Here is a 55,242-nt window from a genome sequence, read left to right on the forward strand (position 1 = left end):
CTACCCCGGTCGAAGTCGAGCCGAAGCTCTATGACCGCACGCTGACCATGAACGGCGTTTCCAAGGCCTATGCCATGACCGGCTGGCGTATCGGCTATGCGGCCGGCCCGCTGGCACTGATCAAGGCGATGGACATGATCCAGGGCCAGCAGACCTCGGGCGCCTGCTCGATTGCCCAGTGGGCCGCCGTCGAGGCGCTCAACGGCACGCAGGCGTTCATCCCGGAAAACAAGAAGATCTTCGAAGGCCGCCGCGATCTGGTCGTTTCGATGCTGAACCAGGCCAAGGGTATCGAATGCCCGTCCCCGGAGGGTGCGTTCTACGTCTATCCGTCTTGCAAGGGCCTGATCGGCAAGACCGCGCCCTCGGGCAAGGTCATCGAGACCGACGAGGACTTCGTCTCCGAGCTTCTGGAATCCGAGGGCGTCGCCGTCGTCCACGGCTCGGCCTTCGGCCTCGGCCCTAACTTCCGCATCTCCTATGCAACCTCGGAAGAACAGCTCGAGGAAGCCTGCAAGCGCATCCAGCGTTTCTGCGGCGCCTGCAAGTAAGGCATTTTGCCAATCGACAGAAGCCCGCCGGAAACGGCGGGTTTTTTGTTGGGGCTGTGTGCATTTTGCTTATTCTGACGCTGCCATAAAACTCCCCTCATTACCGCCCTTGTGGCGGTAATCCAGCAGCACCGCGTCTGCGGTGCTGAAAGACTCCTTTCACGCGACCGACGTCGCGTGGCTGGATTACCGGGACAAGCCCGGTAATGAGGGGAGTTTGGAGCTTCTCGTTTGAAATACAGCAGACGCCGGGGAGACGGCGAACTCTGCATAAGCGCGTCACAATCCGCGCAGATAGTGTGAAATATCCGCCCATTCCGGATTCATTTGCTCAATCAGGTTGAGCTTCCATTTTCGCGGATATTTCTTGATGCTTTTTTCCCGTTGGATCGCATCGACCAACAGATCATGCTCCTCGAACCACACCAGCGTTTTCACGCCGTAGCGTGAGGTGAAGCCTGGCGTCAGTTCGTTCTGATGCTCGTATAGCCGGCCGGCGAGGTCACGGGTGACGCCGGTATAAATCGTTCCGTTGCGTTGCGACGCGAGAATATAGACGTAACCCTTCATGCGTGCATGATGGCTGACTGGAGCAATTTTTCAAGATACCCAACGTCCCTCGTTGCCCGCCCTTGTGGCGGGTATCCAGTGCCCTGCGTCCGCAGCGCGGGAGACGCCTCTCCCGTGATCGACATCGCGTGGCTGGATTGCCGGAAAGACCACGGCAACAAGGGCCTGACTATCCGCCCCAATCACCTTGCCCCAAGTAGCGACTTCTAGCCCACCCGCCGGAAATCGGGGCTCCGGACAGGCCAGACGGCTTCCGCGCAGACGCAAATCCCGTTACATAGCGGCGTTTCGAGGAGCCCTATCATGACCATCGCGCCGCACCACAGGGTCTATACCTGTTTCTTCCTGTTTGCCGTGTCGCTTGGCGCGTTGCTGGCGCGCATGCCCGATCTGCAGGAGGCGCTCGGTGTCAACAAATCCGAGCTGGGTCTGACGCTGATCGGCATGTCGATTGGTGCGCTGATTGCACTGACATTCTCTTCGCCGCTGATTGCGCATCTAGGCGCGCGAATGACGGCCTTCATCACCGTTCTTGGCACGGCTATGTCATTTGCGCTGGTTCCCTGGGTCGGAGAGGCGCCGCTGGTGTTCTGCGTGCTGTTTGCGGCGGGGCTTCTGGCCGGCGCGCTCGAAATCAATCTCAATGTCGAGATCGACCGTCTCGAGGCGCAGCTCGGACGCGGCATCATGAACCGGGCGCATGGTTTCTGGAGCTTCGGGTTCTTCGTTACCGCGCTGATCGCCTCCGGCGTGCGCCAGGCGGAAATATCGATGCAGGTTCATCTCGCCGTGACGCTTGTCTTTGTCCTCGTCGTCGGCACGATCGCCATTTCCGGCATCCGCAACGCGCCGGCCCGGGCGATCTTGCATGAGGCAAAGGCGCCGCTGTTCGCGGTGCCGACTCTCGGCCTCCTACCGCTCTGCATCATCGGGGTCGCCGCTTTTCTGGTCGAGGGCGCCGGTATCGACTGGTCGGCGATCTACATGCGCGATGTCTTTGCCGTCGAACCGTTCATCGGCGGTCTCGGACTGACGCTGTTCACGTTCTTCATGGCCATGGCGCGGCTGTTTATCGATCCCGTCGTCGACCGGTTTGGCGCCCGCACGGTGGCGTCAGCCCTGCTGGTTCTGTCGGCCATCGGCGTCATCGCTGTCTGGCTGGCACCACACCCCTATGTCGCGCTCTTCGGCTTTTCGCTGATGGGGGCCGGATGCAGCGCGGTCTATCCGCTGGCGGTTTCGGCGGCGGCCCAGCGCACCGACAGGGCAGCGCAGGTGAATGTCGCGGCACTCGGGCAGGTGACGTTCATTGTCTTCTTCCTCGCGCCGCCGCTGCTCGGCTTCATCGCCGAACATGCCGGCATCCGCGCGTCCTATCTCGTCTGCCTGCCGCTGATCATCTATGCCCTGTTTTCGGTCAAGGCGCTGGCACCGCGGCGCGGATTGCACGGCATGGCGCAGGTTCCGGCCAGCGGCACACATGCCGATCATCTGCCGATGTAGGCCAGCAATCCCGCCACCAGGGCATCGAAGGTGGTGCGGCAGCGCGGCGTGGTCTTCAGGTTCTCGTGCATGACGACGAAGGTTTCGAGCGGCAGCTCGAATTCCTGTTCGAACAGCCTGACGATATCGGGATCGCGCTTGGCAAGCTGCACCTGACAGACGCCGATGCCGAAGCCGGCGCGGATGGCCGCCAGCTGCGCGAGATTGCTGTCCGCGCGGAAGGATGGGCGCATCAGGTCCATCAGTGGCACACGCTTGCGGATCGCCCGTACAAACGCGCTTTCGCGGTCAAAGCCGATGGTGCGGTGATGACGCAGGTCCTCCAGCCTTTCCGGAAAACCATGCGTGTCGAGATAACGCCGGTGCGCGTGCAGCCCCAGCGGAATGCTGCCGATCCGGCGGGTGATGAGCGCGTCCTGTTGCGGCTCTACCATGCGCACGGCGATATCGGCCTCCTGGCGCAACAGGTCCTCGACGGCATCGGACAGGGAAAGCTCGATGACGAGGTCCGGGTGCCGGTCGTTGAGTGCGACAAGCATCGGCGGCAGCACTTCGATGCCGATCACCTCGCTGGCGCTGATGCGCACCGTGCCGCGCACGCCGCCGCCCTGTCCGGTCGCTGCCCTGAGCAGCGCTGCCGCGTTCGAGGCCAGCTGTTCGGCATGCGGTCGGAGGTCGGTCGCCGCTTCTGTCGGGATCAACCCCTGCGGCGAGCGGATGAACAACTGGAAACCGATGATACTCTCCAGCGCGTCGATATGCCGGCCGATGGTCGGCTGTGTCAGCCCGAGTTCGCGAGCGGCGGCCGACAGCGACCCTTCCTGCAGCACGGTCAAGAAGGTGCGGTAGAAATCCCAGCTTGGTTCGAGTTCGCTCATCTATTTTTGTATATCAGTTAAAATATTTTCGGCAATTCCGTTTATCTGCAATTGCGCTGAGGATGATCTCCATCGAACAGGGAGATCAGACATGACCGGTGAAGCAAAACAGACCGCTCTTATCCTCGGCGCCACAGGCGGCATCGGCGGGGCGGTTGCCCGTACACTGCAGGCACGCGGCTGGGCGATCCGCGCCCTTCATCGCAATGCCGTCGAGACCGGTACGAAGACCCCCGGCTACGAATGGATACAGGGCGACGCCATGAAGGCGGAGGATGTGCTTGCCGCTGCGCAGGGCGCAAGCCTGATCGTTCATGCCGTCAACCCGGCGGGATACCGCAACTGGGGCACACTGGTGCTGCCGATGGTCGACAACACGATTGCCGCCGCCAAGGCTATCGGCGCCACGGTGCTTTTGCCGGGCACGATCTACAATTTCGGCCCCGACGCTTTCCCGCTGCTGCATGAGACATCGCCGCAGAACCCAGTCACGGCAAAGGGCAAGGTCCGCGCCGAGATGGAGCGCCGCCTTGAAACCGCGTCACGGCAGGGCGTCCGCGTCATCATCCTCAGGGCAGGGGATTTCTTTGGTCCGGGGGCTGCCAACAGCTGGTTCTCGCAGGGACTTGTGACACCCGGAAAGCCGGTCGCCACCGTCACCTATCCCGGCAAGAAAGGCATCGGCCATCAATGGGCCTATCTGCCCGATGTCGCCGAAGCGATGGCGCGGCTGATCGATCGCCGCGAAACATTGGCGCCGTTTGCCGTCTATCATATGCAGGGCTTCTGGGATGATGACGGCACGCGTTTGGTTGCCGCAATCCGTCGCGCAAGCGGCAATCCGAACATGAAGGTCAAGGCCTTCCCATGGTGGATGATGCCGTTCGCAGCACCCTTCGTGCCGTTGCTGAAGGAGCTGCGGGAGATGCGCTACATCTGGCAGGAGCCTTTGCTCATGCCCAATGACCGGCTGGTCGCCGCCATCGGTGCCGAACCCTGGACGCCGATCGACGAGGCCGTCCGGACGTCGCTTGTCGCTCTCGGCTGCCTGCCGCCGGAAACGGCATGGGCCGCGGCAGGCCCTGCCGGCGCCTCGCACGTCCGGCTCGCTGGGGTGGCACGGTTCAGTTCTTGAAGACGATGCAGGCACCGCCGGTTTTACGGATCTGCGTGCACACGGCATCGGCCTCCGCCCGCGTCTGGCGGCCGATGCGGGCGGTGTAGCGCAGCCGGGTTCCAAACGCCCTGTTGCGCTCGCGCTGGATCAGCGGTTTTTCGACGTTGAGCGGCGAGGGCAGGCGGCTGATCGTGGCGATAAACAGGCGTTCAGCCACCGATTTCTGGAAATGTGCCGACAGTTGCGCGCCCCAGGGCGCCCAGGTGCCTTCCTCCTCGAACTCCACTTCCTTGAGGCGCCGCTTGTCGGCAAGCGCTGTGCAGGCATCGTAGAACGACTTGTCCTTGTCGAGCCTGAGGTCGAGCGCCTGAGGCGGATTGTCCTTCCATTCCTCGATCGGATGAGCGGTGATGGCAAGCACATAGGCGCGGGTTTCATATGGCAGATTGCCGGTTGCCAGAAAACTGCCCAGCCCGCCTTCGCCGGCGTTGTAGGCAGCGGCGGCAAATCCGAGATTGCCGAACCGGTCACGCAGCGCATCGAGATACTCGGCTGATTTCCCCAAGGCTTCCAGCGCGTCGAAACTGTTGGAGAGCCCGCGCAATTTGGCGGTCGAGGGAATGAACTGCGCAATGCCCTCTGCCCCCTTTGGGCTGACTGCATCCGGCCGGAACAGGCTTTCCTTCCAGATCAGCCGGGCAAAGAAATCGGGTGGTAAAGCGTTGGTCTCGGCGAAATGGCCAAGCGCCGTGCAGATGTCGCGGCTGTAGCTGCGCGCGCGCACGCAGAGCGTCGCGCCTGCCGACGTGGCGGAATAGACGCATGGCGGCGCGCGCCATTCCGGCTGCGCGACGGCTATCGGCGGGGTTGAGTTCGTGACGATACAGAAGGTTGCGGCAAACAGCGCTGCAAACCACGCCCGTTCGTGCCGCTGTCTTTTGTGCTTCAACCGCACAGCAACCATCCGCCAAACATCTCGATGGCCCTTGATAGCATCGATCAGGCGCTTTTTGGAGACGCTTATGTTTTTTCGGGCAGGATCAGCTGCATGAAGGTGAGATCCAGCCAGCGGCCGAACTTGGTGCCGACTTCCTTCATCTGGCCTGTGATCTTAAAGCCGAGCTTTTCATGCAGGCGGATCGAGGCTTCGTTGTTGGCCTCGATACCGGCCACCATCACATGCTTGCCGCAGGCGGCCGCGCGCTCGATCAGGGCGATCATCAGCAGCTTGCCGATGCCGCCGCCGCGCTGGTTCTTCTCGACATAGACCGAATGCTCGACCGTATGACGATAGCCGTCGAAGGCACGCCAGTCGCCGAACGAGGCATAGCCGGCAATGGTACCGTCATCGGTGACGGCCACCAGAACCGGATAGCCGAGACGCTTGCGCTCAGTGAACCAGTTGGCGCGGTTTTCCAGGTCTACCTCAGTATCGTTCCAGATCGCCGTCGTATTGAGCACGGCATCATTGTAGATGTCGCGAATGGCGGGCAGGTCGATGTCTTCGGCGTCGCGCAGGTGCATGAAGTCTCTCCAGCGGTTTGGCGAAGGTCTAATTCGCGACGGCAGTGTTGTACAGCCGGTAAATCATGCCCCAATGGAAACCGGTCAGTTGCCGTTGACCAGTCCTGCAACGGCGATTTCGGCAACGCCCGGCGCTGGCCCCGGATCGCCGCCATCCTCGATGAACCAGGCGGGGGAACGCCCGGTATGGGCGATGATGCAGCGCCGCAGCCCTTTCGGGTCGAACGCCAGCCAGCCCCGGTCTTCGCAATCGAGAATATTGCTGTGATGGATATCGCCGTGCAGCGCGCCGACCCCTTGGGGCTTGGGGAGCAGGTCAGCTGCTATGGCGGCAGCCATCCCGCCTTTCAGCAAAGAATGCCGCCCGAAGAGCGGATATTGTTACCTCCCCCTTGAGGGGGAGGCCGCAGCGTAGCTGCAGGTGGGGGTGACCTTAGACGGTACACCAGAGATCACCCCGCCCCGGCACCGCGTGCCGGCCCTCCCCCTCGAGGGGAGGGCGGATGTTTAGGCGACCTGCTGCTCAAGCAGCGGATAGTCGGTATATCCCTTGGCGCCGCCACCATAGAATGTGGCCTGGTCCGGCGTGTTGAGCGGCGCGTTGTCCTTCAGGCGCTGCACGAGGTCCGGATTGGCGATGAACGGCTTGCCAAAGGCGACGAGGTCGGTCTTGCCCTCTTCGACCGATTGGATCGCAAGCTCGCGGTCGTAGCCGTTGTTGGTCATCCATGCGGCTTTGCCGCCGGCCTTTTCATAGGCATGGTGCAAAGCTTTGTAGTCGAACGGCTTATCGCCCTGCTGGAAATCGCGCGGGCCGCCGGTCGCACCCTCGATAACGTGGACGTAGGACAGCTTGTACTTGGCCAGCCCTTCGACGACGTAGGTGAACAGCGCCTGTGCATCCGGATCGGAGCTGTCGTTGGCCGGGGTTACCGGAGAAATGCGAATGCCGGTGCGGCCTTCGCCGATTTCCTTGGTGATCGCATCGACGACCTCAAACAGGAAGCGGGCGCGGTTTTCGATCGGGCCGCCATACTGGTCGGTGCGCACATTCGAACCGGAGCGCAGGAACTGGTCGATCAGGTAGCCGTTGGCGGCATGGATTTCAACGCCGTCAAAACCCGCATCGATGGCTGCACGGGCGGCCTTGCGGTAGTCTTCGAGAATGCCCGGAATTTCTACGAGTTCGAGGGCGCGCGGCTCGGAAGTTTCGGCGAACGTGCCGGTGCCGTCTTCGTTGATCAGATAGGTTTTCGACTTGGCCTGGATTGCCGAGGCGGAAACCGGCTTGCCGCCGTTCGGCTGCAGCGAAGTGTGCGAAATGCGGCCGACATGCCACATCTGAACGACGATCTTGCCGCCGGCCTTGTGCACGGCGCCGGTTACTTGCTTCCAGCCGTCGAGGGCCTCCTTGGTATAGAGGCCGGGAACGTCGGCATAGCCCTGGCCCTGATGGGTGATCGCGGTCGCCTCGGTGATCAGCAGGCCAGCTGAGGCGCGCTGTTCGTAATAGGTGACGTTCAGCGTGTTCGGAACGGCGCCCGGCGAGCGGTTGCGCGTCAGGGGCGCCATCACGATGCGGTTGGCAAGCTGAATGTCGCCGATCTTGATCGGGTCGAAGAGGGAAGTCATGGGAAGTCCTTTTCGTTCGTTGCGGGGTGTTTATCTTGGGAGGATAAAGCGTTGGGCAAGGCTGCCGGTCAGAGCGTGGTGCCGATGTCTTTCAGGAACGCCGCGATCGTTTCTTCGTTCCGCTTGTAGAAAATCCATTGGCCGACGCGTTTGGTGGTGACGAGATCAGCACGCTGCAGGATCGACAGATGGCCGGAGACGGTGGACTGCGACAGGCCGCAGCGCTCGAACTGGCTGGCGCAAATGCCCATGTCGAGCGGATGATGCTGGTCGGAGAAGTGCGCCTCCGGCTCTTTCATCCAGCCGAGCATCTCGATGCGCTTGGGATGCGCCAGGGCTTTCAGGATTTCGTCTTTGTCCATTTGTCGAACTCTGCATCGGAAAATCCCGATATGCCGATAGATATATCGGGATATCCCGATATTCAAGTCACGTCTTCGTGAAAATGGCGGGGAGGGGAAATCTGGGCAAAAAAAGAGGGCCACTGGAGGACAGGGCCCTTTTAGATGTGAAGGTTATAGAAACCTCCAGAGGGGAACAGCTGCTGCGGTGGCACTGGGAGGAAAAAGACCACCATGTGCATCAGCTGAACTGGATATGGGAAAGCCTCGCGGAGAATTCAATGCCGCGTACCAAGAAACTATGCAACCATAGGGATGTTCTTGAAATCAGGGCAAAAAAAGAGGGCCACAAGAAAAACTTGGGCCCTTTATAGTTATGAAGGTAATTAAACCTCCAGAGGGGAACAGCTGCTGCGGTGGCACTGGGAGGAAAAAAAGCCACCAAGATGCATCAGCTGCAGTCGGTATGATGGTTTTTTGGGCTGCTAGCAATCATTTAATATGCATGTCAGCCATGTGCGAGACGCACTCCTGCGCAATTTTCAGGCGATTTCAGTTCTGCGCAACCCTTGTAAATCCAAGGGTTTTGGAAAATATGAGTTAAAACAATAGTTTGTCTAGCAAAAATATATAGAACGTTTTTTGTGCAGTTGCGAAGGCCGCATCAGAAGGCCCAGTTGCGGGCCTTGGCAACGATGAAATCGCGGAAGACCTTCAGCTTGGCAGCGTTCTTCATCTCGTCGGGATAGCAGAAATACGTATCGAACGACGGAATCTCGGCACCGATCGGAAGTTGAATGAGGCCGGGATCGCGACCGACGATGTAGTCCGGCATCATGGCAATGCCGATGCCGAGCAGGCAGGCGCGCTTGATCGAGGTCTGGCTGTTGATTTGCAGATGCGAGGGGCGGGGATTGTCGGAATCTCTGCCCGCGATCTCCAGCCAGTTGACGTCGAGCAGATAGTTGGGGGCCGGCTCGCCAAAGGTGATGATGCGGTGGCTGTCGAGATCGTCGATCGACTGCGGTTCGCCATATTTGTTGATATAGGACGGTGCGGCGTAGACGTGCATGTGCACGGTAAAGAGCTTGCGCTGGATGAGGTCGGACTGCTGCGGCTGGCGCAGCCGGATGGCGCAATCGGCATGGCGCATGTTGACGTCCAGTTCCTCGTTGTCGAGGATCAGCTGGACCTGCATGTCGGGATAAAGCGCCAGGAATTCCTGCACCTTGTCGGTCAGCCAGCCCTGGCCGAGACCGACCGTCGTGGTGATGCGCAGCTTGCCGGACGGCTTGTCGGTGTTCTCGGTCAGCTGAACCTTGACGCTTTCCAGCTTCATCAGCACTTCATGGGCGGTGCGATAAAGAATTTCGCCCTGTTCGGTGAGGATCAGGCCGCGGGCATGGCGATGAAACAGCTTGATGCCGACATCCTGCTCGAGCGAGCTCACCTGGCGGCTGATGGCCGATTGGGACAGGTGCAGCTTGTCGGCCGCATGGGTGAACGATCCCGCTTCCGCCGCCGCATGGAAAATACGCAATTTGTCCCAGTCTAGCGGCATGCCATCCCCCCAATAGACGCTCACAGCGGAAAACGGCCTCGTGTTTTCCGCCATAAGGCTGATTGTCTGTTCCCATTCAGGAGCAGCCTTTGACCACTCCCATTCTTCGCGGCTTCTATTCGGCCGCAATTGCGACAGGCATATGGCCCGCCAGGTATTTTTCGGCTTCGAGCGCTGCCATGCAGCCCATTCCGGCGGCGGTAATCGCCTGACGGAAGATATCGTCGGTGACGTCGCCGGCCGCATAGACGCCTGCCACATCAGTGGCAGTTGAATCGGGGGCTGTCCAGAGGTAGCCGTTCGGCTTCAGCCGCAACTTGTCCTTGAAAAGCTCGACCGCCGGCGCATGGCCGATCGCCACGAACACGCCGTCGATCGGCATTTCGCTGGTTGCACCCGTCTTGGTGTTGCGCAGCTTGACGCCGCTGACCGAGGCTGGCATTGGCGGCTTGGCTGGTGCGCCGGTATATTCGGTTACTTCATGATCCCAGATGATCTTGACGTTTTCCTTGGCAAACAGCCGCTCCTGCAGGATCTTTTCGGCACGGAAATGATCGCGGCGATGCACGACCGTCACGGTCTTTGCAAGGTTCGACAGGTACAGCGCTTCCTCGACGGCAGAGTTGCCGCCGCCGACCACGATCACCTCCTTGTTGCGGTAGAAGAACCCGTCGCAGGTCGCGCAGGCCGAAACGCCAAAACCCTGATAGGTCGCCTCGCTCTCGATGCCAAGCCACTTCGCCTTGGCGCCGGTGGCGATGATCAGCACATCGGCCGTCCAGTCGGTGCCGCTGTCGGTCTTGAGCTTGAACGGACGCACCGACATGTCGACATCCGTCACCAGGTCGTTGACGATCTCGGCGCCGACATGTTGCGCCTGCTTGAGCATCTGCTCCATCATCCACGGTCCCTGGACCGGATCGGCATAGCCCGGATAGTTTTCGACATCCGTGGTGATCATCAGCTGGCCGCCCTGTTCCATGCCGGCAATCAGCACCGGATTGAGCATGGCGCGTGCCGAATAGATCGCGGCGGTATAGCCAGCCGGGCCGGAGCCGATGATGAGAACTTTGGTGTGTCGGGCAGTCATGGTCCGGGTCCTTCGATCGCTACGACGGTATAACGCCGTCCAGCTTCGTCCTAGAATGAGAAAATCCTGCCTAGTTTAGGGATTCCAGCCCCCCTGTTTCAAGGGCAGCACTGCTGATACACACAGATGTGTTGCTCCATTGCCCCGGTTTGGCGAGGTTTTTGTGCATGACACGCAAACGCACTCTCGTTTTTCCATCCAAATACGTGTTACCGACGAGCCTTGTGACAATGGCCGACCGGGATCGAACTGGCAGTGAAAAAGCGGCAATCCTCATATCCGTTCGCAAACCCGGACGCTTTCGATTATAGCCGCACGCTGTTTCACCGGCTCCGGACCTGGATCGACAGCCGCCGCGTTTCCGCCCGGCGCAAGAGCAGGATGGAAACAGTGCCGCTCTCGCCTTTGTCGCCGGCCACCTTCCGGCCGTTGGCGAGTGGCGACGTGCCATTGCTTTTCCTCGCACATGACGATCTCAAGTTCATGCGCTCGCTGCTGGCCCATTATCGTGCACTCGGCGTTACCCGGTTCATCTGCGTCGATGACCAATCCGGCGACGGTACGCGCGAATTTCTGTGTGCTGAGCCCGATGTCGATGTCTGGACCTCGCCGGTGCGCTACGGCGATGCCCGCCGCGGAAAACTCTGGCGCGAGGCGCTGTTTGCCCGCTACGGCAAGAACCGCTGGTATTTGAACATCGATGCCGACGAATACCTCGTCTACGACCGGTGTTTCGAAAAACCGCTGCCGGAACTGATTGCGCAGCTTGAAAGTCTTGGGGTTCGCCGGTTCGCGGCGCCGATGATCGACATGTATCCCGGCGGCAGTGTCAGTGCTTTTGCTTTTGACGGCTCGACGGACGCAATGCCCTGGGATGTTGCCGACTGCATCGATGGCAACGGCTATGTCCTGGAGAAGACCAAGCGGTTCCTAAGCCTCGCCGGTGGCCCGCGCCGGCGCAAGTTCGCCGCGCTAGCCGAGATGATGAAATACCCGCTGATGTACTGGGACGACGATTGCAGCTTTGGCATCAGCATCCATCAGCCGCTGCCGTTTAATCGCAATTTCTCGGCCATTTCGGGCGTGCTTTTGCATTTCAAGTTCTTTGCCGACTATCACGAAAAGACGCGGGCTGCGGTGGAAGACAAACAGTATTTCGGCGGCGCCCGCGAATATCAGCGCATTCTCGACACGGTTGAGGCGAGCGGCGAACTTGATTTCGTCTACGAAGGAACGTTGAAATATTCCTCGCCGGAACAACTGGTCGAGCGCGGCTTCATGCGGTCGATCTGGCCTGCCGGCCGGCGTGTGGAGAGCTAGAGGCGCATGCGCATCGGATCGCTATCCCAATATTTTTGTCTGCTGCGCGGATTTCTGTTGCCGGGGCATTTGCGTGTCGGACGCAGAGCCCAGATCCGTTGGGGAGCGACCATCGATGCCTATCGCGGCCGTGTCGTCATCGGCGACCGGTTCAAGATCCACAAGGGTGGGTTTATCGACGCCCAGAAGGGAAGCATCGAGATCGGCTCGAACGTGTCGATCAATCCCTATAGCATCCTTTATGGCCTTGGCGGGATCAAGATCGGCAACGACGTGCGGATTGCCGCCCATGTCGTGATCGTCTCCTTCGATCACCGTTATGACGATGTCTCCAAATCCATTACCATGCAGGGTGTCATCGCCAAGCCGATCACCATCGAGGACGATGTCTGGATCGGCGCGGGTGCGAAGATATTGGGGGGCTCGCATATATCCAAAGGGTGTGTCATCGGTGCGAATGCGGTCGTCAAAGGCAAGACGGAGCCCTACGGAATTTACGTCGGCAGCCCGGCGAAGCTCTTGAAGTATCGCGGGCAGTAACAAGTAAGGGTCTGCTCAAGGTGGGCCAAAAAGAAAAACGGGAAGCTCAACCATGGTGATACGCGTCGAACTTGATGCTATCGATATGAAAATTCTACGCGAACTGCAGAATGACGGACGGATGACGAATGTCGAGCTCGCCGAACGCGTCGGCATTTCGGCGCCGCCGTGCCTGCGGCGTGTGCGCAAGCTGGAAGAAGCAGGTATCATCCGGGGCTATCGCGCTCTTTTGAATGCTCCGGCGCTTGGTTACGATCTGGTCGCATTTTGCATGGTTGGACTGAAGCATCAGTCCGATGCCAACCTGAAGGCCTTCGCCAAGCAAACGGCCAATTGGCCGCTGGTACGCGAAGCCTGGATGGTTTCGGGCGAGTCCGATTTTCTGTTGCAATGCGTCGCCGAAAACCTTGCAGGCTTTCAGGATTTCGTTATTGAGGAGCTTACGGCCACGGAGAACGTGGACACGGTACGCACCATGCTGACCATTCGCCAAGTCAAGGATGTCAGCCTTATCGAGATCTAGGTCTCCTGACTGGTCTGCCGCACGGGATTTCCGCTCACCACGATAGGATCAGGTGTTTTGAAAAGATTGCTGCGTTCGTTGCGCAAAAGCTTCAGGTACATGTTCAAGGTCCGTACCGTTCGGCTGGGCGGGGTGACGATCGATACGACCGTCGGTCATATTCCGGAGAACGTCCGTGAGCTTATTTTCCGCGAGATCTACGAGGATACCGAGCGTGATCTGATCGGGAAAATTCTGAAGCCCGGCATGCGCACGCTCGAAATCGGCACCGGTATCGGCTTCGTCAGCCTGGTTGCCGCTCGTATCTGTGGGGAGAGCAACGTTTTCTGCTACGAGGCCAATCCGGAGCTGGAGCCGACGATCAGACGGAATTTCGCGCTCAACGGCTTGACGCCCAACCTGACCATGCGGGCGGTCACCGTTGATGGCGCGCCGATCACGTTTTTCAAAAGCGACAATATCATCTCGTCCAGCCTCTATGACCGCAAGCGCGACGACAAGCAGATCGTGGTGGAAAGCGAAGCGCTTTCGGATGTTCTGGCAAAGCATGATCCGTCCGCGCTGATCATGGACGTGGAGGGGGCCGAAGTTCAGTTGCTCGGCGATGTCGACCTGAAGAATATCGCCCATATCATTGTCGAACTGCATCCGCATATCGTTGGCGAAACGGCCATTTCAACGCTTGTTTCGAGCTTGAAGGCGCGCGGCTACGTCATGCGCAGCAGCAACCGGAAAACCTCCCATTTTGCCCGTGCGGCCTGAAGGGCACCCTTCCATGCCATCCAAACTCCCGCTCTCCGCCTTCATCATCTGCCTGAATGAAGAAGCCTATCTCGGCAATTGCATCGAGAGTCTGGAAAGCTGCGCGGAGATCGTCATCGTCGATTCCGGATCGACCGACGGCACGGCGGCGCTGGTGCAGTCGTATATCGGCAAAGGCTGGCCGATCCGTTTCCTGTTTGAGCCGTGGCGCGGTTATGCCGGCCAGAAGCAGTTCGCGCTTGACCAGTGCGGAGAGCCCTGGTGTCTGAATATCGATGCTGACGAGCGGCTGGACGACCCCTTGCGGGCTTTGCTCCCGTCGCTTCTGGAGGCCGCGGCCGATACCGTTGGCTGGCGCATTGCCCGTAGACCCTACCTGGTCGGCTACGGCTATACGCCCGACACGGTGCGCGAGCGCAAGAACCTGCGGCTGATCCGCAAGGGCAGGGGCGCCTACGATCTTTCCCAGAAGGTCCATGAAGGCATCGTGCCGGACGGCAAGGTTGAGGCGGCGGCAACGGGCAGCCTCCTGCATTACCGGCCGCTTGTTCTTGACGAGCAGATCCTCAAGGAAAACAAGTACTCGACCCTGAAGGCCGATCAGCAGTTTGAGGCCGGCAAGCCGCCGCGCCCCTACAAGATGATCTTCAGCCCGCCGCTCTATTTTCTACGGCTCTATTTCCGCAACGGTCTGTGGCGTTGCGGCTTTCCCGGCTTCATCGAGGCCGCGACGGGTGCGGTCTACGCCTTCCTGACCGCAGCCAAGATCTACCAGCGGCACGCGCTCAAGCGGAAGCCGAATTTCGACGACATGGAGCGCGCGCGGCGCGGCAAATGAGGACCTCATGAAGGTTATGCACTATCACTTCGGCAAGGACGGCGGCGCCGAGCGCTTCTTTGTCAACCTGGTCAATGCCCTTCACGATCGTGGCGTCGAGCAGCGCATGCTGATCCGTCCGGATCGCAGCTGGCGCAAGGACCTGGAGGCCTGCGGGACTGTCTATGAGGGCGTTTTCCGGCGCGTTTCCCTGTCGCGCTTTCTTCTGCAGGCCAGAATGAAGAGCGTGCTGCGCGAGTTTCAGCCCGATGTCATCATGGCCTGGCAGTTGCGGGCGAGCCGCTTCATGCCGCGATGGGACGATGCGTTTCGCCTGTCGCGCCTTGGCGATTATCCCGAGCATCTCGACTATTACAAAAATGTGCAGACCCTTGTTTGCATAACGCCCGATATGGCCGACAAGGTGCGGAAGATGGGCTGGTCGCGGGATATCGAGGTGATCGCCAATTTCACCCGGGCAAAGCCCGCCGATGCCGTTCAGCGCAGCGAGTTGCAAACCCCCGATGATGCCTTCGTGGTTGCCGCAATGGGCCGTTTCGTCCCACGAAAGGGTTTTGACTATCTGATCCGTGCGGTTGCCGATGCGCCCAATGCCTATCTCTGGTTGCTCGGCGACGGCCCGGAACGCGAAAACCTCATCAGGCTGGCTGCCGATCTCGGAATATCTGATCGCGTGCGGTTACCGGGATGGAAAACCGACGCCTACGGCTATCTTGCTGCAGCCGATGCTTTTGCCGTCACCTCCCTGCACGAGCCGCTCGGCAATGTTTGCTTTGAGGGGTGGGGAGCCGGCAAGCCGACCATCGCAGCACGTGCTGAAGGTCCCTCGTGGGTGATGACGGATGAGGTCGATGCGCTGATGGTCGATTGCGCCGACGCGGCAGGGCTGACAAGTGCGATAGAAAGACTGCGCGCAGACCCGGCTCTTCGCCAGCGCCTCAGCGATGGCGGACAGGCGACGTTGCGCAACCGCTTTTCCGAGGAGGCGATCAGCGCTGCTTACATCGACCTCTTTCAGCGCGGGACGGCATCCCGATGAAAGTTTCGCATTTTCATTTTGGCAAGGACGGCGGGGCGGAGCGTTTTTTCGTCCATCTCGTCAATGCGCTTTCGCGTCGCGGCATCGAACAAACGGCGGTCATTCGCCCCAATCGTGTCTGGCGGCGCGATATCAACAATGCTGTTGGCGTGACGGAGAGCAATTTCCGCAACCTATCGCTTGATCGGGTCTTGCTCCCGATGAAGGTCCTGCGGATGGCGAGGAGCAGCAAGCCGGATGCGTTGATGGCATGGGCGCCGCGGGCGAGCGAACTGATGCCGGACTACAAGGACTGCATCAAGATCTCGCGGCTGGGCGACTACCCGACCAATCTCGGCTATTTCAAGAATACCGACGTACTGGTCTGCAACACGCCGGGGATCGGCGAACATGTGCGCAATCTCGGCTGGAAGCGCGGCGTAGAGATTATCTCGAACTTCACCAATGCCGAGCGCGTCGCGCCCGTTGACCGCAAGAGCGTCAACACGCCGGAGGATGTGCCGGTGGTTATGTCGATGGGACGTTTCGTGCCGCGCAAGGGGTTTGCGCTTTTGACCGAGGCCGTGGCCAGGCTGCCGGGCGTCTATCTCTGGCTTGCCGGTGACGGCGAGGAGATGGAGAACGTCCGCAAACTTGCCGCTGATCTGGGCGTCATCGACCGCGTCCGTTTCCTCGGCTGGCAGAAGGACACGCGACCTTATGTGGCAGCGGCCGATGTCTTCGTCATGCCGTCGAGCCATGAACCGCTCGGCAATGTCATTCTCGAAGCCTGGGCACAGGGCAAGCCGGTCGTTTCCAGCCGTTCCGAAGGTCCGACCTGGTTCATGCGCGATGGCGAGAATGGCCTGCTCGTCGATATCGGCGATACCGATGGTTTCAGCCGGGCGATCGAGCGGCTGATCAACGACCGGCACCTCGCCGATCGAGTCGCCTTGGGCGGAAGCGAAACCTTGATGGGCCAGTTCTCCGAGGAAGCCGTGGCCAACGCCTATATCGAACTGTTCAAGCGCAAGCCTAATACCAAGTCTTGGTGATAGAGACCTGGTATTAGCTCGCAGACGACAGAAGCTTGTCGTAGATTTCGCCGATGCGCGACGCTTCGCCCTTGATGCTGAAGCTGCCGATGGCACGGGAAAGGCCGCGCTCGCCGGCGAGCCCTGCGCGCTCGGAGCCGTCCATGAACATAGCCGCAGCGTCCGTCATTTCCGCTAGCGACCCCGCGGGGATCAGGATGCCGGTTTCGTCCTCACCCGTGACGAGCAGTTCGGAAAACGCCCCGACATCGGTCGCCACCACCGGCACCTGCGTTGCCATCGCCTCCAGCGGCGTCAGGCCAAAGCCTTCCCAGCGCTGCGGTGCGATGAACAGGTCGAGCGCCCGGTACCAGTCCGGGATGTTGGTATGTTCGCCGACGAACAGGATGCGCTCAGCAAGGCCTGCCGATTTTACCCGGTCCTTCAGTTCCGTCTCGAACGCCTGATGCGCGGCCGTCGCGCGGCCGGCGACGATGGCAATCCAGTCCGGCCGTACAGGCAGAAGGCTGATCATGCTGTCGACGAACAGGTCGGTGCCTTTCTGGTGGCGCACGCGGCCGAAGCAACCGGCGATCTTCTTGTCCGCAGGCAGGCCAAGTGCTGCCTTTGCAGCGGTCTTGTCCGCCGCCGGAAAGAAGCGCTGCGTGTCGATGCCATGCATGATCGTCGTGCTCGGTACCTCCAGGTAGGCGGCGGTGCGATTGCTGGTGGCGATCACCGAATCCATCCGGCGAATGAGAAATTTACTCCAGCCCGAGTGCTTGCGCTGCGAGGCGGAGGTGAAGACGATCTTCAGCTTCATCCGCAGGATATCGCGCAGGAAAATGGCCGGCAGCATCTCGATATTGCGGCGGGCATGCCAGACGCGAAAGCGCCGGTTTTTCGGGCGGCGCCAGAGGCCTGGAAGGGCCAGGTAGCCGATATGCGGCAGGCTGTCGGGCAGACCGGGACCGAGCGTTGCCACCTTCTGGCCGAGTGCCCGCTGCACCGGGATCAGCTGGATGATGGTCGAGGTGACGCCGGAAAGGCGCTGCTTGAAGTTCGGCGCAATGATCTCGACGTCGCTGATATTTTCCACGCCTGCTGCCCTTGTTCGTCTTCTACAGCGCCGCGGGTCATCCATGACGCGCAAAGGCCGCTGTAACACTTTAAAATATGCTGCAACAGAAAAAGCCCGGAGGCAGCTTGACGCGCCGTCCGGGCTTTTACCGCACAATTCCTTAAATCGGTTCCGATTTAAGGACAAAATTATGCAGAAGATCAAGCGTTACAGCGACCTTTGCACGTCTGAACAGACGCGCGGCGCAGTAGTGGACATGCCGGGGATCAGCCCCAGTTGATCGCGAGGATTTCGTAGGCCTTCGAGCCGCCGGGAGCAACGACCTCGATCGAATCGCCGACTTCCTTGCCGATCAGCGCGCGGGCGATTGGCGAGGAGATCGAGATGCGGCCCTGCTTCACGTCGGCTTCCTGGTCGCCGACGATCTGGTAGGTCTTGTTTTCTTCGGTGTCCTCGTCGATCAGCTTGACGGTGGCGCCGAACTTGACCGTCGAGCCGGACATCTTCGACAGGTCGATGACTTCGGCGCGGGCGACGTAATCCTCGACTTCGCCGATGCGGCCTTCATTGTGGCTCTGGGCTTCCTTGGCCGCATGATATTCGGCGTTTTCGGAAAGGTCGCCATGGGCGCGCGCTTCGGAAATCGCTTCGATGATCCGCGGGCGCTCTTCCTGCTGACGCCAGCGCAGTTCTTCCTGCAACTTGGCGAATCCGCTTTGAGTCATCGGTACTTTTTCGACCATTTCACTGTCCTTCATAGTCCATGCTTGCCCGCTTCAGGCAGGGCTTAGCACAAAAGAAAACGGTCACCGGAGCGTTAACTCCGGAACCGTCGGAAACATTTGAACAATGCTTATAGCAGAAAGCGCAGTGCAAAAGCCAGATTATTCGGAGGAGGGCGTCGGCCGCCATAGGGCGATTCTACGCCGAAATGCGCTTGAGGGGAACAATCCACGAGGCTGTTCGTTGGTTCTTCGAGACGAGGACCAGACGATGCTCAAACCATCACCCGAACAGCTTGAAGGCCGGCTTAACGCCCACCGGAAGCTCCTTGTGGCGCTGACTGCGTTTATCGGCGAAAGCGTCGAAGGCCGGGCTTTCTTGGAGCGGATGCTGCGCGATTCTGAAATCGTTGCGGATCATGAGGAAGATCCCGGCGTAGAGCCGGACCGCAGTTTTGCAACCCAGCAGATTACCGACGAGGAAATTCAGTCAATCGTCATGGCGGCATTGTCGCGGGTCCGAGCCCTCAAAAACCATGAACAGCGGCGTGATGACATCACGCCGGAAAGCGAGGACCAGTGATGCCTCGCCGCAATGCTCCAGCTACACAACGGGCGAAGTGCTGCCGATGATCGGCGGTTGTTGATCGATCCGTGTGTGAGCCCCAAAAAATCATCGGTGGCGAAGAAATAGGGCTTTACCTCAACAGCGCTTGAGGTTGTAACAGTCGTGCTTTCCAACTGCAGTGCCGCGCGTCAATCATGACGCGCGGCACTCTAGTACTTTAAATTGCTGCATAATTTTTCCTTAAATCGATTCTGATTTAAGGAGTTATGCGGCGGAGGCGAAGCATGACGGCTGACAATATCCCCTATACCGAAGAGCCGGTGGACGGCACACCTGCGGAACTGGCCGGAGGATGGGGCGAGCTGATGCGGCCGCGTTATCTCGTGTCGACGATAACGCTCTGCCTCGGCGTCGCCCTGTTCGCCTTCAACGAGTTCTTTATCTCCACGGCCCTGCCGACGGCCGTGGAAGAACTCCGCGGTGCGGCCCTTCTGTCCTGGGCGTTTACCCTCTATCTGGTCTTTGCGATCATCGGCGGGCTTGCTGCTGCCAATCTCAAGCAGCGGTTCGGTGCCAGGAACACGCTTCTTGCCGCTGCCGCCGTCTTCATCGTAGGCACCGGGCTTGCGACTTTCGCCACCGGTATGGCCGAGGTTCTGGCCGGGCGGCTGCTGCAGGGGGCGGGCGAGGGTGTTGTCGCGGCTCTTTGCTATGCGCTGATCCCTGAGCTTTTCCCCTCGCGCCTTGTCCCGAAAGTATTCGGCGCAGAGGCGATCGTCTGGGCGATGGCGGCTTTCTCAGGGCCGCTGGTGGCCGGCGGGCTGACCGAGCATTTCTCCTGGCGCGCCGCCTTCTTCGTCAGCATTCCCGCTGCCGCGATCTTCGTCGTCCTTGTTCTTGCCATCGTCCCGCGCGGCGTTTCCGGCTCCCGTCAGGCTTCGTCCATTCCGTTCGCACGCCTGAGTGCCGCGGGTGCGGGTATTCTGATGATTTCGCTGTCCGGGATTGCCGGAGGCACGTTGCCGATGACCGTGCTTTTGATTGGCGCGGCCGTGGTTCTTGCGGCCGTCGTTCGCCTCGACCGGCGCTCACTCAACCCGGTCTTGCCGCAGGCTGCCTTCACCGCCCGCAAGGCGCTCGGAACGGGATTATGGGTCATCCTGCTGATGCCTTTTGCGCAGGCGGCGGGCGCCGTGTTTCTCGTCTACAGCCTGCAGCATCTCTGGCAACTCGGCCCGACCGTAGCGGGTGCGCTCAGTGCCGTCATGGCGATCTCCTGGAGCGTCACGGCGATCAGCGTTGCCAGCATCCGGTCGCTGGCCTTGCGCAACCGGATCATGCCTATAGGCCCGGTCCTGCTCCTTGTCGGGATCGCCTTGGTAATGATCGCCATCGGCAGCGGCTCCCTCTGGCTCGTCATGCCGGGCCAGGCGATGATTGGCGCGGGGTTCGGCGTGTCCTGGGGCACGCTCAGCCAGCTGATGATGGACGTGTCTACCGACGACGAGCGTGACCGGACCTCGGCGATGCTGCCAACCCTGCAATCGGCAGGCTATGCCATCGGTGCCGCAGTCTTCGGCCTCGTTGCCAACGTCATGGGGTTCGGCGGGCCAGCGTCAACTGACACGATGCGTCACGCCATGCTTGTGGTCTTTGCCAGCGGATGCGCAATTGCCGCCGTGTCGGTTTTCTTCGCGAGGAGGACGGCGGTACTCGCCTGCAGCCAGCAGACGATCTGAATTTTCACCACGAAAGCGGCGCCCGCGTTGGGCGCCGTCAGCTTGCCGGCCCCGTTAAGCCGCCTCATCTAGCGTCTTTGGCGAAAGGTGCTGACGGGCATCAAGCACTTCCATGCCAACAATATGCCCGTGCGCGTCGTAATCCAGAACAATGCCGGCGGAAATCTCTTCGCTTTCCAGAATGGCCTCGCTGGAAAAACGGATATAGGCCGCGTTTGCTGCCGCATCATATTCGATCACGGGTTTCATGCTGGCTTGATGGCTCCACGGTCAAGAAATGCCGATATTATACGGATTTCAAATTCGTCTTCAACGCAAGCTACGCGCATAACGCGTCCGTCGCGTTCCGGGATCATGCCAAATCGCCGTTCCACCGCCGGATCTTTCGGATCCGGCGACGTCCACAGCGGTGCAAGAGCGACTGTCTCCACCCATCTTACGTCAAGCCCACGTTCCCGCATGACTGTGGAGGCATGTGCGGAAAAGCGTATGGGCTTGTGCATCTCGCCTCAGAAGTAGCTCTGCAGCGTGCGCACTTCCAGGCTTCCGGCCTTCAGCGCCTTGATCGCCCGGGCTGCTGCTTCCGCGCCGGCCATCGTCGTGTAGTACGGCACCTTCTGCATCAGCGTCGCACGGCGCAGCGACTTCGAATCGGAGATCGCCTTGTTCGAATCCGTCGTGTTGATGACGAGATGGACCTGGCGGTTGCGGATGGCGTCCTCGATGTGCGGGCGGCCTTCCTGCACCTTGTTGATCTTGGTGGCAGCAATGCCGTTTTCGGCGAGGAAGCGCTGCGTGCCGCCGGTTGCCATTACCTTGAAGCCGATTTCGGTGAGGATGCGGATGGCGGGCAGGACGCGCTCCTTGTCCTCGTCACGCACCGACACGAACACCGTACCTTCGCGCGGCAGATCGACGCCGGCGCCGAGCTGCGCCTTGGCGAAGGCGAGCGCAAAATCGGTATCGAGGCCGATGACTTCGCCGGTCGAGCGCATTTCCGGGCCGAGCAGGATGTCGACGCCGGGGAAACGGGCAAACGGGAAGACCGCTTCCTTGACGGCGATATGGTTCAGCTTGCGCGGGTCCGGCTTCTTGCCATAGGCGGCAATCGCATCGTCGAGCTTTTCACCCGCCATGATGCGGGCGGCGATCTTGGCGATTGGCGCGCCGATGGTCTTGGCCACGAACGGCACGGTCCGCGAGGCGCGCGGGTTGACTTCGAGAACGTAGATCGTGCCGTCCTTGATGGCGTACTGGACGTTCATCAGGCCGCCGACATTCAGCGCCTTGGCCATCGCCTTGGTCTGGCGTTCCAGTTCGTCGACGATCTCGGACGACAGCGAGTAGACCGGCAGGGAGCAGGCACTGTCACCCGAGTGGATGCCGGCTTCCTCGATATGCTCCATGATGCCGGAGACGAATACCGTCTCGCCGTCCGACAGAGCATCGACGTCGACCTCGACGGCGTTGGTCAGATAGCTGTCGAACAAAAGCGGGTTCTTGCCGAGCAGGGTGTTGATCTGGCCGGTCTTGTCGTTCGGGTACCGCTGCTTGATGTCCTCAGGCACCAGTTCCGGCACCGTGTCGAGCAGGTAGGTCTGCAACATCGATTCCGAATGGATGATCTGCATGGCCCGGCCGCCCAGAACATAGGACGGACGCACGACCAGCGGGAAGCCGATTTCGCTTGCCACGAGGCGGGCCTGCTCGACCGAGTAGGCGATGCCGTTGTTCGGCTGGTTGAGGTCGAGCTTCATCAGAAGCTTCTGGAAGCGGTCGCGGTCTTCGGCAAGGTCGATCATGTCGGGTGCGGTGCCGAGGATCGGGATGCCGTTCTTCTCCAGCGCTTCGGCAAGCTTCAGCGGCGTCTGGCCGCCGAACTGGACGATGACGCCGACCAGCGTGCCGTTTTCCTGCTCGGCGCGCATGATCTCGATCACGTCTTCGGCGGTCAGCGGCTCGAAATAGAGCCGATCGGAGGTGTCGTAGTCGGTCGAGACCGTTTCCGGGTTACAGTTGACCATGATCGCTTCATAGCCGGCATCCTTCAGCGCGAAGGCCGCATGGCAGCAGCAATAGTCGAACTCGATGCCCTGGCCGATGCGGTTCGGACCGCCGCCGAGGATAACGACCTTCTTCTTGTCGGAAATCTGCGCTTCCGAGCGGGCAGCACCGTTAAACGGCGTCTCGTAGGTCGAGTACATGTAAGCCGTCGGCGAGGCGAATTCGGCAGCGCAGGTGTCGATGCGCTTGTAGACTGGGCGGACGTTCAGCCGGTTGCGCAGTTCGGCGACTTCCTTCGGCCGGCTCTTCGACAGCGTTGCGAGGCGGGCGTCGGAAAAGCCCATGGCCTTCAGCATGCGCAGGTTTTCGGCGTCATCGGGAAGGCCGTGCTCGCGCACGCGGGCTTCCATGTCGACGATTGCCTTGAACTGGGCGATGAACCACGGATCGATCTTCGAGCCGTCATGCACGTCGGCTTCCGACATGCCCATGCGCAGCGCCTGGGCGACCATGCGCAACCGGTCCGGCGTTGGCGTGCCGATCGCGGCGCGGATGGCATTGTGGTTGTCGCCGGTTTCTTCGAGGTCGGGAATTTCGATTTCATCAAGACCGGTGAGGCCGGTCTCAAGACCGCGCAGGGCCTTCTGCAGCGATTCGGCAAAGGTACGGCCGATCGCCATGACTTCGCCGACCGACTTCATCGCCGTCGTCAAAGTCGTACCGGCGCCGGGGAACTTTTCAAAGGCAAAGCGCGGGATCTTGGTGACGACGTAATCGATGGACGGTTCGAACGAGGCAGGCGTCGCACCGCCGGTGATGTCGTTGTCGAGTTCGTCGAGCGTATAGCCGACAGCGAGCTTGGCGGCGATCTTGGCAATCGGGAAGCCGGTGGCCTTCGACGCCAAGGCCGACGAGCGCGAGACGCGCGGGTTCATCTCGATGACGACGAGGCGGCCGTTTTCCGGATTGACGGCGAACTGCACGTTCGAGCCGCCGGTCTCCACCCCGATCTCGCGCAGGACCGCGATCGAGGCGTTGCGCATGATCTGGTATTCTTTGTCGGTGAGCGTGAGGGCCGGGGCGACCGTGATGCTGTCGCCGGTGTGCACGCCCATCGGGTCGATATTCTCGATCGAGCAGATGATGATGCAGTTGTCCGCGGTGTCGCGGACCACTTCCATCTCGTATTCCTTCCAGCCGAGCACCGATTCTTCGATCAGCACTTCGGTGGTCGGCGAGGCGTCGAGGCCGGAATTGACGATCTCGAAGAATTCCGAGCGGTTGTAGGCAATGCCGCCGCCGGTGCCGCCCATGGTGAAGGAGGGGCGGATGATGGCCGGAAGGCCAATGGTGTCGAGCGCCTGCGCGCCGATCGCCATGGCATGGCTCATGTAGCGCTGCTTGCGGTCGGTCTCGCCGAGGTTCCAGGTGTTTTCCAGTTCGTCGAGCGCCTTGTCGAGGTCGGCGCCGGTAAGCTGTGCCTTCAGCTTGTCGCGCTCGGCCACATGCAGCTTGCGGTCGGCGTCCTTGATCTCGGTGGCATTGGCAAGAAGCGACTTGGGGGTTTCCAGCCCGATGCGCTGCATGGCTTCACGGAACAATGCCCGGTCTTCCGCCATGTCGATAGCGGCGGGCTTGGCGCCGATCATTTCGACATTGTAGCGGTCGAGCACGCCCATGCGCTTCAGGGACAGTGCCGTGTTGAGCGCCGTCTGGCCGCCCATGGTCGGCAGAAGCGCATCCGGGCGCTCCTTGGCGATGATCTTGGCGACCACTTCCGGGGTGATCGGCTCGACATAGGTCGCATCCGCCAGGTTCGGATCGGTCATGATCGTTGCCGGGTTGGAATTGACCAGGATGACCCGGTAACCCTCTTCCTTCAGCGCCTTGCAGGCCTGGGTGCCGGAATAGTCGAATTCGCAGGCCTGGCCAATGACGATCGGTCCCGCACCGATGATGAGGATCGATTTAATGTCTTGGCGCTTTGGCATGGTCTCTATCCGCTTTTCCGGCTGCGCAAAAAACCGGCCAGGGTGGGAGATCACCGGTCGGGGGGCGCAGGCTTGGTCTTTTCAGGCTAGAAGCGGCTTATAGGGAAATGTGAGGTCAAGCGAAACCCCGAAAATGCGGGAATCGACAGGAAAGTTGGTAAGTTTTGCTCCCGTGCCGTCAGCGGCAATGTTCGCTTCGCCAGGAGTTTCGAAGCCGGCCGGCGGACGGCTCACGGAATCATGAAAATGTTGATCTGGTCGGTAATGCCGCGAAGGGCGACATTGTGCGATGTGGGTGTCACACCGCGTTGCGTCAAAAGGTGCCGGGCACGGGAATCTTGAAGGACGGAGCCTGTGGCGAAGATTTCGCGGGATGTCGCGAGATGCTGCACCCGCGAGGCGATGTTCACGGTCTGGCCGAAATAGTCCTGCCGTTCGTTCAGGCTCACTGCAATGCACGGTCCCTCGTGGATGCCGATTTTCAAAAGCAGATCCTCGTTGCCGTGTTCTTCGTTCAGTTTGCGCATCGCATCGCGCATCCGCATCGCAGCCGCCACTGCCCGGTGCGGTGTCGGGAAGGTGGCCATCACGGCATCGCCGATCGTCTTGACGATGGCACCGGCCTCGGCGCCGACAATCTCGTTCAGGATGCCGAAATGTGTCTTCACCAGATCGAATGCGGCAAGGTCGCCGACACGCTCGTAAAGTTCGGTCGAGCCGCGCAGATCGGTGAAGAGGAAGGTGAGGCTGGTGATCTTCAGCCGCTGATCGACATCGATCGTGTCGGTGCGGAATATGTCGCGGAACGTCTGATTGGTGAGCAGCTGTTTGGCCGTCAGGAACGGACGGCGGCGCCCGAGCAGGTCGTGCAATGCATCGTTCGCCAGGCACACAGACGGCAGCGTGCGAACCTCGGTGTGATTTTCCACCACGATCCTCACGGGGCCGGGCCGCAGCTCCAGCGTCTCGCGGTGCTGGAATCCGCGGTCGAAGACCAGTGAAAGGCTCGTTCGCTCCTTCGTCGGCTCGCCCTTTACGTCAAGGAATTGCGCCGCATGGGTCACCGGTTCGAAGATCATCACGAACCCTTCGGGCAACTGCAGCGAGATGACGGCCTTTTCGCCCGGCGGCAGTTCGAGCGATTCGAGGACGAACTCGTCGACCTTTGCCTCGTAATCCTCCTCGGGCATGTCGATGCCCGAGCCCCAGTAGATCTGGCGGAAATACTCCAGCGGCGGCAGTTCGTGGGGATTATGGGCTTGGATGTGGCGCACGCGCGGATTGACCGTGAAGGTCACTTCGACCATCTCGTCGAGCGTCGGCTCGTAGCCGGCGGCACAGAGCGCACAGGTATATTCGTCGTTCTGCACGGTCTTGAGCGACGTATTGGCATCGAGCACGCCACCGCATCCGGGACAAAGGACGTTCCACGACATCTCGAACAGGCCAAGCCGCGACGCGTGCAGGAACCCGTTGATCGTCTGCTCCTCGTCGAGCCCTTCGCTGGTGGCGAATGCCAGCGCGTTCACCCGGCCGAGTTTGCGGTCCGGCGCGTCCTGGACGAGCCGCTCGATGGCATCGACGATGTCGGGCCTTGCCGACTGGCGCAGCGCCGCGAATAGGGGCTGAGTTTCGCTCATCCGGATAGTCTACACCAAATCCGCCTCGCTGACAGCGGATTGCTGTTCCCCTCGCGCCCTTTGCACGGTTGCTTTGAAGCGATCTCCGGTGCCTTTGCTCAAACTTCAAACGGGCACATCCCCGTCAGGCAGCCTTGATGAGCGGCTTCTGCGTTTTTGCCTCAACCAGCTCGACCCGGCCTTCGGCCCTTTCTTCCCACCAATCGCCGAGCGCGTCGATCAGCGGCACAAGCGTGTGGCCCGATGCCGTCAGATCGTAGTCGACGCGAAGCGGATATCCGGCATAGGCCGTGCGCCTGATGATGCCGGCCTTTTCCAGCTTGCGCAGTTCCAGCGCCAGCATGCGGTGCGACAGTGTCGGGTTGTCGCGCTGCAAATCGCTGAAACGCTTGGTGCCGTCCTTCAGATAGTAGAGCAGTAGCGTCGGCCAGCGGCCGCTCAGCACACGCATGACCTCTTCGATCGGGCATTTGGAAACGACGTCTTTCATCGGGCGATCCTGGTTACAAAATAGTGCGTAATTTACATGGGACCGCCAGAGGTTAGGGTCAACCATCGCTGCGCAGCGTCACCATCAACACCCAAGAAGAGATACGAAAAATGGAACCTATTCTCCTTCACGGCTTCCCGCTTGGAAGCTCGATGGGGCTTGTCGCTGCGTTCGAAAAGGTCGGCCAGCCCTACAGCCTCTGCCGCGTCGATATGCTCAACGAGATGAAGAACGACGCCTATGCCCGGCTGAACGGCCGTCAGGAAACGCCAGTGCTGATCACCGACAAGGGCGCTGTGCTGACCGAAACAATGGCGATCGCTGCGTGGCTTGCGGCGCGCGATACGAAGCGCCGTATCAGCTTTGATCCCCGCTCGCCGGAGGCAGACCGGATGCATCAGCTGATGGCCTTCGTCAATACCGGCTTCACCGGTTCCTTTGCGCCGCTGTGGGTAGCACTTGAGGCAGAAGACGAGAAGCCCGAGACACTTGCGTTTCTCCGCAATTTCGGCCGCAAATCGGTTGTGGAGCGCCATGAAAAGCTGGAGGCTATGATCGGCGATACGCCGTTTCTGGCCGGCGACCGCCTGAGTTTGGCGGATACCACGCTGATCGGCGTGGCCCGTTGGGCGCAGTTCCATCAGGCAGCCGATCACAAGGCCTATCCAAAACTTGCTGCTCTGCGCCGCCGGATCGAAGCCGAACCGGTGGTGCAATATGCTCTGGCGGTCGAGGATGGCGAGAGACCGGCTGGCTCCGGTGCCTGCGTTGGCCATGTGCCGCTCGCCGAGGTGATCTCCCGCTTCGCCGCCTGATCCGGCAGCTGCCGGATTATGCCGCCGCAAAGCCCATGTTTCCGGCTGGGTTTTGCGGTGGCTATCGGTCTTGGTTCATCCGGCCACCACCAGCACCTTCACTTCTCCCGCAGCGGGCGGATTGCGGATCACCTCCGGCGCTTCCTCCAGCGTGATTGTGCGCGAGATGAGCTTTTCCACATTGACGACGCCTGACGCCACCAGATCGGCGGCGCGGCGGTGGGTGAAGGGGTTGATGAACGAGCCGAGAACCCTGAGTTCGCGAAAGAGAATGTCGAACGGCTCTATCCTGACCGTCTCGCCCTGCGCCATCACGCCGAGGATGACGACGGTGCCACCGGCCTTGGCAAGCCGCGTCGATTGTTCGACCGTCGCAGCGACGCCGGCACATTCGATCACCACGTCGACGCCGCCTGGAACGAGCCCGTCAGGCCCGGCGATCGCTGCGATGAGATCGCCGTCCGATGGATCGACGCTTGTCGTGGCGCCCAGTTCCTCGGCTAGTTTCCGCTTGGCTTGCTGCCGGGTGGAGAGGATGACGGTGGTGGCACCGGCCAGCCGCGCCAGCTGCACCGTCAACAGTCCGATGACGCCGCCGCCGAGCACGACGACCGACGAGCCCGCCTTGATCTCAGCCATGTCGATGCCGTGGAGGCAACAGGCGAGCGGTTCGCAAAACGCGCCGTGCGTCGCGGGCATGTCGAGCGGGATTTCGAAAGCCTGCTTCTGCGGGACGATGACGTAATCGGCGAACCCGCCATCGCGGCTGATGCCGATGGCCTTCAGGTTGCGGCAGAGATTGACCCGGCCGGCCTGGCATTGCGGGCAGCGGCCGCAGGAAATGTTCGGGTCACCAGTGATGCGGGCGCCGAGCGTGAAGCCCGTAACATCAACGCCCACAGCCTCGACGATACCGCAGAATTCGTGGCCAAGCGTCACGGGTGGTGCCGAGGGAAACTCGCCGTGAAGCAGATGGCGGTCGGTGCCGCAGATGCCGCAGGCCTCGACCCGCACCAGGAGATCGTCCGGCCCCGGAACGGGCTTGTCGATTTCGCGGACGAAAAGATGGCCGATCGATTCCAGGCGCATGGCCTTCATTGGCTTGTTCCTCCCAAAACAAAGTCCGTCATACTGTCACGGTCCATCACCGGCTGCCAACGGTCGATCCGATTTTCGGCGCAGCGAAAACTTTGTCGTTTTGGTCTTGTACAAAATCGCCTCTGGCGCGTTATATGGTCTTGAAAAGGTTACACGGCCGCCAAGGCTAAGACGGGGAGATCATCATGGAATGGAAGGGCCGGCGCCAATCGGGCAATGTCGAGGACGAGCGCGGCTCCGGCCCGGTGCGGGGCGGCATGGGCGGCAATCCGTTCGGCCGGGGCGGCGGTTTCCGCATTCCCACCGGCGGTGGCGGCCGCGGCGGCGGCATGAGCATCGGCACGATCATCTTCCTCGTCGTCATCTACTTCGTCTTGAAGATGATGGGCATCGACATGCTGCAGGTGCTCGATGGCGGCCAGTCGACCGGCGGCTATGAGCAGACGCAGTCGCAGTCGCCACAAGGTTCCGCCCAGGAGGAGGAAACCAAGGCCTTTGTTTCCACGGTGCTGGCCGAAACCGAAGACACCTGGAACGGCATCTTCCAGGCGGGCGGCAAAACCTATGTCGAACCCAAGCTCGTTCTCTTCCGCGATGGCATCAATTCGGCCTGCGGCATGGCCTCGTCGGCCAGCGGCCCGTTCTATTGCCCGGGCGACCAGAAGGTCTATCTCGACATGGCCTTCTTCGATGAACTGGCCCAGAAATTCGAGGCTTCGGGCGATTTCGCCGAGGCTTACGTCATCGCTCATGAGGTCGGCCATCACGTCCAGAACCTTCTCGGCATCCTGCCCAAGGTCAATGCCCAGCGCCAGCGCATGAGCGAGGCCGATTCCAACCAGATGTCGATCCGCGTCGAGCTTCAGGCGGATTGCTTCGCCGGAATCTGGGGCAAATATACCGAGCAGAAGGGCCTTCTCGAACAGGGAGACCTGGAAGAAGCGTTGAACGCCGCCACCCAGATCGGTGACGATACGCTGCAGAAGCGCACCCAGGGTTACGTCGTTCCCGAGAGCTTCAACCATGGCACCTCGGCGCAACGCTCGACCTGGTTCAAGCGCGGCTTCGACAGCGGCAAGCTTTCGGCCTGCGACACGTTCAACAGCAATATTTGATGTGAAGGGCAGGTGGCGCGTCCATGTGCGGGCGCGCCGCTTTCTTAATGACCGGTTGTAAAAAAAATCGTCCGCCCGAATGCAGCCGTTCGAAAATGCGATGGCACAACCTATATCTCTTTTGATTGAGACGGAAAGCTGGCGGCAAGCCCGCTGATTGCCGAACGGCCAGTGAAGGAGAACGACAATGCGCAAAACCATTCCCCTGACATTCGCGGCCGCAGCGCTCGCCCTATCGGCCGTTCCGTCCGCTGCGACTGAAACGCTTGGCACCATTCTCTTCGGTCACCCGTCCGAGCCCGGCATTGCCGTCATCATGATGCCGGCAAGCGATCACGACGATGAGCGGGCTAGCGCCATCTATCGTGATCCGTCGCCGGAGACACGGGCGCGGGCGCAGGCGGAAATTGCCTCCAATGCGGTGATCAGGGCATCTCTCGAACGCCGGAATATCCGGCCACATAATGTCCTTGCCATTCAAACCGCGCTGGATGGCAGCAAGATCATTTATGCAAGATGATATTAGCCCGTTGCGGTACAAGAAGCCGCAAACGTTGGCTCCTGAAGGAGGAAGACAGTGAAGAAGATCGTCACGCTTGTTCTGGCCGCCGCCTTTTTATCTGCCGCGGGAACCGTTCCATTCATGGGGGCGGCCTATGCGCAGAAGGCGCATTCGAGCCGCGCCGCTAACACCAATCCCAGGGTGACCGTGATCATCATCCGCGATTATGTCGGCCCGGACGATTTTCAGGAGGTGCCTATAACCTATCGCTTCCCCTCGGCGCAGACCTATGCAAAGGGCCAGGAAGAGATCCGTAACGTCCCCAATATCCGCGCCGCCTTGCAGAAGAGAGGCATTCCCGCCCGCAACGTCAACGGCGTCCAGACCGCCTTCAACGGCGGCAAGATCGTTTACGTGAAGTGATCGGGTGCCACGCAGGTCCCTCTTAAACTGGCGTCGTGCTGGCGCGTGACGCCGAACGATCTCCTGTGCAAGGCCCTCTCTGGATACCCGCCACAAGGGCTGAGATGACGAAGAATGGGACGTCCGCTTTGTCACACCGTCGTTTTCAGCGTTTATCGGCCATCTGAAGATTCAGGGCCTTCTGCGGTTTACTAAAGAGCCGGCCAGCGTTAGCCGCCTCATCAATGTTCCCGCAGCACTCATCACGAACATTGAAATGTTCACGGATTGTTTCGGTCCAGATTTTTCGATAAAGACGATTTGCCTGCCATGTTCGCGTTCTGATCCATAGGACGCCGAATGCCCAATGAGGTTTGTTCGATGATCGATCCTAAGTCAGCGCGGCGTGGCCTTTTCCTGGTTTTCCTCATCCTGTTTCTCGATATCATGGGTATCGCCATCATCGTCCCGGTGCTGCCTGCCTATCTGAAGGAACTGACGGGCGATACGATCAGCGAGGCGGCGGTCGATGGCGGCTGGCTGATGCTGGTCTATTCCGGCATGCAGTTCGTCTTTGCGCCGCTGATCGGCAATCTGTCCGACCGTTTCGGCCGCCGGCCCGTTCTGCTTGCCTCGGTGCTGACGTTTGCGCTCGACAATCTCATCTGTGCGCTGGCGGCGACCTACTGGATGCTGTTTGTCGGGCGGGTGCTGGCCGGCATCAGCGGTGCCAGCTTTTCCACGGCCGCCGCCTATATCGCCGATGTCAGCGACGACAGCAATCGCGCCAAGAATTTCGGCCTGATCGGCATCGCCTTCGGCACCGGTTTTGCGCTCGGACCTGTGCTTGGCGGCCTGCTTGGCGAGTTCGGCCCGCGCGTTCCCTTTTATGGGGCCGCCGCCTTGTCCTTTGCCAATTTCGCCGTCGCCTGGTTCCTGTTGCCCGAAACGCTGGAGCGCCACAACCGCCGCCGCTTCGAATGGAAGCGTGCCAATCCGCTCGGTGCATTGAAACAGATGCGCAATTATCCCGGCATCGGCTGGGTTCTGCTCGTGTTCTTCCTGTTCTGGCAGGCGCATGCGGTCTACCCGGCGGTCTGGTCGTTTGTCGCTTCCTATCGCTACAATTGGAGCGAGGGACAGATCGGCCTGTCACTCGGCGTTTTCGGGATTTGCGGTGCGCTCGTCATGGGCTTCGTCCTGCCGAAGGCCATTCCGCGGCTTGGCGAATGGAAGGCAGGCGCGGTCGGCCTGATTTTCACCGGCCTCGGTCTTGCCGGTTATGCCTTCGCCTTCCAGGGCTGGATGATCTATGCCGTCATCGTCGTGACCTGCCTTGAGGCGCTCGCCGACCCGCCGCTGCGCAGCATCGCCTCGGCCAAGGTTCCGCCATCGGCGCAAGGCGAGTTGCAGGGGGCTCTGTCGAGTATTTCCAGCTTCACGACAATCCTCGGGCCGCTGATGTTCGCGCAGATCTTCAGTCTCTTCACAGCACCTCAGGCAAGTGTAACTTTTGCCGGTGCACCCTATGTCCTGGCAGCCGTCTTTGTGGCGCTGTCGGTGACCATCTATCTTCTGAAGGTGCGGCCGAACCCTGTGGCGGCTAGCGATGCGGAAGGCCTGACCCAAACGGCTGGAAGCGCTTTTTAGCATTGGCGCACGAAAAACGATCAACTTTTGTGATGTTTAGATGAAAAAATAAGCAGTTTTGCCGTTCTGGCTGGTGCTTTACCCCCGGTTGTTCTATTTCCCACTCTTCCGTCTTGCGGCCCCTTCCGGCTGCGACGAAGCCAAAGGCCTATCCTCATCATGCTGACTTCAACCCATAGCGACACGGGCGTCCGCACCGATAATTCCTGGTCCGCGCATTATCGCGCCACCATCGCGCTGGGCCTGCCCTTCGTCGGCGCCCAGCTGGCGCAGTTCGCCATCCATGCCACCGACGTCCTGATGGTCGGCCGTCTGGGCACCACCGAGCTTGCCGCGATGGTGCTGGCCGCGCAGATGTTTTTCACGATTTTCATTTTCGGCTCGGGCTTTGCCAATGCCGTCGTGCCGATCGTGGCGCAGGCCGAAGGGCGCGGCGACCGCGTCGCCGTGCGCCGTGCCGTGCGCATGGGCATGTGGGCGGTGCTCGGTTACGGCGTCATCATGGCGCCTGTCCTGTGGCAGGCCGAGCATGTGCTGTTGATGCTGGGCCAGAAGCCAGAAGTCGCGGCCCTTGCCGGGAGCTATCTGCACGTCGCCCTGTGGGGCATTTTCCCGGCGTTGTTGTTCATGGTCCTGCGCGGCTTCCTGAGCTCGCTGGAGCGTGCCGGCATCATTCTCTACGTGACGATCGTCGTGCTGCTTGCCAACGCAGCGCTTTGCTATGTGTTCATCTATGGTCACTTCGGCGCGCCGGCGCTTGGCATTGTCGGTGCCGGCATTTCGGCGTTTGTCGTCAACTCGCTGAGCTTCGTCCTGCTCTTCATCTATATCCAGGCACAGCCGCAGACCCGGTCCTATGAGATCTTCGTGCGCTTCTGGCGGCCGGACTGGCCGGTGCTGAAGGAAGTCGTCAAGCTCGGCCTGCCGATCGCCGTCACCATCCTTGCCGAAGTCAGCCTGTTCACCGTCGCCTCGCTTTTGATGGGCATGATCGGCACCGTCGAGCTTGCCGCCCATGGCATCGCGCTGCAGTTTGCGTCCGTCGCCTTCATGGTGCCGCTCGGGCTGGCGCAGGTTGCGACCGTGCGCATCGGCCTTGCCCATGGCCGTCGCGACGCCGAAGGGATCAAGCGTGCGGCGATCGCCGTTCTCGTCATCGGTTGCGGGTTCGCCTTCATCGGCAGCGCCGTCTTTGCGGTGTTTTCGCATGAGCTTGCCGCGATGTATCTCGATACGAACCGGCCGGATGCGGCTCAGGTGCTCGCCTATGCCGGCCCGCTGATCGTCATTGCCGGTGCGTTCCAGCTGGTGGATGGCGTGCAGGCGCTGGCCGCCGGTATGCTGCGCGGGTTGAAGGACACGACGGTACCGATGATCCTGGCGCTGGTATCCTACTGGCCGATCGGCTTCGTCGCCGCCTATCTGCTCGCCTTCCACTTCGGTTTCGGCGGCGTCGGTGTCTGGTACGGTTTCGTGCTCGGCCTTGCCGCGGCCAGCATCTCGCTCACCTGGCGCTTCTTTCTCTTCCTGTCACGCCAGAGAAAGCTGCTGGCGCAGCCGGCTTAGCGCGGGTGAAGGGGAGGATGGATGCTTGTTCGCCTCCTTCCCGCCCACGCGCTCCGCATCGTCGTCATCGCCGCTGGAATGGCGATGACGATTGTCCATGCGGGGGGGCACCCACTCTAGACGAAGGCCGCGAGAGCCTCGCCTGCCTCCTCGATTTCCTCGATCAGCGTCGATTCGGCCGCCCCTTCGAACACAAACGTTCCCTCAAAATACAGATTGCTGGTTGTGCCGAAAAGCTGGACGACGACGTCCTCGGCGTCATCCCCGGTCACGTCCCTGAAAAATTGGGGCGCACCTTCAATCACCGCCTGCGTTCCTTGTGTCATCGCTTCTTGCAAGGCGCGCACCTGTACGATCTGCGCCTCGCCGTCGGCGCCGGCAAATATGTACGAGACGGGCGTATTGCCAATCGAGGCATACCAGTTTCCGTAATCGTTATGGATCAGAAGTCTCGGCATCAGCTCTTGTCTCCTATGATGACGTCGACCGACAGCGTCTGGTGCTGGGAGTTAGGCGTCGCGGCAATCGAGTAGGGCGCATTCGCCCAGGTATAGGGCTTGGAGGGATCAGATCCTGAATCCTGCCAGTTGGGCCCACTGCCAGGTGCGGCGCCCTGATCGGCGGATACCATCCAATACGGCCTGGGACCGATGCCGAACATCTGGAAGTTCAGCCGCTCGAAAACTCCGAAACGGAAGCCGTTTGGATCGCGCCAGGTGCAGGCGATCCAGTCCGCACCCTGCTCGAACCAGGAGAGCCAGTCGACATTGCAGGAAAGGGTTTGCTGCCCGTCACGGGCCTGCAAGGCGGGTCCGGGCTGCTGGTTTATTCCGGAGAAGGCGTTCATGCCCCAGTCGACATAGTCGAGCGTCCAGCCGACTCTGCTGTAATTGGTAAACGTTACCGAAAGTGTGGTCATGTGAAGTCCCTTTGATCCGTGCCAAGTACGACCCCGGGACTTTGTTACCATAGGTTGTTTATTTTTAAAAGTGCAACTTTTAGTATTTTTGGAGCACGGCGTCACCGGCACCGCGGTGGTGTTTAACGGTTAAACGCAAAAGCCCCGGTACTCCCTTGAGAGACCGGGGCTTTCAGCATTCGATGACGTTAAAAACTCAGCGTTCGGCCAATGCCGGTTCGCCCTTCTTCTCGCGCACCAGATTGATGAAGCGGCGGAAGAGGTAGTGGCTGTCCTGCGGGCCGGGCGAGGCTTCCGGGTGATGCTGCACCGAGAACACAGGCTTGCCGGTGACGCGCAGGCCGCAATTGGTGCCGTCGAACAGGGAAACGTGAGTCTCTTCAACGCCTTGCGGCAAGGACTTCGAATCCACCGCGAAGCCGTGGTTCATCGAGACGATTTCCACCTTGCCCGTCGTGTGGTCCTTGACCGGATGATTGGCGCCGTGATGGCCCTGGTGCATCTTTTCGGTCGTTGCGCCGAGCGCCAGGCCCAGCATCTGGTGGCCAAGGCAGATGCCGAACAGCGGGATATCGCTCTTGATCAGTTCCTGGATCACCGGAACGGCATATTCGCCGGTGGCCGCCGGATCGCCCGGGCCGTTCGACAGGAAGATGCCGTCCGGCTTCTGAGCCAGCACCTCTTCGGCTGATGTCGTCGCAGGCATTACCGTAACCTTGCAGCCGAGCCCGGTGAACAGGCGCAGAATGTTGCGCTTGACGCCGTAGTCGAGGGCCACGACATGGTGCGTGATGTCGGTCTCGGCCAGTTCGTCATAGCCTTCGTTCCAGACCCAGGGCTTTTCGCTCCAGCGCGACGTCTGACCGGAGGAGGCGACCTTGGCAAGATCGAGGCCTTCGAGCCCGCTCCAGGCCTTGGCTTCGGCCTTCAGCGCCTCGATGTCGAAGACGCCGTTTGGATCGTGGGCGATGACTGCGTTCGGCGCGCCGTTTTCGCGGATCCAGGCGGTCAGCGCGCGGGTGTCGATGCCGCACATGCCGATGATGCCGCGGCCCTTCAGCCAGGCGTCGAGATGTTTTGCCGCGCGGTAGCTGGAAGGATCGGTGATGTCGGCCTTGAAGATGACGCCAACCGCACCGTGGCGCGCTGCCGGCGTCAGGTCTTCGATGTCCTCGTCATTGGCGCCGATATTGCCGATATGCGGGAAGGTGAAGGTAACGATCTGGCCGAGATAGGAGGGGTCGGTCATGATCTCCTGGTAGCCGGTGAGCGCGGTGTTGAAGACCACCTCGGCCTGCACCGTGCCGGTGGCGCCGATCCCCTTGCCTTCGATGACGGTGCCATCGGCCAGAACGAGCAGGGCGGTTGGTTTTGCGGTGGTCCAGGGGGCTGTCGCGGTCATTGTCTTCATCCCGTTCAGGCGGCGCGTCGCCAACGCTCGATGGAACGCCGGCCGGCCGTTTTGGTTCGCAGGCGGGCAGATGCGGGCGATGGGCGCGCGCTGTCAGGCCTGGTCACGATGTTGGTGCAGGTGACGGTCAATAGCCGCAGTGTCCGGCAAGGTCAATCTTGAAGACGGTCGGATCGGGCTTTTCCCTGCGCTTTTACGGTGGAATCGTGCAATTCATTTGCTCCCGCTTGTCCGGCTGGTTTATGAAACGCCATCAAACAGGAGTTAAGACAATGATGCGCGATCAACTCGCTGCCGCCCTCAAGGATGCGATGAAATCGAAGGATGCACCGCGGCTTTCCACGATTCGCCTCGTTCAGGCCGAGATCAAGACACGCGATATCGCCAATCGCAGCGCCGGCAAGGGCGACGCCAGCGACGACGAAATCCTGCAGATCCTGGCCAAGATGGTCAAGCAACGCGAGGAATCGGCGAAGATCTACGAAGACAATGCCCGCCCGGAACTCGCCGCCAAGGAGCGCGCCGAGATCGTCGTCGTGCAGGATTTCATGCCGAAGCAGCTGAGCGAAGCGGACGTGCGGGCCAATGTCGCGGCCGCGATCGCCGAAGTCGGCGCCAGCGGTCCAAAGGACATGGGCAAGGTCATGGCGGTGCTGAAAGAGCGTTATGCCGGCCAGATGGATTTCGCCAAGGGCTCGGCCATCCTCAAGGAACTGCTGTCGGCTGCCTGAACCCGGTCTGTCCGCTGTTTTGTCCGGCGCGGCCTGCATATAAAGGCCGCGCTGATGATGGCAAATTTTTCCGCAACGCCTATCTGTTCTTGCGGTTCTTCTGGTCGGTCATGAAATGACGCAGCACCGCGTTCATGCGGGTCTGATAACCCTTTCCGCTCTTCTTGAAAAAGTCGATGACATCTTCGTCGAGCCGGATCGAAACTGCCTTTTTCGGGGTAGGGTAGACGATCGTCGCCTTCGACCAGTCGACATCCATGAATTCGGCCCAGTCGGGATCGTCCCGCATGGCCGCCATGAGCTCCTCGTCCGTCAGGGCCGCGACGCGCGCCCTGCTTTCGTAAACCTGTGAATTGCGGGTATGATCAATCCCCTTGCTGGCGCGGGCGGTGATTGCCGCCTATATGGAAGCCAGCCCAGAGGTATTCATGCGATTTTCCAACGCCTTCCTTGACGAGATCCGCGACCGCGTTCCCATTTCGGACGTGATCGGCAGACGCGTCACCTGGGACCGCAAGAAGACCAATGCCTCGCGCGGCGACTATTGGGCCTGCTGCCCGTTCCATGGCGAAAAATCGCCGAGCTTCCACTGCGAGGACCGCAAAGGCCGCTACCATTGTTTCGGCTGCGGCGTGTCGGGCGATCATTTCCGCTTCCTGACCGATCTTGACGGCATAGCCTTTCCCGAAGCCGTGCAGCAGATTGCCGATCTTGCCGGTGTCGCCATGCCGCAGCCGGATGTCGAGGCCGAGAAGCGCGACCGCCAGCGCATCGGCCTGCAGGACGTCATGGAAGTGGCGACACAGTTTTTCCAGGACCAGTTGCAGACGGCAAACGGCGCCAAGGCGCGCGCCTATCTGCGCGACCGGGGCCTGACGGGCCGCACCATCGAGACATTCCGCCTGGGCTACGCACCGGAAAGCCGCAATGCGCTGAAGGAGTTTCTGGCAGCCAAGGGCGTGCCGAAGGACCAGATCGAGGCCTGCGGCCTTGTCGTCCATGGTCCCGACATTCCGGTTTCCTACGACCGTTTTCGCGACCGCATCATGTTCCCGATCCTGTCGTCGCGCGAAAAGGTCATCGCCTTCGGCGGCCGCGCCATGTCGCCGGATGCGCCGGCCAAGTACCTCAATTCCAACGAGACCGAGCTCTTCCACAAGGGCAACGTGCTCTATAATTTCGCGCGTGCCCGCCGCGCCATGTCCGGTGCTGAAGGGGCAGGGACGATTATTGCCGTCGAAGGCTATATGGACGTCATCGCGCTGCATCAGGCCGGCGTCGAGAATGCCGTGGCCCCGCTCGGCACGGCACTGACCGAAAACCAGATGGCGTTGCTGTGGAAGCTGACACAGCAGCCGGTGCTCTGCTTCGATGGCGATGGTGCTGGCATCCGCGCAGCCAACCGCGCGGTCGATCTGGCGCTGCCGCATCTCAAACCCGGCTTTTCCGTGCGCTTCGCCATGCTGCCGGATGGCAAGGACCCCGACGATCTCGTCCGCAACGAAGGCCGCGCGCCCTTTGATAAGGTCATGGCGTCGGCGCGCTCGCTGTCGGAAATGGTCTGGCTGCGCGAGGCGCAGGCCGGGTCCTTCGATACGCCGGAAAGCCGTGCCCAGCTGGAAGCGACGCTGAAACAGGTCGTCTCGGTGATTGCCGATGAAAACGTCCGCCGCCACTATGGCCAGGATGTGCGCGACCGGCTGAACCAGTTCTTTCAAGGCGCGTCTCGTCAGCAGAACGGTCAGCGGAACTTTGACCGCAACCAGCGCCAGGGCGGCGCGAGCCGAAATGGCGGCCAGGGCCGCGGCGGCCAGCAGGGCGCGCGCATGTCGGAGCGCTCGGGCATTTCCGACCGGCTCGCCCGCTCGTCGCTGGTCAGCGGCCATCAGGCGCTGCCCCCCTTGCGCGAAAGCGTGCTGGCATTGACCATCGTCAATCATCCGCAGCTGCTGTTTGAGGAATATGACGAGATTTCCGCGATCGAATACGACAATCGCGATCTGCAGCGTTTCTGGTCGTCGGTGCTCAACGCCGCCGCCGCCAAAGGTCCCCGCCTGTCGCGCGAAAACCTGATCGAGCAACTGGAGGCCGAAGGCTTTGACCCTTTGCTGAAATCGCTCGACCAGCAGATCCGCTTCGCCCGCCTTTGGACTGCGACGACGGCGGCTGCCCCCGAGGACGCCCGCGAAGGCTACCTGCAGGCGCTGGCACTGCACCAGCGGACCAAGGCTCTGCTGTGGCAGCGCCGCGAACTCGAAAGCGAACTTGCCTATGCCACGGAAGAAGGCGACGACGACACCGTTAGCCAGATTCTCCGCAATCTGCAGGAGGTGCAGCTGGAGGTGACGCGGCTCGAAAACCAGGAAGCGATCATCGACGGTTTTGGCGTGCTGTCGGGCCGGGTCAAGGGGCCGGCGGGGAAGTAGGGTACCCGTGCAACCTCCTATTCTCCAAGCGGAACATTCACCGGAGCGGGGATCGGCTGGGTGCGTTGCCCGATGTTTCGCCCGTATTGGTGAAACGGCAACTCAATGAAAACATAGGACAGCCGTGAGATCACCAGAGTCCCGGCCAGGGTTGCGGCGACGAGAACCGCGAACTGCGGCCAGGGTTCATCGATGCCGAGGGACTGGACCGCGCGCAGGACCAGCAACAAAACGATCATGTGGGAAAGGTAGACGGAGTAGGCCATGTTGCCGACCCACTGCAGCGGCCGCGCATTTGCCATCCTGCTGAACAGTGCCGCCGCCCCGCCTTCCGTTTCCCGGGCGCGGATCACCAGCATGATGACCGTTGCCCAGATGAGGTAGGGCAGAACGCTGACGGATCGCTGCAGCAGCAATCCCACGATCACGAGCGCCCAGACTTTGACGATCGGTATCGATCGCAGAGGATGGGTTGCTCTGTCCCGGTACTTCATGAAGGTGAACGTCGCGATCCCGAGGGTGAAATCAAGCAGCCATCCCCCAATGAAGCTTTCCGGCATTCGCGGCAGGACAAACGCAACAGCAAGGGCGCCGATAAGCAGCATTCCGATACGGATTGCATTCATCTTCATTGTCAGCACGCCAATGAGAAACGGCGCTATCAAATAGAATTGCCATTCCAGAGATATGCTCCAGGCCTGTCCCAGAAAAGCGTAGTCGGTCGAAGGAAGCAGACGCGGCGGCACGAGACCATGCAGCGCCGGCAGGTGGGCTGCGAGATGCCAGGGCCAATAGATGAGCGTATCGGTCGCGATCTTTATTCGACTGGCCTGCATCACGCCGGCCGGAGCATTCAACCAGGTTTCCAGGGCGAAATTGGCCAGAAGGACGGAAAGTGCCAGGTAAAACAGGTAGACCGGGAAAATCCGGAACGCCCGGCGTGTGATGTAGAGGCCGTAGCCCTCCGGCTTTTTGTCGATCAATGCAGCAATGGCAAAGCCGCTTAGGAGAATGAATACGGTGACAGCGTAGAAATTGTAGAGCTTTGCTTCGATCAGGCGTCCGTGCAGGACAGAAGCGGTCGCGACGTGCCCCACCACGACCCAGATCGCCAGAACCCCGCGCAGGGCTTCGAATTCCTTTACGTACCGCATCAAACCACCGTTCATTCGTGCTGTTACGTAGGCATTATCCTGGTGCACTGCAGCAATTTTTAGTCAACGCAGAAGATTGATGCGCAATTCCTGAAATTCGGCGGTTTCGCCACGGCACGCTCGTCACATTCGAAGGGCTGCGGGGTAACTTAGCCTCTTGCCGGCTGCCTGATGAATTGCAAAAGTCGGTTTTCACGGGACTTGCGACACCGTCTTGTCGGTCCGCTGGAGGGGAATCATGACTGAAATCACCTTGCTTGCCTTTGCGCTCGTCTCGTTCATCGGAATCGCCACGCCCGGCCCGACCGTGCTTCTGGCGCTGACCAACGGTTCCCGCTTTGGCGTCCGCCGTGCTCTCATCGGCATGGTCGGCGCGGTCCTGTCCGATTTCGTCCTGATCGGTGCCGTGGCGCTCGGGCTCGGCGCGCTGCTGGCGGCCTCCGAATTCTGGTTCTCGGTCGTCAAATGGATCGGCGCCGGCTATCTCGCCTTTCTCGGCATCATGCTCTTGCGCTCGAAGGGCACGCTTAGCGAGACGCTGCATGGCACGGCGCAGGGTGGCCAGGGTACGGCACGTGCAATCTTCCTGAAAAGCTTCCTGGTTGCCGTCACCAATCCCAAGGGTTACCTGTTCTTCTCGGCCTTCCTGCCGCAGTTCATCGTCCCGGCTGAACCGCAGATCCCACAATATGCCGTTCTCGCCCTGATCTTCGCGACGATCGATTTTCTGGTCATGTTCGGTTACGCAGCCCTCGGCTCGCAGGCGGTCAAGGTGCTGAAAAAGTCCGGTGCACTCTGGCTCGACCGCATTTGCGGCGGTGCCCTTCTGGCGCTCGCCGGGTCGCTGGCGTTTTACCGGCGCGCAAGCACCTGACCGTCGAGGGCCTTGCAGCCTCCGCGGCCGCGCGCTCGCACTGTCACATCAAATTGCGCTATTGTCGCCTGACAGGGAGATGATCTCTGGCGAATGGACGCCACTGAGCGGAACGACGACACTTTCGGGAACCAGTTGAACATCCTTCGAACCAAAGGGGAGACGATGGCCGATTTTTGCGTGAAGCTTCTGGACGAAACCACATGGCCGCAATTCGCCCGGTTGGTCGAAAGACACAACGGCATATGGGGTGGCTGCTGGTGCATGGCTTTTCACCCGCAGGGTATAGAGCGCGCAAAGAGTGCGGAACAAAACCGATCCGAGAAGGAACGCCGGGTTCGCGAAGGTCATACCCACGCTGCCCTCGTGTTTGACGGCCCGACCTGTGTCGGTTGGTGTCAGTTTGGGCCGACGGAAGAGCTCCCGCGCATCAAGAACCTGCGTGCGTATCGCGAAGGGCTTACGGCACTCCCGGATTGGAGGATTACCTGTTTTTTCGTCGACAAGGCCTATCGCGGCAAGGGTGTCGCGGGCGTGGCTCTTGCCGGTGCCATGCAGGAAATCGCTCGCCTGGGCGGAGGAACGGTGGAAAGCTATCCCGATCAGGTGGAAGGCCGGTCGGTTGCAGCCTTCCTGCACAATGGAACAGTGCCGATGTTTGAGCGGCAAGGCTTCAAACTGATGCGTCGCCTTGGCAAGAATCGTTGGGTCGTTGCCAAAGTCCTGATGCCGAACCAGACCTCCGCCGGTACGGAACCTATCGGCTGATCTTCGCGACAACAGGGGAAACGAGAGAATAGGTGGGTCGCGCCAACCCTCGCACCTGTGCCATACTCCCGCTCTCCCCATGAAAGCGATTCCATGCCGCAGACCAAAGACCGCATCGACCCCCTGTTTGAAACCGAAGGTGCGAAAAACCCGCTTGCCGTTCTGAAAACCGTCTACGGCTACTCCGCCTTTCGCGGCAAGCAGGCTTCCGTTGTCGAACGGGTGGTGTCGGGTGGAGACGCTGTGGTGTTGTTTCCGACCGGTGCCGGAAAGTCTCTATGCTTCCAGATCCCGGCCCTTTGCCGCGATGGCGTCGGCATCGTCGTGTCGCCGCTGATTGCATTGATGCGCGATCAGGTGGAGGCGTTGAAGCAGCTTGGCGTCAGGGCGGCCGCGCTCAATTCCTCGCTCTCGCGCGAAGAATTCGTCGACGTCCGCCGGGCAATCTCCAACGGCGATCTCGATCTTCTCTATGTGACGCCCGAGCGCATCGTCACGCCGGCCTTCAAGGAGATGATCGGCAACGCGAAGATTTCGCTGTTTGCCATCGACGAGGCGCATTGCGTCTCCCAATGGGGCCATGATTTTCGCCCGGAATACCGGGAGCTCGGCCAGCTTGCCGAGCATTATCCCGGCGTGCCGCGCATGGCGCTGACGGCAACCGCCGATCCGCATACCCGCGAAGATATCATCGACAAGCTGGGCTTACGTTCGGCTGAGGTTTTCACCACCTCGTTCGACCGGCCCAATATCGCCTATGAAATCGTCGAGCGCGACCAGCCGCGCCAGCAGCTTCTGCGGTTTCTGTCGCGCCACAAGGGCTCGAGCGGCATCGTCTATTGCCTGTCGCGGGCCAAGGTCGAGGATACCGCCGAATGGCTGAACGGCCAGGGTGTTCGTGCGCTTGCCTATCATGCCGGCATGGACCGCGCGGTGCGCGACGCCAATCAGGATGCCTTCCTCAAGGAAGAAGACCTCTGCCTGGTGGCGACCGTCGCCTTCGGTATGGGCATCGACAAGCCGAACGTGCGCTACGTCGCCCATCTCGATCTGCCGGGCTCGGTTGAGGCCTATTACCAGGAAACCGGCCGTGCCGGGCGCGACGGCCTGGCCTCCGATGTCTGGATGGCCTATGGCATGGCCGATGTCATCCAGCGTGGCCGGATGATCGATGGCGGCACCTCGGGCGACGATATCAAGCGGGTCGAGCGCGCCAAGCTGAATGCGCTTTTGGCCATCTGCGAAACGCCCGGCTGCCGGCGGCAATCGATCCTTGCCCATTTCGGCGAGGCACATGGCGGCAATTGCGGCAATTGCGATACCTGCGTCAATCCGGTCGAAACCTGGGACGGAACCGACGCGGCGATCAAGGCGCTAGCGGCGATCTACCGCACCGGCGAACGGTTCGGCACCGGCCATCTGATCGACGTGCTCTTGGGCGCCGAGAATGAAAAGACCGAGCGCTTCGGTCATAGCAAGATGCCGGTCTTCGGGGCGGGCAGGGACATCCCGTCGAAAACCTGGCAATCGGTCTACCGCCAGCTTCTTGCCGCCGGTTTGATCAGCGTCGACCATGAGGCTTTCGGGGCGCTGAAACTGGAACCGGATGCCCGCGCCGTCTTCAAGCGCGAGCGCGAGGTCCGCTTCCGCAAGGACCGGCCGGTGACCGGCAAGGGCAAGAACGCCCGGCAATCGGCCGCATCCGGCGCCAAGTCGGCCCTGTCCGGTTCGGATGCGGAACTGTTCGAGGCTTTGCGCCGGGCGCGCTCCGGTATCGCCAGGGACCTGGGCGTGCCGCCCTATGTCGTCTTCCCGGATACGACCCTGATCGCCTTCGCCACCGAACGTCCACACAGCAGCGATGCCCTGCTCGGCATCTCCGGCGTCGGCCAATCCAAGCTTGAGCGCTATGGCGCCGCGTTTCTGGATGTCATCCGGCAGTTTGACTAGAGCCTGAAACCTCAGAGAGGCTGGATCGGTTTGAGAACGTCAAGCGGAGATGCAATGAGTGCCCAGTTGTACTGCTGCAGCGACGGGCTGCGCTCGCTTACGTCTCTGACGGTTTGGCGCTACATCCTGACCGTCATTCCCCCATCCACCGTCAGCACATGACCGTTGACGAAGGAAGCGGCGTCGCTGGCCAGGAACAGCGCAGCACCGGCGATCTCGTCCGGCCGGGCCCAGCGCTGCACCGGGATGCGCTGGCGCACGAAGGGCATCAGCTCCTCGTTGGCCGCCATCGCCGCATTGGTTTCGGTGGCAAACCAGCCGGGCGCAATCGCGTTGCTGGTGATGCCAAAGGGACCATATTCGACGGCCATCGAGCGCATCAGCCCGGTCAGTCCCTGCTTGGCGATGGGGTAGATGCCGTCACCCGGCATGGCGACGTGGCCGTTGATCGAGGTGATCGAGATCAGCCGCCCGTGCTCGCGGCGCTTCATGATCGCGGCCGCATCCCGCGACAGTGTCGTTGCGGCGATCAGATCGGTGCGGATCAGCTCGAAAATCGCCTCGTCGTCGAATTCGGAAAGCGGCCGCCGGTCGCGGGCGCCAACATTGTTGACGAGAATGTCGAGCCGCCCGTGGCCGTGCTCGATATCAGCAAGCGTGGCGCGCTGTGCTTCCCGGTCGGCGATATCGAAGGCTGCGGTCTCCGCGCTGCCGCCGGCGGCTATGATCCGGCCTGCGGCTTCCTCAAGCGTTTCCGCCGTTCGGCCATTGAGGACGACATGGGCCCCGGCCTCTGCAAGCGCGCAGGCGATCTCCAGCCCGAGCCCGCGTCCGCCGCCGGTCACCAGCGCCACCCGGTCCTTCAAGGAAAATCTGTCAAATACAGTCATGGTTCCCTCGCCGCATGAAATACATTCCTCATCGACACCAAAATTGTTGACTCAGTCAACTAGTTTCTTTGGAGCGCCCGCGTTTCTGTGGCTGCCATGCTCCTTTGAAACAGCCGGCGTCGCGGCTGGGCATGTTCCTTGCGCCGGATGTCGCGTCAACGTCGCACCCTGCCGCTGACTTTCGCTGTCTTGCGCACAGGAATATGATAGGTCTCATCGCAACCCGATCTCAATCCTGGAAAGCGGCCTTCATGACGTCAGCCTTCATCACCCACCTTTCATCCGAACTTGAGGGACTGAAGTCCGCCGGGCTTTACAAGTCCGAACGCGTCATTGTCTCCAAACAGGCCGGCGAGATCGAAGTCGCCTCGGGTGCCAAGGTGCTGAATTTCTGTGCCAACAACTATCTCGGCCTTGCCAACAACGCGGAACTGGCTGAAGCCGGCAAACAGGCGCTCGATCGCTACGGCTACGGCATGGCCTCGGTCCGCTTCATCTGCGGCACGCAGGAAGAGCACAAGCAGCTCGAGGCGCGCATCTCGTCGTTTCTCGGGCTTGAAGATACCATCCTCTATTCCTCCTGCTTCGATGCCAATGGCGGCCTGTTCGAAACGCTGCTCGCCGAAGAAGACGCAATCATCTCCGATGCGCTCAACCATGCCTCGATCATCGACGGCGTGCGTCTCTCCAAGGCGAAGCGCTTCCGCTATGCCAACAACGATATGGCCGCTCTTGAAGAGGAACTGAAGAAGGCCGAGGGCTCGCGCTTCAAGCTGATCGCCACCGACGGGGTTTTCTCGATGGACGGCATCATCGCCAACCTTCAAGGCGTTTGCGACCTCGCCGAAAAATACGGTGCCATGGTCATGGTCGATGACAGCCACGCCGTCGGCTTCGTCGGAAAACACGGCCGCGGTTCGGCCGAATATTGCGGCGTCGAGGGCAGGGTTGATATTATCACCGGTACGCTCGGCAAGGCGCTCGGCGGCGCATCCGGCGGCTATACCTCTGCTAAAAAGGAAGTGGTCGACTGGCTGCGCCAGCGCTCGCGGCCCTATCTCTTTTCCAACACGCTCGCCCCGGTCATCGCGGCGGCATCGCTGAAAGTGTTCGACCTGATCGACAATGGCGACGCGCTTCGCGCCCGTCTGGAAGCCAATGCGACCCTGTTCCGCTCGGAAATGGGCAAGCTCGGCTTTACGCTCGCCGGCGAAGGCCATCCGATCATTCCGGTGATGCTGGGTGACGCGTCGCTGGCGCAGGAAATGGCTGCCAGAATGCTGGAAAAGGGTGTCTATGTCGTCGGCTTTTCCTTCCCCGTCGTGCCGAAAGGCCAGGCCCGCATCCGCACCCAGATGTCGGCCGCCCACAGCGAGGCGGATGTCCGCCGCGCCATCGCGGTGTTCGAAGAGGTCGGCAGAGAGCTTGGCGTGATCTAACCGACCGCAATTCCAGAATCATCTGAATCGCTTGCAGGAATTTCTCCATGACAAACATGATGAAAGCGCTCGTTAAAGCAAAACCTGAAGTCGGCCTGTGGATGGAGCATGTTCCGGTGCCCGAGCCCGGCCCCAATGACGTGCTGATCAAGGTGAAGAAATCCGCCATCTGCGGCACCGACGTGCATATCTGGAACTGGGACCAGTGGGCGCAGAAGACCATTCCGGTGCCGATGGTCGTCGGTCACGAGTTCGTCGGCGTCATCGCCGAAATCGGCTCGGCCGTCACCAAATATCATGTCGGCGAGCGCGTTTCCGGCGAGGGTCATATCGTCTGCGGCAAGTGCCGCAATTGCCGTGCCGGCAGGGGCCATCTGTGCCGCAACACGCTCGGCGTCGGCGTCCATCGACCGGGCTCCTTCGGCGAATATGTCTGTATCCCGGAATACAATGTCGTCGCCATCCCCGACGAAGTGCCGGACGAGATCGCCGCCATCTTCGATCCGTTCGGCAACGCGGTGCACACCGCACTGTCCTTCGATGTCGTCGGCGAGGATGTGCTGGTCACCGGCGCCGGTCCGATCGGCATCATGGGCGCCATGGTGGCCAAGCGCTCCGGTGCCCGCAAGGTTGTGATCACCGACATCAATCCGGTGCGCCTGGCGCTGGCCGAAAAGATGGGCATCGATTACGTCGTCGATGCGTCGAAGGAAAATCTGGCGGACGTGATGAAGCGCATCGGCATGACCGAGGGCTTTGACGTCGGGCTGGAAATGTCCGGCGCCGCTCCCGCCTTCCGCGACATGATCGACAAGATGAACAATGGCGGCAAGATCGCCATCCTCGGCATCGCGCCGACCGGCTTCGAGATCGACTGGAACAAGGTGATCTTCAAGATGCTCAACCTGAAGGGCATCTATGGCCGCGAGATGTTCGAGACCTGGTACAAGATGATCGCCTTCGTTCAAGGCGGCCTCGACCTGTCGCCGATCATCACCCACCGTATCGGCATCGACGATTTCCGCGATGGTTTCGAGGCGATGCGCTCGGGCAATTCCGGCAAGGTGGTGATGGACTGGTAGGCCTTGATATCGCCTGCTGCCGCGTCATGTCTCCGGCGGGGAAAGGGCCGAAGGGTTGATGCTGCCGCGGCATCCGCAAGCAGCGATTCTATTGGCCCTTGTCTTTCCATCAACACTTCCTACATTTCCGCCATGGAACTGAATCTTTGAAGCGTCGGGCTTGATTCGGTCTTTTTTGCCGATTTGAACGGTTTTTCGCCGGAAGTGCTTGACGGGACCGAAAATTGTGGGAATCACCATTTCTAATACAGTGGGTGAAATGGGTACGGCGGACAGATCCATCATGCAAGTGATGTCAAAACGGCGCTGCTGTCGCAGTCGGCCGGTTTAACCGCGGTGACTGTCGTGGTTAATCAGGAATTAAAGATCATCCCGTTACGTCAGGGGTAATGATTCGCGGTGGGAGCGATTGACGCACCCGAGCCTCGAAAAAGTTTTGCACCGCGCACGCGTTGAGTGCTGTCCAAGGAAAGCGACGATATAAATGGCAACCAAAGTCAAAGAGAACGAAGAAGCAGAAGCCGAACGCGAAGGCGCACCCGACGGCCCGCTTCTCGATCTCTCGGATGACGCGGTCAAGAAAATGATCAAGGCCGCCAAGAAGCGCGGCTATGTGACCATGGACGAGCTGAACGAGGTTTTGCCGTCCGATCAGGTCGATCCCGACCGGATCGAAGATATCATGGCGATGCTCAGTGAAATGGGCATCAATGTCGTCGAGGACGAGGAAGCCGACGAGGGCACCGCCGCCGCCGAGGAAGAAGATAGCGATTCCGACGGCGAGAGCGAAGGTGGCGAACTCGCCCCTTCCAGCGGTACGGCCCTTGCGACCGCCAAGAAGAAAGAACCGACCGACCGCACCGACGATCCGGTGCGCATGTACCTGCGCGAAATGGGCTCGGTCGAGCTTCTGTCGCGCGAGGGCGAAATCGCCATTGCCAAGCGCATCGAGGCTGGCCGCGAAACGATGATCGCCGGTCTCTGTGAGAGCCCGTTGACGTTCCAGGCCATCATCATCTGGCGCGACGAACTCAACGAAGGCAACACGCTTTTGCGCGAGATCATCGATCTCGAAACCACCTATTCCGGTCCCGAGGCCAAGGCTGCTCCGCAGTTCCAGTCGCCTGAAAAGATCGAGGCCGACCGCAAGGCGGCCGAGGAAAAGGAAAAGAACCGCAAGCCGCGTTCTGGCGACGACGACGTGACCAATGTCGGCGGCGAAGGCCTGCCGGCCGAGGAAGAGGAAGAGGACGACGACGAATCGAACCTCTCGCTCGCCGCGATGGAAGCGGAACTGCGTCCGCAGGTCATGGAAACGCTCGACATCATCGCCGAGACCTACAAGAAGCTCAGGAAGCTGCAGGACCAGCAGGTCGAAGCCCGCCTTCAGGCGACTGGCACGCTGTCACCCGCCCAGGAGCGCCGCTACAAGGAGCTGAAGGACGAGCTGATCACGGCCGTGAAGTCGCTGTCGCTCAACCAGAACCGCGTCGATAGCCTCGTCGAGCAGCTCTACGACATCTCCAAGCGTCTGATGCAGAACGAAGGCCGCCTGCTGCGCCTGGCTGAATCCTACGGCGTCAAGCGCGATAGTTTCCTGGAACAGTATTCCGGTGCCGAACTCGATCCGAACTGGATGAAGTCGATTGCCAACCTGGCCGCCAAGGGCTGGAAGGAATTCGCCAAGAACGAAGGCACGATGATCCGCAACATTCGCGGCGAGATCCAGAATCTTGCCACGGAAACCGGCATCTCGATCTTCGAATTCCGCCGCATCGTCTCGATGGTGCAGAAGGGCGAGCGCGAAGCCCGCATCGCCAAGAAGGAAATGGTCGAGGCCAACCTGCGCCTCGTCATCTCGATCGCCAAGAAGTACACCAACCGCGGCCTGCAGTTCCTCGACCTGATCCAGGAAGGCAATATCGGCCTGATGAAGGCGGTCGACAAGTTCGAATACCGGCGTGGTTACAAGTTCTCGACCTATGCGACTTGGTGGATCCGTCAGGCGATCACCCGCTCGATCGCCGACCAGGCCCGCACGATCCGTATCCCGGTGCACATGATCGAGACGATCAACAAGATCGTCCGCACATCGCGCCAGATGCTGCACGAGATCGGCCGCGAGCCGACGCCAGAAGAACTGGCCGAAAAGCTCGCCATGCCGCTCGAAAAGGTCCGCAAGGTCCTGAAGATCGCCAAGGAGCCGATCTCGCTCGAAACCCCGGTGGGCGACGAAGAAGATTCGCATCTCGGCGATTTCATCGAAGACAAGAACGCGCTTTTGCCGATCGACGCCGCCATTCAGGCGAACCTGCGCGAGACGACGACCCGTGTTCTCGCATCGCTGACGCCACGCGAAGAACGCGTGCTGCGCATGCGCTTCGGCATCGGCATGAACACCGACCACACGCTCGAGGAAGTCGGCCAGCAGTTCTCGGTTACCCGCGAACGTATCCGTCAGATCGAAGCCAAGGCGCTGCGCAAGCTCAAGCATCCGAGCCGCTCCAGAAAGCTGAGAAGCTTCCTCGACAGCTAAGCGACGGCATCTGCCGAATGAAAATCGAACCCGGCCAGTTCAAAACTGGCCGGGTTTTTTGATGGATGGCCAGCAATTATATCCGTGTTCTCCATGGCAATTGCCGCGCGGCGCGGCGTCGTGCCCTTGGAGCACAGGCCTCTGCCGCTTCTCCCGAATCTTGTTATGTCCACTTCCAGCTTCGCCCTTGCTTGTTCACCCAAGCCGACAGGTTTATACTTTAGGCTTCGCTAAAACCTCTAAGCTTCAATCGTGCGCGTTCTGTTGAGTGAAATCGGCCGTCCGCCTTACCGGATGGTGGATCCGATGAGGCGGGAGGCGAAGGCATCAATCGCGGTGCCACCTTTAAGGCTGTACCGCATGGGAGGTGTGCTATGACCATGTATATCGTGCTGATCAACTGGACGGAGCAGGGCGTCAAGAATGTACGCGAGTCACCCAAACGTCTCGATGCGGCGAAGAAGCTGCTGAGCGACATGGGCGGCTCCTTCAGGGACTTCTATCTGACCATGGGCAAACACGATATGGTGGCGGTGTGCGAGGCTCCAGATGATGCGGTGATGGCGCGGTTTGGCCTTTCGCTTGCAATGGGCGGCAATGTGCGCACCCACACCTTGAAGGCATTCCCGGAGGCGGCCTACCGGGAGCTTATCAATTCGCTCGGATAGGCGATACTGCGGCGGCCTGATGACGAAGCCCGGGTGAGGAGTGCTGCATGCCCGAAAAGCCGATCAAAATCCCCGGCCCGGATCATCCGATCACCGTCACACCCAATCCCGGCCGCATCGTCGTGCGGCTGGGCGGCAGGATTGTCGCCGATACCCGCAATGCGCTGACATTGCGCGAGGCGTCCTATCCGGCGGTAGAATACATTCCCCGTGCCGATGTCGAGATGGCGCTGCTTCAGCGGACGGATCACGCTACCTATTGTCCCTACAAGGGCGACGCGTCCTATTTCAGCGTGCCTTCCGGCGGCGCCGGGCTTGAGAATGCCATCTGGTCCTACGAGGCACCCTACGATGCCGTCGTCGTCATCAAGGACTATCTGGCTTTCTATCCGGATCGTTTCGGGATCACGGACGCCTGAGCGCACCTGCAGCCACAGTACACGACGTATTTTCCCGCTGGCTTGCCCCTCACCCTAGCCCTCTCCCCGCATGCGGGGTGAGGGGACGACCGAGGTTGCCGCTTGTTCCTTCTCCCCGTTTACGGGGAGAAGGTGCCCGACAGGGCGGATGAGGGGCTATTGTCGTGTACTGAGGTCTGTAACGCTGTAGCACTTTATATTTGCTGCATAATTTTACCTTAAATCGATTCCGGTTTAAGGTAGTATGCAGTAGGAAGGACCGCCAACCATTGAGGCTGGCGGTTTCCATCACCCCATTTTTCCGCCGGTCACGATCCGGTCAGTATCCGGCTCTATCCACCATCTCATGCAGCAGAAATCGGAAAAACGGCGGAGTACATTCAAGGCAGGGCTGTTTGCCTCCGTGGCTCTGCATGCCGTTGCCGCCGCATTTCTGCTTTTCCAGTTGCCGGTGATGCCGCCACCGCCTGAGGAGCAGGAGGTGGTCAAGGTCGAGATGGTGCCCGAACCGGAGAAGAAGCCGGAGCCCGAAAAGAAGCCGGAGCCCGAAAAGAAGCCGGAGCCCGAGAAAAAACCGGAGCCTGAGAAGAAGCCGGAGCCAAAACCGCAGGACGATGCCAAGCCGATTGAAAAGCCGGTAGACACGCCGGTTGAAAAGGCCGCGCAGCAGCCTGCCGAAAAAACTGCGCAGCAGCCTGCCGATAAACCGGCGGCAGATCAGGCCGCAGCCCAAAAGGCAGAGGCCCAGAAGGCCAAAGCCCAGAAAACCGAAACCGAGAAAACCGAAACCGAGAAAACCACTGCACAGCCGCTTCAGCCGCAAGCCTTCGAGGCCGCTGCCAAGGAGGGCGGCAAGGCGGCGGGTGGAGACCGTCCTTCCGAGCCGGAGAAGAAGGCCGAGCCTGAACCGCGCACTGAGCGCGCTGTTCCCCAGGCCAGCCTGCAGACGCCAAAAGAGGTCGAACCGCAGCAGAGGAAGCCGCTGGACACTCCGGCCGAGATGCCTGCTGCTGCGAAATTGCCCGAACTCAACCTTCCCGAGGCCACCAATGCCAATCCGGTGCTCAACGAAGGCGAGGCGCTGATCGAGACGGTGCCGGTGCCGCAAGCCAGGCCGCAGGACCGGCCGGTGGATGCCGCTGTGTCCGATCCGCAAAAGGTTACATCGGCAGATAGTCTCTCGGCAGATAACAAACCAAGCCGCCCGCCGTCGGAATTGAAGCAGGCCAGCGAACTCTATTCCGCTGATGCACTCTCAAACCCGCGCGTCCGCCAGGCGCTCGGTAAGCTGCCACCTAACCGGCGTATCGTTCAACTCTGCAATTTCGAGACCTTGGAACAGATACGCCGCGCGCGGCCGCAAACTCTGCCGGAAGGCTTGGTCCCCTTTTCTGACGATGGGGGTAAGATTGCCGGTCGGGTATTGCGCGCCACGGGTGGAGCCTTTGTCAGCCGAAGAGTTTGGCATGATATCGAGTTTGAATGCACTGTCGATGAGGAATTCTATCGTGTGACGTCATTCCGTTTTGCGGTCGGCAAGACTGTTCCGGAAAGCGAACGGAAGGCGCGCGGCCTGCCTGACAATTGACCTGCCGCGCCTCCTCACATCTTACTTGTAAAACCCTTGACGCAGATTGAGGCCGTGCTCCAGCCAGACCTTCATGGCGCAGAGTGCGCCGGTCCAGCCTTCACAATTGCCGTAGGAGCCCTTGAGGCCGCCGGGCGTTTCCGGCCAGCCCTCCTCGGTGATCGCCACCAGCGTGCGCCCGTCGTCGAGCGGTTCGAAGGTCATGGTGACGGTCGTGTCGTAATCGACCGCCGCCGGGCCGCCTTCGTTTGCCGCCCACTGGAAAACGATCTTCCTGTCCTTGACGACATCGACCACCTTGACCGGGAAAGCGCCGGGAAAATCATGAAAGTCCCAGGTGACGGTGGCCCCGGTTTCAATCCGGCCCTTGGCGCCGCCGGTGGTGAAGTAGCGTGACAATTGTGCGGGATCGACCACTGCCTCGAAAACCTCCGAGACCGGCTTGGCGATCCTGCCGGCAACCCTGAATTTCAGTTGCATCGTCTTTCCTCCTTGTTTTTCTGCTTGTCCCGGCATCCATTATGTTATAAAAACATAACATGTCAATCGATGATAAAAACGACAGAATTTTCAAGGCTTTGGCTGCTCACAGCCGGCGCGCCATGCTCGATATGCTGAAGGATCGGCCCCAGACGACAGGGGATTTGTGCGCGCAGTTTCCGGCGCTTGACCGCTGCACCGTGATGCAGCACCTGAGGGTGCTGGAGGCAGCCGATCTGGTGATCGTCAGGCGCGAGGGCCGCGAGCGCTGGAACTATCTCAACCCGCTGCCGATCAAGGATATCCACGATCGCTGGATCGGCCCTTATGCGGCGGAGGCCGTCAATCTCATCGGGCGGCTGAAGGACGATCTCGAAGGGTAGGCGTCTTCACCCGCCTGCGGCTTTCTCAAGTCCGGCGACGTCGATCTTCACCATCCGCATCATCGCGTCGCGCACGCGTCCGGCTCTTGCCGGGTCCGGATCGCTCATCAGCCGCATCAGCGCATCCGGAATGATCTGCCAGGTGACGCCGAAGCGGTCTGTCAGCCAGCCGCATTGCAGCGGCTGCCCGCCGTCAAGCAGGCTGTCCCAATAGTGATCGACCTCTGCCTGGTCGGCGCAGCTGACGAAGAAGGAGACCGCGGGGGTAAACTGGTAATACGGCCCGCCGTTCAGCCCCATAAAACCCTGCCCCTCCAGTTCGAAGGCGGCGGTGAAGGTCCGGCCGTCCGGTCCTTTCTGCTGATAGGTCACTTTCGCCTGCCGGAAAGTCGAAAGATAGAATGCCAGCGCTTCGTCGAGCGTGTTGTCGAACCAGAGAAAGGGCGTGATCTTCTGCATGAACTTTCCTCCTGTTGTGTGAACGTTGCCTTCTATGACGAACGGGCCGGCGCCAATTCGACAAAACACTGCCGTCTTTTCTCAACGCCTGCCGGTTGACGCGGCCGGGTACTGCGCCATTTCCCGTCGATGGTGAAATGTGGAGGAGACCCGAAATGCCCTATGTCGATGGATTTATTGTCGCTGTTCCGAAGGACAATATGGAAGCCTATAAGAAGATGGCCCGCGCTGCCGGAGACGTCTGGAAGGAGTATGGCGCTCTCTCCTATGTCGAGTGCATCGGCGACGATGTGCCCTATGGCGAGCTTACCTCCTTTCCGCGCGCCGTCCAGGCCAAGGACGACGAAGTGGTGATCTTTGATCACCTATCCCTCGCGCCAGGAGCGGGATGCGATCAACGCCAAGGTCATGGCCGATCCGCGGCTGGCAAGCGACAAATGGACCATGCCGTTCGATGGCAAGCGGATGATCTATGGCGGCTTTCAGAGTTTTCTGGAATTGTAATGCCGCGGGTGTCGAAACACCCGGCCGTTAAGAAAGGCCGAACCGTTCTGAAAGGACTGCATGCCCCAGACGATCATCACCCTTTCGACGCGCGGCGCCGGTCTTTACGAGTTCACCGGCGAGGCTCAAGGCTTCGTGCGCAAATCCGGCATGGAGGAGGGGCTATTGACCGTATTCGTGCGCCACACCTCCTGCTCGCTGACGATCCAGGAAAATGCAGATCCGGACGTCAAGCGTGATCTTGTCGCGTTCTTCAAGCGACTTGTGCCGCCGTCGGACGACCCGTCGATGGGCTGGATCGTCCACACCGCCGAAGGGCCAGATGACATGCCCGCCCATATCAAGGCGGCGCTGACGCAAGCGTCGATCGGCATTC

General features: G+C 60.7%; 56 protein-coding genes and 1 pseudogene (2 of these 57 cut by a window edge). 32 read left to right on the forward strand and 25 right to left on the reverse strand.

Features of this window, described 5'->3' with window-relative positions:
• Positions 1-551: the 3' end of a pyridoxal phosphate-dependent aminotransferase gene (locus AC1D17_RS02115; RefSeq protein WP_477563763.1), read on the forward strand. The gene continues 652 nt to the left of window position 1, outside the view; 551 of the gene's 1,203 nt are visible here — the last part of the coding sequence; the start codon falls outside the window, past its left edge; it ends in the stop codon at positions 549-551.
• 279 nt (positions 552-830) lie between these two features.
• On the opposite strand, the gene AC1D17_RS02120 is transcribed toward AC1D17_RS02115, so the two are convergent.
• The gene (locus AC1D17_RS02120; protein WP_477563764.1) at positions 831-1,121 is read right to left on the reverse strand and encodes a GIY-YIG nuclease family protein; all 291 of its coding nucleotides are present in this window, start codon (positions 1,119-1,121) and stop codon (positions 831-833) included.
• 303 nt (positions 1,122-1,424) lie between these two features.
• On the opposite strand from AC1D17_RS02120, the gene AC1D17_RS02125 reads away from it, so the two are divergent.
• Positions 1,425-2,624 carry an MFS transporter gene (locus tag AC1D17_RS02125; protein ID WP_477563765.1) on the forward strand — a complete coding sequence of 400 codons (1,200 nt, stop codon included), beginning with the start codon at positions 1,425-1,427 and terminating at the stop codon, positions 2,622-2,624.
• On the opposite strand, the gene AC1D17_RS02130 is transcribed toward AC1D17_RS02125, so the two are convergent.
• Positions 2,609-3,502, reverse strand: a complete 894-nt coding sequence (locus tag AC1D17_RS02130; RefSeq protein WP_477563766.1) for a LysR family transcriptional regulator — start codon at positions 3,500-3,502, stop codon at positions 2,609-2,611. The two genes, AC1D17_RS02125 and AC1D17_RS02130, sit on opposite strands and share 16 nt — an antisense overlap.
• A 91-nt stretch (positions 3,503-3,593) precedes the next feature.
• Here AC1D17_RS02130 and AC1D17_RS02135 point away from each other — a divergent pair, with 91 nt between their 5' ends.
• Entirely contained in the window at positions 3,594-4,637 is a 1,044-nt protein-coding gene (locus AC1D17_RS02135; RefSeq protein WP_477563767.1) for an NAD-dependent epimerase/dehydratase family protein, read from the forward strand.
• On the opposite strand, the gene AC1D17_RS02140 is transcribed toward AC1D17_RS02135, so the two are convergent.
• The 7 genes from AC1D17_RS02140 to trxB all read right to left on the reverse strand — a co-directional run bounded on the left by AC1D17_RS02140 (position 4,627) and on the right by trxB (position 10,767).
• The gene (locus AC1D17_RS02140) at positions 4,627-5,583 is read right to left on the reverse strand and encodes a lytic transglycosylase domain-containing protein (RefSeq protein ID WP_477563768.1); all 957 of its coding nucleotides are present in this window, start codon (positions 5,581-5,583) and stop codon (positions 4,627-4,629) included. The two genes, AC1D17_RS02135 and AC1D17_RS02140, sit on opposite strands and share 11 nt — an antisense overlap.
• Before the next feature lie 56 nt (positions 5,584-5,639).
• On the reverse strand, positions 5,640-6,143 hold the full coding sequence (locus tag AC1D17_RS02145) for an N-acetyltransferase family protein (RefSeq protein WP_477563769.1): 504 nt from the start codon (positions 6,141-6,143) through the stop codon (positions 5,640-5,642).
• Positions 6,144-6,227: 84 nt separating this feature from the next.
• Entirely contained in the window at positions 6,228-6,482 is a 255-nt protein-coding gene (locus tag AC1D17_RS02150; RefSeq protein WP_477563770.1) for an aminoglycoside phosphotransferase family protein, read from the reverse strand.
• Positions 6,483-6,650: 168 nt separating this feature from the next.
• Positions 6,651-7,775, reverse strand: coding sequence for an alkene reductase (locus AC1D17_RS02155; protein ID WP_477563771.1), 1,125 nt, complete (start codon positions 7,773-7,775; stop codon positions 6,651-6,653).
• Positions 7,776-7,843: 68 nt separating this feature from the next.
• Positions 7,844-8,137, reverse strand: coding sequence for an ArsR/SmtB family transcription factor (locus AC1D17_RS02160; protein WP_477563772.1), 294 nt, complete (start codon positions 8,135-8,137; stop codon positions 7,844-7,846).
• Between the two features lie 643 nt (positions 8,138-8,780).
• Positions 8,781-9,677 (reverse strand): LysR family transcriptional regulator VtlR, encoded by an 897-nt coding sequence (locus AC1D17_RS02165; RefSeq protein ID WP_264221716.1) that lies wholly within the window; start codon positions 9,675-9,677, stop codon positions 8,781-8,783.
• Positions 9,678-9,792: 115 nt separating this feature from the next.
• Complete coding sequence (gene trxB / locus AC1D17_RS02170; protein WP_477563773.1) at positions 9,793-10,767, reverse strand: thioredoxin-disulfide reductase; 975 nt, start codon at positions 10,765-10,767, stop codon at positions 9,793-9,795.
• Between the two features lie 255 nt (positions 10,768-11,022).
• On the opposite strand from trxB, the gene AC1D17_RS02175 reads away from it, so the two are divergent.
• From AC1D17_RS02175 to AC1D17_RS02205, 7 genes are read left to right on the forward strand one after another with little or no spacing between them, the layout of a single operon-like run.
• Complete coding sequence (locus tag AC1D17_RS02175; RefSeq protein ID WP_477563774.1) at positions 11,023-12,087, forward strand: glycosyltransferase family 2 protein; 1,065 nt, start codon at positions 11,023-11,025, stop codon at positions 12,085-12,087.
• A gap of 6 nt (positions 12,088-12,093) precedes the next feature.
• Positions 12,094-12,627, forward strand: coding sequence for an acyltransferase (locus AC1D17_RS02180; protein ID WP_477563775.1), 534 nt, complete (start codon positions 12,094-12,096; stop codon positions 12,625-12,627).
• Positions 12,628-12,679: 52 nt separating this feature from the next.
• Positions 12,680-13,150 carry an Lrp/AsnC family transcriptional regulator gene (locus AC1D17_RS02185; RefSeq protein WP_081927807.1) on the forward strand — a complete coding sequence of 157 codons (471 nt, stop codon included), beginning with the start codon at positions 12,680-12,682 and terminating at the stop codon, positions 13,148-13,150.
• Between the two features lie 57 nt (positions 13,151-13,207).
• The gene (locus AC1D17_RS02190; protein WP_477563776.1) at positions 13,208-13,912 is read left to right on the forward strand and encodes an FkbM family methyltransferase; all 705 of its coding nucleotides are present in this window, start codon (positions 13,208-13,210) and stop codon (positions 13,910-13,912) included.
• Positions 13,913-13,925: 13 nt separating this feature from the next.
• Positions 13,926-14,750: a glycosyltransferase family 2 protein gene (locus tag AC1D17_RS02195; protein ID WP_477563777.1), complete on the forward strand. Its 825-nt coding sequence runs from the start codon at positions 13,926-13,928 to the stop codon at positions 14,748-14,750.
• Positions 14,751-14,757: 7 nt separating this feature from the next.
• The gene (locus tag AC1D17_RS02200) at positions 14,758-15,789 is read left to right on the forward strand and encodes a glycosyltransferase (protein WP_477563778.1); all 1,032 of its coding nucleotides are present in this window, start codon (positions 14,758-14,760) and stop codon (positions 15,787-15,789) included.
• A complete protein-coding gene (locus tag AC1D17_RS02205) occupies positions 15,786-16,823 on the forward strand; it encodes a glycosyltransferase (protein ID WP_477563779.1) in 1,038 nt (345 codons plus the stop codon). Before AC1D17_RS02200 ends, AC1D17_RS02205 begins: the two co-directional genes overlap by 4 nt.
• Positions 16,824-16,836: 13 nt before the next feature.
• Here the strand turns inward: AC1D17_RS02205 and AC1D17_RS02210 are convergent, their stop codons facing one another.
• Entirely contained in the window at positions 16,837-17,901 is a 1,065-nt protein-coding gene (locus AC1D17_RS02210; RefSeq protein WP_477563780.1) for a glycosyltransferase family 4 protein, read from the reverse strand.
• Positions 17,902-18,149: 248 nt separating this feature from the next.
• Positions 18,150-18,626 (reverse strand): transcription elongation factor GreA, encoded by a 477-nt coding sequence (greA, locus tag AC1D17_RS02215; RefSeq protein ID WP_477563781.1) that lies wholly within the window; start codon positions 18,624-18,626, stop codon positions 18,150-18,152.
• A gap of 106 nt (positions 18,627-18,732) precedes the next feature.
• Between greA and AC1D17_RS02220 the strand changes: the two genes are divergently transcribed.
• Together AC1D17_RS02220 and AC1D17_RS02225 are read left to right on the forward strand one after the other, a co-directional pair.
• Entirely contained in the window at positions 18,733-19,188 is a 456-nt protein-coding gene (locus AC1D17_RS02220) for a hypothetical protein (RefSeq protein WP_477563782.1), read from the forward strand.
• A gap of 269 nt (positions 19,189-19,457) precedes the next feature.
• The gene (locus AC1D17_RS02225; protein ID WP_477563783.1) at positions 19,458-20,912 is read left to right on the forward strand and encodes an MFS transporter; all 1,455 of its coding nucleotides are present in this window, start codon (positions 19,458-19,460) and stop codon (positions 20,910-20,912) included.
• Between the two features lie 54 nt (positions 20,913-20,966).
• On the opposite strand, the gene AC1D17_RS02230 is transcribed toward AC1D17_RS02225, so the two are convergent.
• From AC1D17_RS02230 to AC1D17_RS02250, 5 genes are all read right to left on the reverse strand, one after another.
• Complete coding sequence (locus tag AC1D17_RS02230) at positions 20,967-21,161, reverse strand: DUF2283 domain-containing protein (protein ID WP_477563784.1); 195 nt, start codon at positions 21,159-21,161, stop codon at positions 20,967-20,969.
• A complete protein-coding gene (locus AC1D17_RS02235) occupies positions 21,158-21,415 on the reverse strand; it encodes a DUF4258 domain-containing protein (protein ID WP_477563785.1) in 258 nt (85 codons plus the stop codon). Before AC1D17_RS02235 ends, AC1D17_RS02230 begins: the two co-directional genes overlap by 4 nt.
• A 6-nt stretch (positions 21,416-21,421) precedes the next feature.
• Entirely contained in the window at positions 21,422-24,907 is a 3,486-nt protein-coding gene (gene carB, locus AC1D17_RS02240) for a carbamoyl-phosphate synthase large subunit (protein ID WP_477563786.1), read from the reverse strand.
• 230 nt (positions 24,908-25,137) lie between these two features.
• Complete coding sequence (locus tag AC1D17_RS02245) at positions 25,138-26,547, reverse strand: DUF5939 domain-containing protein (RefSeq protein WP_477563787.1); 1,410 nt, start codon at positions 26,545-26,547, stop codon at positions 25,138-25,140.
• Between the two features lie 124 nt (positions 26,548-26,671).
• Complete coding sequence (locus AC1D17_RS02250) at positions 26,672-27,037, reverse strand: winged helix-turn-helix transcriptional regulator (RefSeq protein ID WP_477563788.1); 366 nt, start codon at positions 27,035-27,037, stop codon at positions 26,672-26,674.
• Positions 27,038-27,147: 110 nt separating this feature from the next.
• Between AC1D17_RS02250 and AC1D17_RS02255 the strand changes: the two genes are divergently transcribed.
• Complete coding sequence (locus AC1D17_RS02255) at positions 27,148-27,852, forward strand: glutathione S-transferase family protein (protein WP_477563789.1); 705 nt, start codon at positions 27,148-27,150, stop codon at positions 27,850-27,852.
• 75 nt (positions 27,853-27,927) lie between these two features.
• On the opposite strand, the gene AC1D17_RS02260 is transcribed toward AC1D17_RS02255, so the two are convergent.
• Complete coding sequence (locus tag AC1D17_RS02260; protein ID WP_477563790.1) at positions 27,928-28,950, reverse strand: zinc-dependent alcohol dehydrogenase family protein; 1,023 nt, start codon at positions 28,948-28,950, stop codon at positions 27,928-27,930.
• 185 nt (positions 28,951-29,135) lie between these two features.
• On the opposite strand from AC1D17_RS02260, the gene ypfJ reads away from it, so the two are divergent.
• From ypfJ to AC1D17_RS02285, 5 genes are all read left to right on the forward strand, one after another.
• Positions 29,136-30,065: a KPN_02809 family neutral zinc metallopeptidase gene (ypfJ, locus tag AC1D17_RS02265; protein ID WP_477563791.1), complete on the forward strand. Its 930-nt coding sequence runs from the start codon at positions 29,136-29,138 to the stop codon at positions 30,063-30,065.
• Positions 30,066-30,252: 187 nt separating this feature from the next.
• The gene (locus AC1D17_RS02270; RefSeq protein ID WP_477563792.1) at positions 30,253-30,585 is read left to right on the forward strand and encodes a hypothetical protein; all 333 of its coding nucleotides are present in this window, start codon (positions 30,253-30,255) and stop codon (positions 30,583-30,585) included.
• 57 nt (positions 30,586-30,642) lie between these two features.
• A complete protein-coding gene (locus AC1D17_RS02275; protein ID WP_477563793.1) occupies positions 30,643-30,990 on the forward strand; it encodes a hypothetical protein in 348 nt (115 codons plus the stop codon).
• Positions 30,991-31,350: 360 nt separating this feature from the next.
• Complete coding sequence (locus AC1D17_RS02280) at positions 31,351-32,619, forward strand: TCR/Tet family MFS transporter (protein ID WP_477563794.1); 1,269 nt, start codon at positions 31,351-31,353, stop codon at positions 32,617-32,619.
• Positions 32,620-32,778: 159 nt separating this feature from the next.
• A complete protein-coding gene (locus AC1D17_RS02285; RefSeq protein ID WP_477563795.1) occupies positions 32,779-34,185 on the forward strand; it encodes an MATE family efflux transporter in 1,407 nt (468 codons plus the stop codon).
• 116 nt (positions 34,186-34,301) lie between these two features.
• Here the strand turns inward: AC1D17_RS02285 and AC1D17_RS02290 are convergent, their stop codons facing one another.
• The 3 genes from AC1D17_RS02290 to carA form a co-directional block, all read right to left on the reverse strand.
• Positions 34,302-34,643 carry a hypothetical protein gene (locus AC1D17_RS02290; protein WP_477563796.1) on the reverse strand — a complete coding sequence of 114 codons (342 nt, stop codon included), beginning with the start codon at positions 34,641-34,643 and terminating at the stop codon, positions 34,302-34,304.
• Complete coding sequence (locus AC1D17_RS02295) at positions 34,643-35,104, reverse strand: hypothetical protein (RefSeq protein WP_477563797.1); 462 nt, start codon at positions 35,102-35,104, stop codon at positions 34,643-34,645. Before AC1D17_RS02295 ends, AC1D17_RS02290 begins: the two co-directional genes overlap by 1 nt.
• A 196-nt stretch (positions 35,105-35,300) precedes the next feature.
• Entirely contained in the window at positions 35,301-36,506 is a 1,206-nt protein-coding gene (carA, locus tag AC1D17_RS02300) for a glutamine-hydrolyzing carbamoyl-phosphate synthase small subunit (protein WP_477563798.1), read from the reverse strand.
• Between the two features lie 281 nt (positions 36,507-36,787).
• On the opposite strand from carA, the gene AC1D17_RS02305 reads away from it, so the two are divergent.
• On the forward strand, positions 36,788-37,246 hold the full coding sequence (locus AC1D17_RS02305; RefSeq protein ID WP_477563799.1) for a GatB/YqeY domain-containing protein: 459 nt from the start codon (positions 36,788-36,790) through the stop codon (positions 37,244-37,246).
• A 79-nt stretch (positions 37,247-37,325) separates the two neighbouring features.
• On the opposite strand, the gene AC1D17_RS02310 is transcribed toward AC1D17_RS02305, so the two are convergent.
• Positions 37,326-37,616, reverse strand: a complete 291-nt coding sequence (locus AC1D17_RS02310; protein WP_477563862.1) for a BrnA antitoxin family protein — start codon at positions 37,614-37,616, stop codon at positions 37,326-37,328.
• A 58-nt stretch (positions 37,617-37,674) separates the two neighbouring features.
• Between AC1D17_RS02310 and dnaG the strand changes: the two genes are divergently transcribed.
• Positions 37,675-39,672 carry a DNA primase gene (gene dnaG, locus AC1D17_RS02315; protein ID WP_477563800.1) on the forward strand — a complete coding sequence of 666 codons (1,998 nt, stop codon included), beginning with the start codon at positions 37,675-37,677 and terminating at the stop codon, positions 39,670-39,672.
• Between the two features lie 17 nt (positions 39,673-39,689).
• Here the strand turns inward: dnaG and AC1D17_RS02320 are convergent, their stop codons facing one another.
• Positions 39,690-40,826 (reverse strand): acyltransferase family protein, encoded by a 1,137-nt coding sequence (locus AC1D17_RS02320; protein ID WP_477563801.1) that lies wholly within the window; start codon positions 40,824-40,826, stop codon positions 39,690-39,692.
• Positions 40,827-41,064: 238 nt separating this feature from the next.
• Here AC1D17_RS02320 and AC1D17_RS02325 point away from each other — a divergent pair, with 238 nt between their 5' ends.
• From AC1D17_RS02325 to recQ, 3 genes are all read left to right on the forward strand, one after another.
• Positions 41,065-41,700: a LysE family translocator gene (locus tag AC1D17_RS02325; protein WP_477563802.1), complete on the forward strand. Its 636-nt coding sequence runs from the start codon at positions 41,065-41,067 to the stop codon at positions 41,698-41,700.
• A gap of 165 nt (positions 41,701-41,865) precedes the next feature.
• Entirely contained in the window at positions 41,866-42,468 is a 603-nt protein-coding gene (locus tag AC1D17_RS02330) for a GNAT family N-acetyltransferase (RefSeq protein ID WP_477563803.1), read from the forward strand.
• 93 nt (positions 42,469-42,561) lie between these two features.
• Positions 42,562-44,418 carry a DNA helicase RecQ gene (gene recQ, locus AC1D17_RS02335; RefSeq protein WP_477563804.1) on the forward strand — a complete coding sequence of 619 codons (1,857 nt, stop codon included), beginning with the start codon at positions 42,562-42,564 and terminating at the stop codon, positions 44,416-44,418.
• A gap of 119 nt (positions 44,419-44,537) precedes the next feature.
• Here recQ and AC1D17_RS02340 read toward each other — a convergent pair whose 3' ends face one another.
• A complete protein-coding gene (locus AC1D17_RS02340) occupies positions 44,538-45,308 on the reverse strand; it encodes an SDR family oxidoreductase (RefSeq protein ID WP_477563805.1) in 771 nt (256 codons plus the stop codon).
• 251 nt (positions 45,309-45,559) lie between these two features.
• Here AC1D17_RS02340 and AC1D17_RS02345 point away from each other — a divergent pair, with 251 nt between their 5' ends.
• From AC1D17_RS02345 to AC1D17_RS02370, 6 genes are all read left to right on the forward strand, one after another.
• The gene (locus AC1D17_RS02345; RefSeq protein WP_477563806.1) at positions 45,560-46,747 is read left to right on the forward strand and encodes a glycine C-acetyltransferase; all 1,188 of its coding nucleotides are present in this window, start codon (positions 45,560-45,562) and stop codon (positions 46,745-46,747) included.
• A gap of 47 nt (positions 46,748-46,794) precedes the next feature.
• The gene (gene tdh, locus AC1D17_RS02350) at positions 46,795-47,829 is read left to right on the forward strand and encodes an L-threonine 3-dehydrogenase (protein ID WP_477563807.1); all 1,035 of its coding nucleotides are present in this window, start codon (positions 46,795-46,797) and stop codon (positions 47,827-47,829) included.
• A gap of 484 nt (positions 47,830-48,313) precedes the next feature.
• Positions 48,314-50,365 (forward strand): RNA polymerase sigma factor RpoD, encoded by a 2,052-nt coding sequence (rpoD, locus tag AC1D17_RS02355; protein ID WP_477563808.1) that lies wholly within the window; start codon positions 48,314-48,316, stop codon positions 50,363-50,365.
• Positions 50,366-50,739: 374 nt separating this feature from the next.
• A complete protein-coding gene (locus tag AC1D17_RS02360) occupies positions 50,740-51,033 on the forward strand; it encodes a GYD domain-containing protein (RefSeq protein ID WP_477563809.1) in 294 nt (97 codons plus the stop codon).
• A 47-nt stretch (positions 51,034-51,080) separates the two neighbouring features.
• The gene (locus AC1D17_RS02365; protein ID WP_477563810.1) at positions 51,081-51,452 is read left to right on the forward strand and encodes a DUF427 domain-containing protein; all 372 of its coding nucleotides are present in this window, start codon (positions 51,081-51,083) and stop codon (positions 51,450-51,452) included.
• 403 nt (positions 51,453-51,855) lie between these two features.
• Positions 51,856-53,040, forward strand: a complete 1,185-nt coding sequence (locus AC1D17_RS02370; RefSeq protein ID WP_477563811.1) for a DUF930 domain-containing protein — start codon at positions 51,856-51,858, stop codon at positions 53,038-53,040.
• A gap of 21 nt (positions 53,041-53,061) precedes the next feature.
• Here AC1D17_RS02370 and AC1D17_RS02375 read toward each other — a convergent pair whose 3' ends face one another.
• On the reverse strand, positions 53,062-53,520 hold the full coding sequence (locus AC1D17_RS02375) for an SRPBCC family protein (RefSeq protein ID WP_477563812.1): 459 nt from the start codon (positions 53,518-53,520) through the stop codon (positions 53,062-53,064).
• A gap of 59 nt (positions 53,521-53,579) precedes the next feature.
• On the opposite strand from AC1D17_RS02375, the gene AC1D17_RS02380 reads away from it, so the two are divergent.
• Positions 53,580-53,903 carry an ArsR/SmtB family transcription factor gene (locus tag AC1D17_RS02380; protein ID WP_477563813.1) on the forward strand — a complete coding sequence of 108 codons (324 nt, stop codon included), beginning with the start codon at positions 53,580-53,582 and terminating at the stop codon, positions 53,901-53,903.
• A 6-nt stretch (positions 53,904-53,909) separates the two neighbouring features.
• Here AC1D17_RS02380 and AC1D17_RS02385 read toward each other — a convergent pair whose 3' ends face one another.
• Positions 53,910-54,362: a VOC family protein gene (locus tag AC1D17_RS02385; RefSeq protein ID WP_477563814.1), complete on the reverse strand. Its 453-nt coding sequence runs from the start codon at positions 54,360-54,362 to the stop codon at positions 53,910-53,912.
• Positions 54,363-54,517: 155 nt separating this feature from the next.
• Here AC1D17_RS02385 and AC1D17_RS02390 point away from each other — a divergent pair.
• Together AC1D17_RS02390 and AC1D17_RS02395 are read left to right on the forward strand one after the other, a co-directional pair.
• Positions 54,518-54,866: pseudogene (locus tag AC1D17_RS02390) on the forward strand (DUF1428 domain-containing protein).
• Positions 54,867-54,926: 60 nt separating this feature from the next.
• A protein-coding gene (locus AC1D17_RS02395) for a secondary thiamine-phosphate synthase enzyme YjbQ (RefSeq protein WP_477563815.1) crosses the window boundary here: on the forward strand, positions 54,927-55,242 show its 5' portion. The gene runs 107 nt beyond the window's last position; 316 of the gene's 423 nt are visible here — the first part of the coding sequence; its start codon is at positions 54,927-54,929; its stop codon lies beyond the right edge, outside the window.

The organism is Pararhizobium sp. P1_E7 (assembly GCF_056405855.1).

Excerpts from the sequence above, each read along its gene's own strand:
- AC1D17_RS02180 (WP_477563775.1), top strand. The coding sequence starts at position 12,094 with ATGCGCATCGGATCGCTATCCCAATATTTTTGTCTGCTGCGCGGATTT.
- AC1D17_RS02155 (WP_477563771.1), bottom strand. The coding sequence starts at position 7,775 with ATGACTTCCCTCTTCGACCCGATCAAGATCGGCGACATTCAGCTTGCC.
- tdh (WP_477563807.1), top strand. The coding sequence starts at position 46,795 with ATGACAAACATGATGAAAGCGCTCGTTAAAGCAAAACCTGAAGTCGGC.
- AC1D17_RS02385 (WP_477563814.1), bottom strand. The coding sequence starts at position 54,362 with ATGCAGAAGATCACGCCCTTTCTCTGGTTCGACAACACGCTCGACGAA.
- AC1D17_RS02345 (WP_477563806.1), top strand. The coding sequence starts at position 45,560 with ATGACGTCAGCCTTCATCACCCACCTTTCATCCGAACTTGAGGGACTG.
- AC1D17_RS02280 (WP_477563794.1), top strand. The coding sequence starts at position 31,351 with ATGATCGATCCTAAGTCAGCGCGGCGTGGCCTTTTCCTGGTTTTCCTC.
- AC1D17_RS02320 (WP_477563801.1), bottom strand. The coding sequence starts at position 40,826 with ATGCGGTACGTAAAGGAATTCGAAGCCCTGCGCGGGGTTCTGGCGATC.
- AC1D17_RS02290 (WP_477563796.1), bottom strand. The coding sequence starts at position 34,643 with ATGCCGAGACTTCTGATCCATAACGATTACGGAAACTGGTATGCCTCG.
- trxB (WP_477563773.1), bottom strand. The coding sequence starts at position 10,767 with ATGACTGCCCGACACACCAAAGTTCTCATCATCGGCTCCGGCCCGGCT.
- AC1D17_RS02130 (WP_477563766.1), bottom strand. The coding sequence starts at position 3,502 with ATGAGCGAACTCGAACCAAGCTGGGATTTCTACCGCACCTTCTTGACC.
- AC1D17_RS02365 (WP_477563810.1), top strand. The coding sequence starts at position 51,081 with ATGCCCGAAAAGCCGATCAAAATCCCCGGCCCGGATCATCCGATCACC.
- AC1D17_RS02185 (WP_081927807.1), top strand. The coding sequence starts at position 12,680 with ATGGTGATACGCGTCGAACTTGATGCTATCGATATGAAAATTCTACGC.
- carB (WP_477563786.1), bottom strand. The coding sequence starts at position 24,907 with ATGCCAAAGCGCCAAGACATTAAATCGATCCTCATCATCGGTGCGGGA.
- AC1D17_RS02235 (WP_477563785.1), bottom strand. The coding sequence starts at position 21,415 with ATGCACAAGCCCATACGCTTTTCCGCACATGCCTCCACAGTCATGCGG.
- AC1D17_RS02330 (WP_477563803.1), top strand. The coding sequence starts at position 41,866 with ATGGCCGATTTTTGCGTGAAGCTTCTGGACGAAACCACATGGCCGCAA.
- ypfJ (WP_477563791.1), top strand. The coding sequence starts at position 29,136 with ATGGAATGGAAGGGCCGGCGCCAATCGGGCAATGTCGAGGACGAGCGC.
- AC1D17_RS02255 (WP_477563789.1), top strand. The coding sequence starts at position 27,148 with ATGGAACCTATTCTCCTTCACGGCTTCCCGCTTGGAAGCTCGATGGGG.
- dnaG (WP_477563800.1), top strand. The coding sequence starts at position 37,675 with ATGCGATTTTCCAACGCCTTCCTTGACGAGATCCGCGACCGCGTTCCC.
- AC1D17_RS02150 (WP_477563770.1), bottom strand. The coding sequence starts at position 6,482 with ATGGCTGCCGCCATAGCAGCTGACCTGCTCCCCAAGCCCCAAGGGGTC.
- AC1D17_RS02340 (WP_477563805.1), bottom strand. The coding sequence starts at position 45,308 with ATGACTGTATTTGACAGATTTTCCTTGAAGGACCGGGTGGCGCTGGTG.
- carA (WP_477563798.1), bottom strand. The coding sequence starts at position 36,506 with ATGACCGCGACAGCCCCCTGGACCACCGCAAAACCAACCGCCCTGCTC.
- AC1D17_RS02375 (WP_477563812.1), bottom strand. The coding sequence starts at position 53,520 with ATGCAACTGAAATTCAGGGTTGCCGGCAGGATCGCCAAGCCGGTCTCG.
- AC1D17_RS02285 (WP_477563795.1), top strand. The coding sequence starts at position 32,779 with ATGCTGACTTCAACCCATAGCGACACGGGCGTCCGCACCGATAATTCC.
- AC1D17_RS02135 (WP_477563767.1), top strand. The coding sequence starts at position 3,594 with ATGACCGGTGAAGCAAAACAGACCGCTCTTATCCTCGGCGCCACAGGC.
- AC1D17_RS02250 (WP_477563788.1), bottom strand. The coding sequence starts at position 27,037 with ATGAAAGACGTCGTTTCCAAATGCCCGATCGAAGAGGTCATGCGTGTG.
- AC1D17_RS02220 (WP_477563782.1), top strand. The coding sequence starts at position 18,733 with ATGCTTATAGCAGAAAGCGCAGTGCAAAAGCCAGATTATTCGGAGGAG.
- greA (WP_477563781.1), bottom strand. The coding sequence starts at position 18,626 with ATGGTCGAAAAAGTACCGATGACTCAAAGCGGATTCGCCAAGTTGCAG.
- AC1D17_RS02325 (WP_477563802.1), top strand. The coding sequence starts at position 41,065 with ATGACTGAAATCACCTTGCTTGCCTTTGCGCTCGTCTCGTTCATCGGA.
- AC1D17_RS02260 (WP_477563790.1), bottom strand. The coding sequence starts at position 28,950 with ATGAAGGCCATGCGCCTGGAATCGATCGGCCATCTTTTCGTCCGCGAA.
- AC1D17_RS02245 (WP_477563787.1), bottom strand. The coding sequence starts at position 26,547 with ATGAGCGAAACTCAGCCCCTATTCGCGGCGCTGCGCCAGTCGGCAAGG.
- AC1D17_RS02160 (WP_477563772.1), bottom strand. The coding sequence starts at position 8,137 with ATGGACAAAGACGAAATCCTGAAAGCCCTGGCGCATCCCAAGCGCATC.
- AC1D17_RS02125 (WP_477563765.1), top strand. The coding sequence starts at position 1,425 with ATGACCATCGCGCCGCACCACAGGGTCTATACCTGTTTCTTCCTGTTT.
- AC1D17_RS02165 (WP_264221716.1), bottom strand. The coding sequence starts at position 9,677 with ATGCCGCTAGACTGGGACAAATTGCGTATTTTCCATGCGGCGGCGGAA.
- AC1D17_RS02145 (WP_477563769.1), bottom strand. The coding sequence starts at position 6,143 with ATGCACCTGCGCGACGCCGAAGACATCGACCTGCCCGCCATTCGCGAC.
- AC1D17_RS02200 (WP_477563778.1), top strand. The coding sequence starts at position 14,758 with ATGAAGGTTATGCACTATCACTTCGGCAAGGACGGCGGCGCCGAGCGC.
- rpoD (WP_477563808.1), top strand. The coding sequence starts at position 48,314 with ATGGCAACCAAAGTCAAAGAGAACGAAGAAGCAGAAGCCGAACGCGAA.
- AC1D17_RS02140 (WP_477563768.1), bottom strand. The coding sequence starts at position 5,583 with ATGGTTGCTGTGCGGTTGAAGCACAAAAGACAGCGGCACGAACGGGCG.
- AC1D17_RS02305 (WP_477563799.1), top strand. The coding sequence starts at position 36,788 with ATGATGCGCGATCAACTCGCTGCCGCCCTCAAGGATGCGATGAAATCG.
- AC1D17_RS02270 (WP_477563792.1), top strand. The coding sequence starts at position 30,253 with ATGCGCAAAACCATTCCCCTGACATTCGCGGCCGCAGCGCTCGCCCTA.
- AC1D17_RS02195 (WP_477563777.1), top strand. The coding sequence starts at position 13,926 with ATGCCATCCAAACTCCCGCTCTCCGCCTTCATCATCTGCCTGAATGAA.
- AC1D17_RS02120 (WP_477563764.1), bottom strand. The coding sequence starts at position 1,121 with ATGAAGGGTTACGTCTATATTCTCGCGTCGCAACGCAACGGAACGATT.
- AC1D17_RS02205 (WP_477563779.1), top strand. The coding sequence starts at position 15,786 with ATGAAAGTTTCGCATTTTCATTTTGGCAAGGACGGCGGGGCGGAGCGT.
- AC1D17_RS02225 (WP_477563783.1), top strand. The coding sequence starts at position 19,458 with ATGACGGCTGACAATATCCCCTATACCGAAGAGCCGGTGGACGGCACA.
- AC1D17_RS02295 (WP_477563797.1), bottom strand. The coding sequence starts at position 35,104 with ATGACCACACTTTCGGTAACGTTTACCAATTACAGCAGAGTCGGCTGG.
- AC1D17_RS02380 (WP_477563813.1), top strand. The coding sequence starts at position 53,580 with ATGTCAATCGATGATAAAAACGACAGAATTTTCAAGGCTTTGGCTGCT.
- AC1D17_RS02360 (WP_477563809.1), top strand. The coding sequence starts at position 50,740 with ATGACCATGTATATCGTGCTGATCAACTGGACGGAGCAGGGCGTCAAG.
- recQ (WP_477563804.1), top strand. The coding sequence starts at position 42,562 with ATGCCGCAGACCAAAGACCGCATCGACCCCCTGTTTGAAACCGAAGGT.
- AC1D17_RS02230 (WP_477563784.1), bottom strand. The coding sequence starts at position 21,161 with ATGAAACCCGTGATCGAATATGATGCGGCAGCAAACGCGGCCTATATC.